Origin of the sequence: Pseudomonas shirazensis, from assembly GCF_050496565.1 — a bacterium.
In the GTDB taxonomy this organism is placed as follows: Bacteria; Pseudomonadota; Gammaproteobacteria; order Pseudomonadales; family Pseudomonadaceae; genus Aquipseudomonas; species Aquipseudomonas shirazensis_A.
In genome coordinates, this window is sequence record NZ_JBNWAE010000011.1 from 115344 (window position 1) to 170813 (window position 55470).

Annotated in this window: 57 protein-coding genes (2 of these 57 running past the window's edge); 38 read left to right on the plus strand and 19 right to left on the minus strand. The window is 62.9% G+C overall.

The annotated features are described in order from the left end of the window. The 21 genes from fliM to ACQZ2L_RS17285 form a co-directional block, all read left to right on the plus strand. On the plus strand, positions 1–512 hold the 3' portion of the coding sequence (gene fliM, locus ACQZ2L_RS17185; protein WP_314875853.1) for a flagellar motor switch protein FliM. Its footprint begins 457 nt before the window's first position; the window shows 512 of its 969 coding nt (coding positions 458–969); its start codon lies off the left edge, out of view; the stop codon is at positions 510–512. Positions 513–558: 46 nt separating this feature from the next. Then, positions 559–1017 (plus strand): flagellar motor switch protein FliN, encoded by a 459-nt coding sequence (gene fliN / locus ACQZ2L_RS17190; RefSeq protein WP_430327098.1) that lies wholly within the window; start codon positions 559–561, stop codon positions 1015–1017. Beyond that, positions 1018–1473 carry a flagellar biosynthetic protein FliO gene (gene fliO / locus ACQZ2L_RS17195; RefSeq protein WP_430327099.1) on the plus strand — a complete coding sequence of 152 codons (456 nt, stop codon included), beginning with the start codon at positions 1018–1020 and terminating at the stop codon, positions 1471–1473. It begins immediately after the preceding gene. Then, on the plus strand, positions 1473–2228 hold the full coding sequence (fliP, locus tag ACQZ2L_RS17200; RefSeq protein ID WP_103436657.1) for a flagellar type III secretion system pore protein FliP: 756 nt from the start codon (positions 1473–1475) through the stop codon (positions 2226–2228). Before fliO ends, fliP begins: the two co-directional genes overlap by 1 nt. 21 nt (positions 2229–2249) lie before the next feature. Then, the gene (fliQ, locus tag ACQZ2L_RS17205; RefSeq protein WP_101317868.1) at positions 2250–2519 is read left to right on the plus strand and encodes a flagellar biosynthesis protein FliQ; all 270 of its coding nucleotides are present in this window, start codon (positions 2250–2252) and stop codon (positions 2517–2519) included. A 6-nt stretch (positions 2520–2525) separates the two neighbouring features. Further along, complete coding sequence (gene fliR, locus ACQZ2L_RS17210) at positions 2526–3302, plus strand: flagellar biosynthetic protein FliR (protein WP_430327100.1); 777 nt, start codon at positions 2526–2528, stop codon at positions 3300–3302. 2 nt (positions 3303–3304) lie between these two features. Continuing rightward, positions 3305–4447, plus strand: coding sequence for a flagellar biosynthesis protein FlhB (flhB, locus tag ACQZ2L_RS17215; RefSeq protein WP_430327101.1), 1143 nt, complete (start codon positions 3305–3307; stop codon positions 4445–4447). Positions 4448–4540: 93 nt separating this feature from the next. Further along, complete coding sequence (gene flhA / locus ACQZ2L_RS17220; protein WP_430327102.1) at positions 4541–6670, plus strand: flagellar biosynthesis protein FlhA; 2130 nt, start codon at positions 4541–4543, stop codon at positions 6668–6670. A gap of 11 nt (positions 6671–6681) precedes the next feature. Then, positions 6682–7992: a flagellar biosynthesis protein FlhF gene (gene flhF / locus ACQZ2L_RS17225; RefSeq protein WP_314875843.1), complete on the plus strand. Its 1311-nt coding sequence runs from the start codon at positions 6682–6684 to the stop codon at positions 7990–7992. 92 nt (positions 7993–8084) lie between these two features. Then, entirely contained in the window at positions 8085–8918 is an 834-nt protein-coding gene (fleN, locus tag ACQZ2L_RS17230) for a flagellar synthesis regulator FleN (protein ID WP_101317883.1), read from the plus strand. Beyond that, complete coding sequence (gene fliA, locus ACQZ2L_RS17235) at positions 8915–9655, plus strand: RNA polymerase sigma factor FliA (protein WP_101317885.1); 741 nt, start codon at positions 8915–8917, stop codon at positions 9653–9655. Before fleN ends, fliA begins: the two co-directional genes overlap by 4 nt. Positions 9656–9759: 104 nt before the next feature. After that, entirely contained in the window at positions 9760–10134 is a 375-nt protein-coding gene (locus ACQZ2L_RS17240) for a chemotaxis response regulator CheY (protein WP_178080754.1), read from the plus strand. Between the two features lie 18 nt (positions 10135–10152). Further along, a complete protein-coding gene (locus tag ACQZ2L_RS17245) occupies positions 10153–10941 on the plus strand; it encodes a protein phosphatase CheZ (RefSeq protein ID WP_314875838.1) in 789 nt (262 codons plus the stop codon). A gap of 12 nt (positions 10942–10953) precedes the next feature. Next, the gene (locus ACQZ2L_RS17250) at positions 10954–13152 is read left to right on the plus strand and encodes a chemotaxis protein CheA (protein ID WP_430327103.1); all 2199 of its coding nucleotides are present in this window, start codon (positions 10954–10956) and stop codon (positions 13150–13152) included. Positions 13153–13198: 46 nt separating this feature from the next. Further along, positions 13199–14323 carry a protein-glutamate methylesterase/protein-glutamine glutaminase gene (locus tag ACQZ2L_RS17255; protein WP_430327104.1) on the plus strand — a complete coding sequence of 375 codons (1125 nt, stop codon included), beginning with the start codon at positions 13199–13201 and terminating at the stop codon, positions 14321–14323. Then, positions 14323–15063, plus strand: a complete 741-nt coding sequence (locus ACQZ2L_RS17260; RefSeq protein WP_314875833.1) for a flagellar motor protein — start codon at positions 14323–14325, stop codon at positions 15061–15063. The genes ACQZ2L_RS17255 and ACQZ2L_RS17260 overlap by 1 nt, the downstream gene beginning before the upstream one ends. A 3-nt stretch (positions 15064–15066) precedes the next feature. Beyond that, positions 15067–15924, plus strand: a complete 858-nt coding sequence (gene motD, locus ACQZ2L_RS17265; protein WP_430327105.1) for a flagellar motor protein MotD — start codon at positions 15067–15069, stop codon at positions 15922–15924. A gap of 78 nt (positions 15925–16002) precedes the next feature. After that, a complete protein-coding gene (locus ACQZ2L_RS17270) occupies positions 16003–16791 on the plus strand; it encodes a ParA family protein (RefSeq protein ID WP_101317899.1) in 789 nt (262 codons plus the stop codon). Next, complete coding sequence (locus ACQZ2L_RS17275; protein WP_430327106.1) at positions 16791–17696, plus strand: CheW domain-containing protein; 906 nt, start codon at positions 16791–16793, stop codon at positions 17694–17696. Before ACQZ2L_RS17270 ends, ACQZ2L_RS17275 begins: the two co-directional genes overlap by 1 nt. Positions 17697–17753: 57 nt before the next feature. Further along, positions 17754–18233: a chemotaxis protein CheW gene (locus ACQZ2L_RS17280; protein ID WP_101317903.1), complete on the plus strand. Its 480-nt coding sequence runs from the start codon at positions 17754–17756 to the stop codon at positions 18231–18233. Position 18234: 1 nt separating this feature from the next. Next, entirely contained in the window at positions 18235–18630 is a 396-nt protein-coding gene (locus ACQZ2L_RS17285) for a DUF2802 domain-containing protein (RefSeq protein ID WP_430327107.1), read from the plus strand. 48 nt (positions 18631–18678) lie between these two features. Here the strand turns inward: ACQZ2L_RS17285 and ACQZ2L_RS17290 are convergent, their stop codons facing one another. From ACQZ2L_RS17290 to ACQZ2L_RS17300, 3 genes are all read right to left on the minus strand, one after another. Further along, positions 18679–21423, minus strand: a complete 2745-nt coding sequence (locus ACQZ2L_RS17290) for a dermonecrotic toxin domain-containing protein (RefSeq protein ID WP_430327108.1) — start codon at positions 21421–21423, stop codon at positions 18679–18681. Between the two features lie 93 nt (positions 21424–21516). Then, a complete protein-coding gene (locus tag ACQZ2L_RS17295; protein ID WP_430327109.1) occupies positions 21517–21861 on the minus strand; it encodes an EscU/YscU/HrcU family type III secretion system export apparatus switch protein in 345 nt (114 codons plus the stop codon). Then, positions 21858–23423: a flagellar hook-length control protein FliK gene (locus ACQZ2L_RS17300; RefSeq protein ID WP_430327110.1), complete on the minus strand. Its 1566-nt coding sequence runs from the start codon at positions 23421–23423 to the stop codon at positions 21858–21860. The genes ACQZ2L_RS17295 and ACQZ2L_RS17300 overlap by 4 nt, the downstream gene beginning before the upstream one ends. 145 nt (positions 23424–23568) lie before the next feature. Here ACQZ2L_RS17300 and ccmA point away from each other — a divergent pair, with 145 nt between their 5' ends. The 14 genes from ccmA (at position 23569) to ACQZ2L_RS17370 (ending at position 33995) form a co-directional block, all read left to right on the plus strand. Then, positions 23569–24201: a cytochrome c biogenesis heme-transporting ATPase CcmA gene (gene ccmA, locus ACQZ2L_RS17305; RefSeq protein WP_101317915.1), complete on the plus strand. Its 633-nt coding sequence runs from the start codon at positions 23569–23571 to the stop codon at positions 24199–24201. Next, complete coding sequence (ccmB, locus tag ACQZ2L_RS17310; protein WP_101322971.1) at positions 24198–24866, plus strand: heme exporter protein CcmB; 669 nt, start codon at positions 24198–24200, stop codon at positions 24864–24866. Before ccmA ends, ccmB begins: the two co-directional genes overlap by 4 nt. A gap of 56 nt (positions 24867–24922) precedes the next feature. After that, positions 24923–25690 carry a heme ABC transporter permease gene (locus ACQZ2L_RS17315; protein WP_101317917.1) on the plus strand — a complete coding sequence of 256 codons (768 nt, stop codon included), beginning with the start codon at positions 24923–24925 and terminating at the stop codon, positions 25688–25690. Beyond that, the gene (ccmD, locus tag ACQZ2L_RS17320) at positions 25687–25863 is read left to right on the plus strand and encodes a heme exporter protein CcmD (protein ID WP_430327111.1); all 177 of its coding nucleotides are present in this window, start codon (positions 25687–25689) and stop codon (positions 25861–25863) included. Before ACQZ2L_RS17315 ends, ccmD begins: the two co-directional genes overlap by 4 nt. Then, positions 25860–26315 (plus strand): cytochrome c maturation protein CcmE, encoded by a 456-nt coding sequence (ccmE, locus tag ACQZ2L_RS17325; protein ID WP_430327112.1) that lies wholly within the window; start codon positions 25860–25862, stop codon positions 26313–26315. Before ccmD ends, ccmE begins: the two co-directional genes overlap by 4 nt. Before the next feature lie 11 nt (positions 26316–26326). After that, positions 26327–28300 (plus strand): heme lyase CcmF/NrfE family subunit, encoded by a 1974-nt coding sequence (locus ACQZ2L_RS17330; protein ID WP_430327152.1) that lies wholly within the window; start codon positions 26327–26329, stop codon positions 28298–28300. Further along, on the plus strand, positions 28297–28833 hold the full coding sequence (locus tag ACQZ2L_RS17335; RefSeq protein WP_430327113.1) for a DsbE family thiol:disulfide interchange protein: 537 nt from the start codon (positions 28297–28299) through the stop codon (positions 28831–28833). Before ACQZ2L_RS17330 ends, ACQZ2L_RS17335 begins: the two co-directional genes overlap by 4 nt. Beyond that, positions 28830–29306, plus strand: a complete 477-nt coding sequence (locus tag ACQZ2L_RS17340; protein ID WP_430327114.1) for a cytochrome c-type biogenesis protein — start codon at positions 28830–28832, stop codon at positions 29304–29306. Before ACQZ2L_RS17335 ends, ACQZ2L_RS17340 begins: the two co-directional genes overlap by 4 nt. Continuing rightward, a complete protein-coding gene (gene ccmI / locus ACQZ2L_RS17345; protein WP_430327115.1) occupies positions 29299–30495 on the plus strand; it encodes a c-type cytochrome biogenesis protein CcmI in 1197 nt (398 codons plus the stop codon). The genes ACQZ2L_RS17340 and ccmI overlap by 8 nt, the downstream gene beginning before the upstream one ends. Before the next feature lie 11 nt (positions 30496–30506). Continuing rightward, entirely contained in the window at positions 30507–30926 is a 420-nt protein-coding gene (locus tag ACQZ2L_RS17350; protein ID WP_430327116.1) for a hypothetical protein, read from the plus strand. Between the two features lie 108 nt (positions 30927–31034). After that, positions 31035–31973, plus strand: coding sequence for a 2-hydroxyacid dehydrogenase (locus ACQZ2L_RS17355; protein WP_430327117.1), 939 nt, complete (start codon positions 31035–31037; stop codon positions 31971–31973). 40 nt (positions 31974–32013) lie between these two features. Continuing rightward, positions 32014–32802: a PhzF family phenazine biosynthesis protein gene (locus ACQZ2L_RS17360; RefSeq protein ID WP_430327118.1), complete on the plus strand. Its 789-nt coding sequence runs from the start codon at positions 32014–32016 to the stop codon at positions 32800–32802. A gap of 29 nt (positions 32803–32831) precedes the next feature. After that, on the plus strand, positions 32832–33170 hold the full coding sequence (locus ACQZ2L_RS17365; RefSeq protein WP_430327119.1) for an FKBP-type peptidyl-prolyl cis-trans isomerase: 339 nt from the start codon (positions 32832–32834) through the stop codon (positions 33168–33170). Between the two features lie 165 nt (positions 33171–33335). Next, a complete protein-coding gene (locus ACQZ2L_RS17370; RefSeq protein WP_430327120.1) occupies positions 33336–33995 on the plus strand; it encodes a histidine phosphatase family protein in 660 nt (219 codons plus the stop codon). A gap of 15 nt (positions 33996–34010) precedes the next feature. Here ACQZ2L_RS17370 and ACQZ2L_RS17375 read toward each other — a convergent pair whose 3' ends face one another. The 3 genes from ACQZ2L_RS17375 to ACQZ2L_RS17385 all read right to left on the minus strand — a co-directional run bounded on the left by ACQZ2L_RS17375 (position 34011) and on the right by ACQZ2L_RS17385 (position 37200). Continuing rightward, positions 34011–34739, minus strand: a complete 729-nt coding sequence (locus tag ACQZ2L_RS17375) for an aspartate/glutamate racemase family protein (RefSeq protein ID WP_430327121.1) — start codon at positions 34737–34739, stop codon at positions 34011–34013. Between the two features lie 16 nt (positions 34740–34755). Further along, positions 34756–36288 carry an NCS1 family nucleobase:cation symporter-1 gene (locus ACQZ2L_RS17380; protein WP_430327122.1) on the minus strand — a complete coding sequence of 511 codons (1533 nt, stop codon included), beginning with the start codon at positions 36286–36288 and terminating at the stop codon, positions 34756–34758. Between the two features lie 471 nt (positions 36289–36759). Next, positions 36760–37200, minus strand: a complete 441-nt coding sequence (locus ACQZ2L_RS17385; protein WP_430327123.1) for an Lrp/AsnC family transcriptional regulator — start codon at positions 37198–37200, stop codon at positions 36760–36762. Between the two features lie 132 nt (positions 37201–37332). On the opposite strand from ACQZ2L_RS17385, the gene ACQZ2L_RS17390 reads away from it, so the two are divergent. Next, positions 37333–38238, plus strand: a complete 906-nt coding sequence (locus ACQZ2L_RS17390) for a DMT family transporter (protein WP_430327124.1) — start codon at positions 37333–37335, stop codon at positions 38236–38238. 51 nt (positions 38239–38289) lie between these two features. Further along, a complete protein-coding gene (locus ACQZ2L_RS17395) occupies positions 38290–39216 on the plus strand; it encodes a class I SAM-dependent methyltransferase (RefSeq protein ID WP_430327125.1) in 927 nt (308 codons plus the stop codon). A gap of 42 nt (positions 39217–39258) precedes the next feature. Here ACQZ2L_RS17395 and ACQZ2L_RS17400 read toward each other — a convergent pair whose 3' ends face one another. The 9 genes from ACQZ2L_RS17400 to gcl form a co-directional block, all read right to left on the minus strand. After that, positions 39259–41286 (minus strand): mechanosensitive ion channel family protein, encoded by a 2028-nt coding sequence (locus ACQZ2L_RS17400; RefSeq protein ID WP_430327126.1) that lies wholly within the window; start codon positions 41284–41286, stop codon positions 39259–39261. A 126-nt stretch (positions 41287–41412) separates the two neighbouring features. Beyond that, complete coding sequence (locus ACQZ2L_RS17405; RefSeq protein ID WP_430327127.1) at positions 41413–42411, minus strand: sulfate ABC transporter substrate-binding protein; 999 nt, start codon at positions 42409–42411, stop codon at positions 41413–41415. A gap of 93 nt (positions 42412–42504) precedes the next feature. Then, the gene (locus ACQZ2L_RS17410) at positions 42505–43329 is read right to left on the minus strand and encodes an ion transporter (protein ID WP_181088100.1); all 825 of its coding nucleotides are present in this window, start codon (positions 43327–43329) and stop codon (positions 42505–42507) included. Positions 43330–43375: 46 nt separating this feature from the next. Then, complete coding sequence (locus ACQZ2L_RS17415) at positions 43376–44254, minus strand: urea transporter (protein WP_430327128.1); 879 nt, start codon at positions 44252–44254, stop codon at positions 43376–43378. Positions 44255–44416: 162 nt separating this feature from the next. Continuing rightward, entirely contained in the window at positions 44417–45832 is a 1416-nt protein-coding gene (gene pyk, locus ACQZ2L_RS17420; RefSeq protein WP_430327129.1) for a pyruvate kinase, read from the minus strand. Continuing rightward, positions 45829–47103 (minus strand): glycerate kinase type-2 family protein, encoded by a 1275-nt coding sequence (locus tag ACQZ2L_RS17425; RefSeq protein WP_430327130.1) that lies wholly within the window; start codon positions 47101–47103, stop codon positions 45829–45831. The genes pyk and ACQZ2L_RS17425 overlap by 4 nt, the downstream gene beginning before the upstream one ends. A 225-nt stretch (positions 47104–47328) precedes the next feature. Beyond that, complete coding sequence (locus ACQZ2L_RS17430; protein WP_101317964.1) at positions 47329–48222, minus strand: 2-hydroxy-3-oxopropionate reductase; 894 nt, start codon at positions 48220–48222, stop codon at positions 47329–47331. 188 nt (positions 48223–48410) lie between these two features. After that, complete coding sequence (gene hyi, locus ACQZ2L_RS17435) at positions 48411–49193, minus strand: hydroxypyruvate isomerase (RefSeq protein WP_430327131.1); 783 nt, start codon at positions 49191–49193, stop codon at positions 48411–48413. A gap of 57 nt (positions 49194–49250) precedes the next feature. After that, positions 49251–51026, minus strand: a complete 1776-nt coding sequence (gcl, locus tag ACQZ2L_RS17440; protein ID WP_430327132.1) for a glyoxylate carboligase — start codon at positions 51024–51026, stop codon at positions 49251–49253. Between the two features lie 257 nt (positions 51027–51283). On the opposite strand from gcl, the gene ACQZ2L_RS17445 reads away from it, so the two are divergent. Next, positions 51284–51724, plus strand: a complete 441-nt coding sequence (locus tag ACQZ2L_RS17445; RefSeq protein ID WP_430327133.1) for a GlcG/HbpS family heme-binding protein — start codon at positions 51284–51286, stop codon at positions 51722–51724. Positions 51725–51768: 44 nt separating this feature from the next. On the opposite strand, the gene ACQZ2L_RS17450 is transcribed toward ACQZ2L_RS17445, so the two are convergent. From ACQZ2L_RS17450 to ACQZ2L_RS17465, 4 genes are all read right to left on the minus strand, one after another. Next, entirely contained in the window at positions 51769–52380 is a 612-nt protein-coding gene (locus ACQZ2L_RS17450; RefSeq protein ID WP_101317973.1) for a TetR/AcrR family transcriptional regulator, read from the minus strand. A 187-nt stretch (positions 52381–52567) separates the two neighbouring features. Further along, positions 52568–53206, minus strand: a complete 639-nt coding sequence (locus tag ACQZ2L_RS17455; RefSeq protein ID WP_430327134.1) for an RraA family protein — start codon at positions 53204–53206, stop codon at positions 52568–52570. A 25-nt stretch (positions 53207–53231) separates the two neighbouring features. Beyond that, a complete protein-coding gene (locus tag ACQZ2L_RS17460; protein ID WP_430327135.1) occupies positions 53232–54206 on the minus strand; it encodes a hydroxyacid dehydrogenase in 975 nt (324 codons plus the stop codon). Between the two features lie 9 nt (positions 54207–54215). Beyond that, positions 54216–55470, minus strand: partial view of an MFS transporter gene (locus ACQZ2L_RS17465; protein ID WP_430327136.1) — the 3' portion only. The gene runs 86 nt beyond the window's last position; 1255 of the gene's 1341 nt are visible here — the last part of the coding sequence; its start codon lies beyond the right edge, outside the window — the gene reads right to left on this strand; it ends in the stop codon at positions 54216–54218.

A 55470-nucleotide genomic window follows, 5' to 3' on the forward strand; every position in this document is an offset into this window, starting at 1 on the left:
TGCGCATGGTCCTGGATCAGTGCTTCGTCGACCTCAAGGAAGCCTGGCAGGCGATCATGCCCGTCAACTTCGAGTACATAAACTCCGAGGTCAACCCGGCCATGGCCAACATCGTTGGCCCTAGCGAAGCGGTGGTGGTGTCGACCTTCCACATCGAGCTCGATGGCGGCGGCGGTGACCTGCACGTGACCATGCCGTACTCGATGATCGAGCCGGTGCGCGAGATGCTCGACGCGGGCTTCCAGTCCGACCTCGACGATCAGGACGAGCGCTGGGTCAAGGCTTTGCGCGAGGACGTGCTCGATGTCAGCGTGCCGGTCACCGCCACGGTTGCCCGCCGCCAGCTGAAACTGCGCGACATCCTGCACATGCAGCCGGGCGATGTGATCCCGGTAGAGCTGCCCGAGCACCTTGTGCTGCGCGCCAATGGCGTGCCGTCGTTCAAGGCGCGGCTGGGCTCGCACAAGGGCAATCTGGCCCTGCAGATCATCGATCCGATCGAGCGCCGCTGACGGCGTGCCGGTCGCAACCCCGAATTGAATGCTTGTCGAGGACACTATGGCTAACGAAAACGAAATCACCTCTGCCGAGGACCAAGCCCTGGCCGATGAATGGGCCGCAGCGCTGGAAGAAACCGGTGATGCCGGCCAGTCCGACATCGATGCCCTGCTGGCCGCCGACACTGGCGGCGCCGGGCGTTTGCCGATGGAAGAGTTCGCCAGCTCGCCCAAGCCCAATGAAAACGTCAGCCTCGAAGGGCCGAACCTGGATGTGATCCTCGACATCCCGGTGAGCATTTCGATGGAAGTCGGCAGCACCGACATCAACATCCGCAACCTGCTGCAGCTCAACCAGGGTTCGGTGATCGAGCTCGACCGCCTCGCCGGTGAGCCGCTGGATGTGCTGGTCAACGGCACCCTGATCGCCCATGGCGAAGTGGTCGTGGTCAACGAGAAGTTCGGCATCCGCCTGACCGACGTGATCAGCCCTAGCGAACGCATCAAGAAGCTGCGCTGAGTGAAGGCTGTGATACGCGCTGTGGCCGCTGTCGCCACGCTGCTGGTCAGCGAAGTGGTGGTTGCTTCGCAAGCGCCTGCTGCTGCCCCGGTTACCGCCGCGACACCGCCAGGTGGTCTGGGCGGGCAACTGGCGCAGATGGTCTTTGGCTTGTTGCTGGTGGTTGGCCTGATCTTCGCGCTGGCCTGGCTGCTGCGGCGCATGCAGGGCGCCGCGCCGCGCGGTGGCCAGGTGATCGAGATCATCGGCAGCCGTACCATCGGCCCGCGTGATCGGCTGTTGCTGGTGCAGGTCGGCAAGGAACAGGTTCTGCTCGGGCACAGCCCAGGCAGCATCAAGGCCTTGCATGTGCTGGCCGAGCCGGTCGAGGTGCCTGCCAGTGCCCGCCCGGCGACCCCAGAGTTCGCCCAGCGGCTGTTGGAGCTGATGGGCAAGGATCAGAAGGACACCAAGTGATGACCGGCGCCGTGCGCATGCTGTTGACCCTGGCGCTGCTGCTGGCCGCGCCGCTGGCCCTGGCCGCCGACCCGCTGTCGATCCCTGCCATTACCCTGTCCAGTGGCGCCGACGGCCAGCAGGAGTATTCGGTCAGCCTGCAGATCCTGATGATCATGACGGCGCTGAGCTTCATTCCAGCGTTTGTCATCCTCATGACCAGCTTCACCCGCATCATCATCGTCTTTTCGATCCTGCGCCAGGCCCTTGGCTTGCAGCAGACGCCATCGAATCAGGTGCTTACCGGCATGGCCCTGTTCCTGACCCTGTTCATCATGGCGCCGGTATTCGACAAGGTGAACAAGGACGCCCTGCAGCCGTACCTGAGCGAGCAGATGACTGCCCAGCAGGCCATCGACAAGGCCCAGGGGCCGCTCAAGGACTTCATGCTGGCGCAGACCCGGCAGAGCGACCTGGACATGTTCGTGCGCCTGTCCAAGCGCACCGACATTGCCAGCCCCGAGCAGGCGCCGCTGACCATTCTGGTGCCGGCGTTCGTGACCTCGGAGCTGAAGACCGCGTTCCAGATCGGTTTCATGATCTTCATCCCGTTCCTGATCATCGACATGGTGGTCGCCAGCGTGCTGATGGCGATGGGTATGATGATGCTGTCGCCGCTGATCATTTCGCTGCCGTTCAAGATCATGCTGTTTGTGCTGGTCGATGGCTGGGCACTGATCATGGGCACCCTGGCCGGTAGTTTCGGTGGCCTCTGACACCGTCAAGGAGAGCGTGGCATGACCCCAGAAGTTGCCGTTGACCTATTCCGTGATGCGCTCTGGCTGACCGCCCTGATGGTCGCCGTGCTGGTGGTGCCGAGCCTGCTGGTGGGCCTGGTGGTGGCGATGTTCCAGGCTGCGACCCAGATCAACGAACAGACCCTGAGCTTTCTGCCGCGCCTGCTGGTGATGCTGGTGACGCTGATCGTGGTCGGGCCGTGGCTGGTGACCAAGTTCATGGAATACATGCTTGGTCTGTACACCAGCATTCCGCAGTTGATCGGTTAGCCGGCGATGCTGGAGCTTACCGACGCGCAGATCGGCACCTGGGTCGCGACCTTCATGCTGCCCTTGTTCCGCGTGACTGCGCTGATGATGACCATGCCCATTTTCGGCACCAAGATGCTGCCGGCGCGGGTGCGCCTGTACGCCGCGCTGGCGATCACCGTGGCCATCGTGCCGGGGTTGCCGCCAATGCCGGAGTTCGACCCGCTGAGCCTGCGCGGGCTGATGCTGTGCGGTGAGCAGATCCTGGTGGGTGCGCTGTTCGGTTTCTCTTTGCAGATGCTGTTCCAGGCGTTTGTCATCGCCGGGCAGATAGTCGCGATCCAGATGGGGATGGCATTCGCCTCGATGGTCGACCCGGTCAACGGCGTCAACGTGGCGGTGGTCAGCCAGTTCATGACCATGCTGGTGAGCATCCTGTTTCTGCTGATGAATGGCCACCTGGTGGTGTTCGAGGTGCTCAGCGAAAGCTTTACCACTTTGCCGGTCGGCAATGCCCTGGTTGTCCAGCACTTCTGGGAAATAGCCGGGCGCCTGAGCTGGGTATTTGGCGCCGGGGTGCTGTTGATTCTGCCAGTGGTCACTGCGCTGCTGGTGGTCAACGTGTCGTTTGGCGTAATGACCCGTGCGGCGCCGCAGTTGAACATCTTTTCGATCGGTTTTCCGCTGACGCTGGTGCTCGGCCTTGGCCTGTTCTGGGTCGGCCTGGCCGACATCCTCTCGCATTACCAGGCACTGGCCAGCGAAGCGCTGCAGTGGCTGCGTGATCTGGCCCGGGCGCGCTGAGCATGGCAGAAAGCGAGAGCGGTCAGGACAAGACGGAAGACCCCACCGACAAGCGCAAGAGCGACTCGCGCAAGAAAGGTGAGATAGCCCGTTCCAAGGAACTCAACACGGTGGCGGTGACCTTGGCTGGCGCCGGTGGTCTGTTGGTGTTCGGCGGTCACATGGCCGACACCTTGATGGACCTGATGCGGATCAACTTCTCGCTGTCGCGCGAGGTGTTGATCGACGAGCGCTCGATGGGCCTGTTTCTGCTGGCATCTGGCAAGAAAGCGCTGTGGGCAGCGCAGCCGTTGTTGATCATGCTGTTCGTGATCGCCTTCGTAGCGCCGATCGTGCTCGGCGGCTTCATCTTCTCCGGCAGCCTGCTGCAACCCAAATTCAGCCGGATGAACCCGTTGTCCGGGATCAAGCGGATGTTCTCGCTCAATGCGCTGACCGAACTGCTCAAAGCGATGGCCAAGTTCGTGCTGATCCTGTTTGTGGGCTGGATGGTGCTGCTCAATGACCGCATAGCGCTGTTGTCCATTGCCAACGAGTCGCTGGAGCAAGCGATCATCCACAGCGCGGTGGTCGTGGGCTGGAGTGCATTGTGGGTCTCGGCAGGGCTGCTGCTGATCGCGGCGGCAGACGTGCCGTTCCAGCTCTGGCAGACGCAGAAAAAGCTCAAGATGACCAAGCAGGAAGTGCGCGACGAGCACAAGGATTCCGACGGTAAACCCGAGGTCAAGCAGCGTATCCGACAACTGCAGCGAGAGGTCTCGCAGCGGCGCATGATGGCGGCGATCCCTGACGCCGACGTGATCATCACCAACCCGACTCACTACGCCGTTGCCCTGCAATACGACCCGGAGAAGGGTGGCGCGGCGCCCTTGCTGCTTGCCAAAGGCAGCGACTTCATCGCGCTCAAGATCCGCGAGATCGGCGCTGCACACAACGTGCAGATTCTCGAGTCGCCGGAGCTGGCGCGGGCGATCTACTACTCCACCGAGATCGAGCAGGAAATCCCAGCCGGCCTGTACCTGGCGGTAGCCCAGGTGCTGGCGTTCGTCTTCCAGGTCCGCCAGCACCGTGCCGGCAAGGGCAAACGCCCTGATCCGCTGAACAAAGACCTGCCGATCCCGGACGATCTGCGCCGCGACAGCTGATCGCAGGCATCGGTTGGCAAAGTTGGACAGCTTCTTGCAAAGGCAGCGCAGGCGCTCTACAGGCGTCAAAGTTTTGCTTGAAGAGGAATCGCGGTGGATCGCAGTCAGTTAATCAGCAACGCGCGCAGCAACCTGACCGGACTCGGCCGGGGCAACCTGGGTGTGCCGTTGTTGCTGTTGGTGATGTTGGCAATGATGATGTTGCCGATCCCGCCGTTCCTGCTCGACGTGTTCTTCACCTTCAACATCGCCCTGTCGCTGGTGGTGCTGCTGGTCTGCGTATATGCCCTGCGGCCGCTGGACTTCGCCGCGTTCCCGACCATCCTGCTGGTAGCAACGCTGTTGCGCCTGGCGCTGAACGTCGCCTCGACCCGCGTGGTGCTGCTGCACGGCCACGAGGGCCACGGCTCGGCGGGCAAGGTGATCCAGGCCTTTGGTGAGGTGGTGATCGGCGGCAACTACGTGGTCGGTGCCGTGGTGTTCGCCATCCTCATGATCATCAACTTCGTGGTGGTGACCAAGGGTGCCGGGCGTATCTCTGAAGTCAGCGCGCGCTTCACCCTCGATGCCATGCCCGGCAAACAGATGGCGATCGACGCCGACCTCAACGCCGGCCTGATCGATCAGGGCCAGGCCAAGGCGCGCCGCGCCGAAGTCGCCCAGGAAGCCGAGTTCTACGGCTCTATGGACGGTGCGAGCAAGTTCGTGCGCGGTGACGCCATTGCCGGCCTGCTGATCCTGTTCATCAACCTCATCGGCGGCGTGCTGATCGGTATCCTCTCGCATGGCATGTCCGGCGGGGAGGCCGGTAAGGTCTACGCGTTGCTCACCATCGGTGACGGTTTGGTGGCGCAGTTGCCATCCTTGCTGTTGTCCACCGCCGCCGCAATCATGGTGACGCGCGCCTCGGGCTCCGAGGACATGGGCAAGCTGATCAACCGGCAGATGTTCGACTCGCCAAAAGCCTTGGGCGTGTCGGCCGGCATCATGATCGTCATGGGCCTGGTGCCGGGGATGCCGCATGTGGCCTTCCTCAGCCTCGGTGTGCTGGCGGCGGGTGGTGCCTACCTGGTCTGGCGCAAGCAGCAGGTCAACAAGGCCAAGGCCCTGGAAGAAGTGCAGCGCCAGCAGGATCTGCTGCCGTCGCCGCAGCGCGCGATGGACACCAAGGAGCTGGGCTGGGATGACGTTACCCCGATCGATATGATCGGCCTGGAAGTGGGCTACCGGCTGATCCCGCTGGTCGACCGCAACCAGGGCGGCCAGTTGCTGGCGCGGATCAAGGGCGTGCGCAAGAAGCTCTCGCAGGATCTGGGCTTCCTCATGCCGACCGTACACATCCGCGACAACCTCGACCTGCAGCCAAGTGCCTATCGCCTGACCCTGATGGGTGTAATCCTTGCGGAAGCCGAGATTTACCCGGACCGCGAGCTTGCGATCAACCCAGGCCAGGTGTTCGGTACCCTCAATGGTATCGCTGCACGTGACCCGGCGTTTGGCCTGGAGGCGGTGTGGATCGACATCGGCCAGCGCGCGCAGGCGCAGTCACTGGGCTACACCGTGGTCGATGCCAGCACCGTAGTGGCGACCCACTTGAACCAGATTCTGCAAAAGCACTGCCACGAACTGATCGGTCACGAAGAAGTCCAACAACTGTTGCAGGTGCTGGCCAAAGCCTCGCCGAAGCTGGCCGAAGAATTGGTGCCTGGTGTCATTTCCTTGTCGGGGCTGCTCAAGGTCCTGCAAGCGCTGCTCTCCGAGCAAGTGCCGGTACGCGATATCCGCAGCATTGCCGAAGCTATCGCCAACAACGCTGGCAAGAGTCAAGATAATGCCGCGCTGGTTGCCGCAGTGCGCGTCGGATTGTGTCGCGCCATCGTGCAAAGCATTGTCGGCGTTGAGTCCGAGCTGCCTGTTATCACCTTGGAGCCAAGGTTGGAACAGATTTTGCTCAATAGTCTGCAAAGGGCCGGGCAAGGTCAGGAAGATGGTGTTCTTCTTGAGCCGAGCATGGCCGAAAAGCTACAGCGTTCGCTTATCGAAGCGGCCCAGCGTCAGGAGATGCAAGGTCAGCCAGCTATCCTTCTGGTAGCCGGCCCGATTCGGGCAATGCTGTCGCGCTTCGGCCGCCTGGCTGTACCGAATTTGCATGTTTTGGCGTATCAGGAAATACCTGACAACAAGCAAGTCACCATCGTTGCCACCGTGGGCCCGAACGGCTGAGGTAGTGGAGTATGCAAGTTAAGCGTTTTTTCGCCGCAGATATGCGTCAGGCCATGAAGCTGGTCCGCGATGAGCTTGGCTCCGATGCCGCTATCATCGGTAACCGGCGCATCGCCGGCGGCGTCGAGCTGACCGCTGCGCTGGACTACAAGCTGTCGGCGCTGGCGCCACGGGTGCCCAACCCTGAGCTTGAAGACGAGCTGCGCAAGACCCAGTCGCGCATCGCAACCGCCCAGGCCGAACTGAGCAGCCGCAGCGATGCCGATGACGGCAACCGTCAGTTGTTTGCCGGCCTCTCGCTGACCGCTTCCGAGCCGTTGGTCGAGCCGCACGTTGATCAGCCCGCCGCCCCGGCTGCACCGGCAGTGGCGCCGGTTGATCCGCGCCTGTTCGATGCCATGCGCTCGGAGCTGTCCGGCCTGCGTGAACTGCTCGAAGTACAGCTCGGCTCGCTTGCCTGGAGCCAGTTGCAAGGCAGCAAGCCGCTGCAGGCCAACCTCTGGCGGCGCCTGCAGCGTGTCGGCCTGACCGGTGCGCTGGCCCGTGAACTGCTTGACCTGACCGGTGAAATCGACGAGCCGCGGCAAGCCTGGCGGATGATCCTCGCGCACCTGGCGCGAATGATCGATGTACCCGAGATCGAACCGATCGAGGAGGGCGGGGTAATTGCCATGGTCGGCCCGGCCGGCATGGGCAAGACCACCACCCTGGCCAAGCTGGCAGCGCGTTATGTGCTCAAGTACGGCGCGCAGAACCTGGCGCTGGTGAGCATGGACAGCTTCCGTATCGGCGCTCAGGAGCAGCTCAAGACCCTGGGCCGCATCCTCAACGTGTCGGTGACCTATGTCGACCCGGGCGAGTCCCTCGCCCAGGCCCTGGAGCCGCTGCTGCGCAAGCGTGTGGTGCTGATCGATACCGCTGGCCTGCAGGCCAGTGATCCGGCCCTGCGCATGCAGCTGGAGACGCTTGCCGGGCGCGGTATCGCTTCGAAGAATTATCTGGTCCTGGCAACTACCAGCCAGAAACAGGTGCTGACCGCCGCTTATCACAGCTACAAGCGCTGTGGCCTGGCTGGCTGCATCCTGACCAAGCTTGATGAAACTGCCTGTCTCGGTGAAGTACTGAGCCTGGCGATCAGTCATGAACTGCCCGTGGCCTATCTCACCGATGGCCCGCGTATTCCTGACGACCTGCACCTGCCGCGCAAGCACCAACTGGTCAGCCGCGCCGTCAGCGTGCAAATGCAGGAAGACCCCAGCGAAGAGGCCATGGCCGATATGTTCGCTGATCTGTACCACAACTCAGGCAAACGCGTGGGTTGAGGATGAACACAATGCAAAGTACCTACAGCAAGGGCTTCAATCACAGCCCTCCATGTGGCCTCGGTTCAAGCGCGACAAGGTAAAGAACAAATATGGGTAGCATGCATCCCGTACAGGTTATCGCCGTGACCGGTGGCAAAGGTGGCGTCGGCAAGACCAACGTTTCAGTCAACCTGTCCCTGGCGTTGGCCGAGCTCGGCCGCCGGGTCATGTTGCTGGACGCCGATCTGGGTCTGGCCAACGTTGACGTGCTGCTGGGGCTGACGCCCAAGCACACCCTGGCCGATGTCATCGAAGGCCGCTGCGAGTTGCGCGACGTGCTCTTGCAGGGGCCGGGCGGGGTACGCATCGTGCCCGCCGCCTCGGGCACCCAGAGCATGGTCCACTTGCAGCCGGCGCAACACGCCGGGCTGATCCAGGCCTTCAGCGAGATTGGCGACAACCTCGACGTGCTGGTCATCGACACCGCAGCCGGCATCGGCGACTCGGTGGTGAGCTTTGTCCGCGCTGCGCAGGAAGTGCTGCTGGTGGTGTGCGACGAGCCGACCTCGATCACTGACGCCTACGCGCTGATCAAACTGCTCAACCGCGACTATGGCATGAACCGTTTCCGCGTCCTTGCCAACATGGCTCAGAGCCCGCAGGAAGGGCGCAACCTGTTCGCCAAGTTGACCAAGGTCACGGACCGCTTCCTTGACGTCGCCCTACAATACGTCGGCGCCGTACCGTACGACGAGTGCGTGCGCAAGGCGGTGCAGAAGCAGCGTGCAGTCTACGAAGCCTTCCCTCGCTCCAAGTGTGCGCTGGCGTTCAAGGCCATCGCGCAGAAGGTCGATAGCTGGCCGCTGCCTGCCAACCCTCGTGGGCATCTGGAGTTCTTCGTCGAGCGCCTGGTGCAGCCCACCAGTGCGGGACCAGTGCTATGAGTGCAAGCGGTTTTCAGATGTACAGCAAGGCCTCCAAGGACGCCCAGTACGAGTTGGTCGAGCGTTACGCGCCGTTGGTCAAGCGCATCGCCTACCACTTGCTGGCGCGCTTGCCGGCCAACGTGCAGGTCGAGGATCTGATCCAGGCCGGCATGATTGGCCTGCTCGAAGTGTCCAATAAATACGATGCCAGCAAGGGTGCCAGTTTTGAAACCTATGCCGGTATTCGCATCCGTGGCGCCATGCTCGACGAGGTCCGCAAGGGTGACTGGGCACCGCGTTCGGTGCACCGCAATACCCGTATGGTCAGCGACGCGATGCGCGCTGTTGAAGCAAGAACCGGTCGCGACGCTAAAGATCACGAGGTTGCTGCCGAACTCCAATTAGGTCTCGATGATTATTACGGGATTCTAAACGATACCCTGGGCAGCCGACTGTTCAGTTTCGACGACCTGTTGCAGGACGGCGAACACGAAGGTCTGCACGAGGATGGCGCCAGTGCGCAGGTCGAACCGTCGCGTGATCTGGAAGAAGAACGCTTCCAGACGGCGTTGACCGATGCGATCGCCAACCTGCCGGAACGCGAGCGGTTGGTGCTGGCGCTGTACTACGACGAAGAGCTCAACCTCAAGGAAATCGGTGAGGTGCTGGGGGTCAGCGAGTCGCGCGTCAGCCAGCTGCACAGCCAATGCGCGGCACGTCTGCGCAGCCGGCTGGGTGAATGGCGAGCGCGTTGAAACCAGGGTCGCTGCAGTCGTTTTGACGGTGTACCGAATTGATTGAATGCGCGCTCGGGGCCGAGCGCGTTTAAGACTGCTTGGAGGTCTAATTGAACAAAGACATGAAAATCCTCATCGTTGACGACTTTTCGACGATGCGGCGGATCATCAAGAACCTCTTGCGTGATCTGGGCTTCACCAACACCCAGGAAGCCGACGATGGCCTGACCGCCATGCCGATGCTTGAAAGCGGCCACTTTGACTTCCTCGTCACCGACTGGAACATGCCCGGTATGTCTGGCATCGACCTGCTGCGCAAAGTGCGTGCCGATGAACGCCTCAAGCATCTGCCGGTGCTGATGGTAACTGCCGAAGCCAAGCGTGATCAGATCATCGAAGCGGCCCAGGCCGGCGTCAATGGTTACGTGGTCAAGCCGTTCACCGCCCAGGTGCTCAAAGAGAAGATCGAAAAGATCTTCGAACGCGTGAATAGCTAAATCACGCCAGGGGGCGCCATGGACTCTAACAACAACTCTTTGGGTGAGTTTGAAAACACCCTGAAGAAGCACGCTCAGGAACTGGTCGAGAGCCTTGAGCGCGGCCGGTTCGGCGATGCGGTGCAGCTGATTCATCAGCTCAACCAGACACGCGACCGTGGCCTGTACCAGGAAGTCGGCAAACTGACCCGCGAGCTGCACAGTGCGATCGTCAGTTTCCAGATCGACCCGGCAATGCCGCAGGCCGAGGAAGTCTCGCAGATCACCGATGCCACCGAGCGTTTGTCCTACGTGGTCAAGCTGACCGAGGGCGCCGCCAACCGCACCATGGACCTGGTCGAAGCGAGCACCCCGGTACTCAACGACCTGGCCGGTGAGGCCCAGGCGCTGAGCACTGACTGGCAGCGCTTCATGCGCCGTGAAGTGGCCGCGCCGGAGTTTCGCGATCTGGTCAAACGGGTCGACAGTTTCCTGACGCACAGTGCCGAGGGCAACCGCAAGGTGTCCGGGCACCTCAACGATATTTTGCTGGCTCAGGACTATCAGGATCTGACCGGCCAGGTGATCAAACGCGTCACCGCGTTGGTCACCCAAGTAGAAAGCAATCTGCTCAAGCTCGTGTTGATGGCCAGTCAAGTCGACCGTTTTGCCGGTATCGAACATGACCACGATCAATTGCGTGCTGAAAAAGATCAAGAAAAACATCCGACTCGGGGTGAAGGTCCGCAGATTCATGCCGATAAGCGTGAAGACGTTGTGTCCGGTCAGGACGATGTCGACGATCTGCTGTCCAGCCTTGGTTTTTAGGGAGCACGTTTAATGAGCTTCGGCGCCGATGAAGAAATCCTTCAGGATTTCCTGGTAGAAGCCGGGGAAATTCTTGAGTTGTTGTCCGAGCAACTGGTCGAGCTGGAAAGCCGACCGGATGATGCCGACCTGCTCAATGCGATTTTCCGCGGTTTTCACACTGTAAAAGGGGGCGCCGGCTTCCTCCAGCTCAATGAGCTGGTGGAGTGCTGCCACATTGCCGAGAACGTCTTCGACATCCTGCGCAAAGGTGAGCGCAGGGTCGACGCCGAACTGATGGACGTGGTTCTGGAAGCGCTGGATTCGGTCAACAGCATGTTCGGCCAGGTGCGCGAACGGACTGAGGTGACCCCAGCGTCCCGCGAGCTGCTGGCTGCGCTGTCGCGTCTGGCCGAGCCGGGTGCGGCGCCCGCGCCTGCCGCGGTGGTAGAGCCTGAGCCGGCGGTGGTCGAGGAAGACATCACCGACACCGAGTTCGAACAACTGCTCGACTCGCTCGATGCGGTCAAGGCCGAGGCCGAGGCTGCTGAACAGCCGCAGCCAGGCGCAGCCAGCGCCGAGTCGGATGAAATCACCGACGCCGAATTCGAATCCCTGCTCGATCAACTGCACGGCAAGGGCCAGTTCTCGGTTGAGGCGGCCACGGTCGCTCCCGAGGCTGTTGCGCCAGCGCCGGCCGGTGATGAGATTACCGACGACGAATTCGAAGCATTGCTCGACCAGCTGCATGGCAAGGGCACCTTTGCCGCCGATGCGCTGCCGACTGCTGCGGTTGCCGAGGCTGCCACCAGCGCCGCACCGGCTGCCAGTGGCGACGAGATCAGCGAGCATGAATTCGAAGCGCTGCTCGATGAGCTGCACGGCAAAGGCAAGTTCTCTGCTGACGCCGCCGAGGTGGCCGCTGTGGCCGTTGCTCCAGCAGCCAAGGCCGAGGTGAAAGCTGCGCCCAAGCCTGCTGCCGCTGTTGCGGCCAAGCCAGCGGCTCCGGCCCCGGCACGTGCGCCGGCGCCAGCCGCGCCTGCTGAGAAGCACGCCAGCGAAGCCGAGACCACCGTACGCGTCGATACCGCACGGCTGGACGAGATCATGAACATGGTTGGCGAACTGGTGCTGGTGCGTAACCGGCTGGTGCGCCTGGGCCTGAACAGCGGCGACGAAGCCATGTCCAAGGCGGTGTCCAACCTCGATGTGGTCACAGCCGACCTGCAGACTGCGGTGATGAAGACCCGCATGCAGCCGATCAAGAAAGTCTTCGGGCGGTTCCCGCGGCTGGTTCGCGACCTTGCGCGCCAGCTCAAGAAGGAAATCAACCTGGAGCTGGTCGGCGAAGAAACCGACCTCGACAAGAACCTCGTCGAGGCCCTGGCCGACCCGCTGGTCCACTTGGTGCGCAACGCAGTCGACCACGGCATCGAAATGCCCGACGAGCGCGACGCCTCAGGCAAGGCTCGCACCGGCAAGGTGGTGTTGTCGGCGGAACAGGAAGGCGACCATATCCTGCTGTCGATCTCTGACGACGGCAAAGGCATGGACCCCAACGTGCTGCGTGCCAAGGCCGTGGAAAAGGGCCTGATGGACAAGGACGCTGCCGAGCGCCTGAGCGAATCCGACTGCTACAACCTGATCTTCGCCCCGGGCTTCTCGACCAAGACCGAGATATCCGACGTGTCCGGCCGCGGTGTCGGCATGGACGTGGTGAAAACCAAGATTTCCCAGCTCAACGGCTCGATCAACATCTACTCGGCCAAGGGCCAGGGTTCGAAGATCGTCATCAAGGTGCCGCTGACCCTGGCGATCATGCCGACCCTGATGGTGATGCTGGCCAACCAGGCGTTTGCCTTCCCGCTGGTCAACGTCAACGAGATCTTCCACCTCGACCTGTCGCGCACCAACGTCGTCGACGGCCAGGAAGTGGTGATCGTGCGCGACAAGGCGCTGCCGCTGTTCTACCTCAAGCGCTGGCTGGTCCAGGGCCAGGTGCATGAAGAACAGCACGAGGGCCATGTGGTGATCCTCTCGGTCGGCACCCAGCGCATCGGCTTTGTGGTCGATCAGCTGGTCGGCCAGGAAGAGGTGGTGATCAAGCCGCTGGGCAAGATGCTGCAGGGCACCCCGGGCATGTCTGGCGCGACGATCACTGGCGATGGCCGGATTGCGTTGATCCTCGACGTCCCGAGCATGCTCAAGCGTTACGCCGCCAAGCGTTATTGATTTTCGGTGGCGCAGCCTCGCGGTTGCGCCATCTAATGGAGTGTTTATGGCAGTCAAGGTCCTGGTGGTGGATGATTCCGGTTTCTTCCGCCGGCGCGTTTCGGAAATTCTCTCGTCCGACCCGACGATCCAGGTTGTGGGTACCGCGACCAATGGCAAGGAAGCAATCGACCAGGCGCTGTCGCTCAAGCCCGATGTCATCACCATGGACTATGAAATGCCCATGATGGACGGCATTACGGCGGTGCGGCACATCATGCAGCGCTGCCCGACGCCTGTGTTGATGTTCTCGTCGCTGACCCATGAAGGCGCCCGGGTAACCCTCGATGCGCTGGATGCCGGGGCGGTCGACTACCTGCCGAAAAACTTCGAAGACATTTCGCGTAACCCGGAAAAGGTCAAACAGATGCTCTGCGAGAAGGTGCATACCATCTCGCGCAGCAACCGCCGCCTGAGCAGCTATGCCGCACCGGCGCCCGCGCCAGCCGCAAGTAGCCCTGCACCGGCCAGCAGTCTTGGCCACACACCTGCACCGCGCACGCCGACGCCAGCTCCTGCGCGTAGCCCGGCTGCACCGGCTGCGGCGCACTCGCCAGCGCCCAAGCGCAAGCCCTACAAGCTGGTTGCAATCGGCACCTCGACCGGTGGCCCGGTTGCGCTGCAGCGGGTCCTGACGCAACTGCCCGCCAACTTCCCGGCACCGATTGTGTTGATTCAGCACATGCCTGCGGCGTTCACCAAGGCTTTTGCCGAACGCCTCGACAAGCTCTGCCGGATCAACGTCAAGGAAGCCGAAGACGGCGACATGCTGCGCCCGGGCCTGGCGCTGCTGGCGCCTGGCGGCAAGCAGATGATGGTCGATGGCCGCGGCATGGTGAAGATCCTGCCGGGCGACGAGCGCCTCAACTACAAGCCGTGCGTGGATATCACCTTCGGCTCGGCGGCCAAGTCCTACGGTGACAAGGTCTTGTCGGTGGTGCTCACCGGTATGGGCGCGGATGGCCGTGAAGGTGCGCGCCTGCTCAAGCAGGGCGGCAGCACCGTATGGGCGCAGGATGAAGCCAGTTGCGTGATCTATGGCATGCCCATGGCCATCGTCAAGGCCAACCTGGCCGACGCGGTGTACAGCCTCGATGAAATCGGCAAGCACCTGGTCGAGGCCTGCGTCTGATGGACGTGCTCAGCCTGATCGGCCTGATCCTCGCTTTCGTTGCGATTGTCGGCGGCAACTTCCTCGAAGGCGGCCATGTCGGTGCGCTGCTCAACGCGCCGGCCGCGTTGATCGTGCTCGGCGGTACCCTCGGCGCGGCGATGCTGCAAGCACCGCTGTCGTCGTTCAAGCGTGCGCTGCAGATTGCTCGCTGGATCATCTTCCCGCCGCGGGTCGACCTGGCGGGTGGTATCGATCGGGTAGTCAACTGGAGCCTGACTGCGCGCAAGGAAGGCCTGCTCGGCCTGGAAGGGGTGGCGGACGCCGAACCTGATCCGTATGCGCGCAAGGGCTTGCAGCTGCTGGTCGACGGCGCCGAGCCCGAGGCTATCCGGAGCATTCTCGAGGTGGATTTCCTGACCCAGGAAAGCCGCGATATACAGGCCGCGAAAGTGTTCGAAAGCATGGGCGGCTATGCGCCGACCATCGGTATCATCGGTGCCGTGATGGGCCTGATTCATGTCATGGGCAACCTGGCCGATCCGTCCCAGTTGGGCAACGGCATCGCCGTGGCGTTTGTTGCCACCATCTATGGTGTGGCGAGTGCCAACCTGATCCTGCTGCCGGTCGCCAACAAGCTCAAAGCCATCGTCATGCGTCAGTCACGCTATCGCGAGATGCTGCTCGAAGGCCTGCTGTCGATCGCCGAAGGCGAAAACCCCCGCTCGATCGAGCTGAAGCTGCAAGGCTTCATGGAGTAAGCCATGCGTCGCCGTCGCCATACCGAAGAACACGAGAATCACGAGCGCTGGCTGGTGTCGTACGCCGACTTCATCACGCTGCTGTTCGCCTTTTTCGTGGTCATGTATTCGATCTCTTCGATCAACGAGGGCAAGTACAAGGTCGTCTCGCAAGCCTTGCTCGGCGTGTTCAATGATCCTGAGCGGGCGATGCGGGCCATCCCGATTGGTGAAGAGCAGCCACTCAGCATCAAGCCTGCCGAGCCGTTGATCAAAGACAGCGAGCAGACCGACGCGGGCCTCGGCCAGACCAGCGCCGACCCGCTGCAGACCATCAGCGATGACGTGCGCAGCGCTTTCGGCGATTTGATCAGCTCCAACCAGATGACCGTGCGCGGCAACGAACTGTGGGTCGAGGTCGAGCTCAACTCGGCGCTGTTGTTTGGCAGTGGCGATGCCATGCCCAGCGACACTGCATTCGCGATCATCGAGAAGGTGGCGAATATCCTCAAGCCGTTCGCCAACCCGGTGCACGTCGAAGGCTTCACCGACAACCTGCCGATCCGCACTGCGCAGTACCCGACCAACTGGGAACTGTCGGCTTCGCGCGCGGCCAGTATCGTCCGCCTGTTGGCCATGAATGGCGTCAATCCTGGGCGCATGGCCTCGGTCGGCTATGGCGAGTATCAGCCGGTCGCCAGCAACGACACGGCAGAAGGCCGTGCGCGCAATCGTCGGGTCGTGCTGGTGATCTCGCGCAACCTGGAAGTACGCCGCAGCCTGACCGCAACCGGCAGCGCCAATGCGACCCCGGATGCGGCGATGCGCCGTGCTGGCACACAAAGTGCACCGCCAAGCGCAGTAGCGGCGGGAGGGGGCTAGCCCCGTCAAATCCCCGTCACAGAATTTCACACCGTTCCCGGGAGGGCAGGCGGCCATACCGGGAGGAAGCAGCGCACCATGAGAGTCTGGGCAGTAGCCAATCAAAAAGGTGGCGTCGGCAAGACCACCACAACCATCGCCCTGGCCGGTCTGCTGGCCGATGCGGGCAAGCGCGTGGTCGTTGTCGATCTCGACCCGCACGGCTCTATGACGAGCTATTTCGGACATAACCCGGATGCGCTGGAGCACAGCTGCTACGACCTATTCTTGCACAAGGGCACGGTGCCCGAAGGCTTGCCTGGGCAGTTGCTGCTGCCGACCAGCCACGAACGTATTTCCTTGCTGCCGTCGAGTACAGCGCTGGCGGTGCTCGAGCGGCAGTCGCCGGGCCAGAGTGGCCTGGGCCTGGTGATCGCCAAGAGTCTGGCGCAGCTGTGGCAGGATTTCGACTTCGCTCTGATCGACAGCCCGCCGTTGCTCGGCGTGCTGATGGTCAACGCGCTGGCGGCCAGCCAGCAGTTGGTGATCCCGGTGCAGACCGAGTTCCTCGCCGTCAAAGGCCTGGAGCGCATGGTCGGCACCTTGGCGATGATCAACCGCTCGCGCAAGCAGGCGCTGCCGTATCAGATCGTGCCGACCCTGTTCGACCGTCGCACCCAGGCCTCACTGGGCACCCTCAAGGTGCTGCGTGATACCTATGCCGACAGCGTCTGGCAGGGCTACATCCCGGTCGACACGCGCCTGCGCGATGCCAGCCGGGCCGGGGTCACGCCGTCGCAATTCGATGGCAAGAGCCGCGGCGTGGTGGCCTATCGCGCCTTGCTCAAACATATGCTCACCTACAAACCCGCATTGCAGGTGGCCTGATGAAACACGCGCAACAGCTTGCCAGCAAACCGCAACTGGCCTTGCAGAGTTACCTCGATGGCCTGTTGCAGGAGGCTACCGAGCCGTTCGACCTGGACTTGCCAGCGGTAATGGTCGAAGAAGCGCCAAGCAGCGACTTCGAAGCGGCCGTGCGCGAAGAGCAGGCACGTGATGCCCAGCGCAAGGCTGCTGTTGTCGACGTATCTGGCGCCAAGCCGTTTGCCGAGCCGCAGGCCAAGCTGTTGCCGACCGTGCTGGCTCCCGTTGTGGCAGCGCCAGAGCCGGTGCTGAGCGTTGTCGAAACCACAGTTGTGGCCGAGGCGAGCATTCCGTTGCTGACCGAGGTCGAGGCGCCCGAGCTGGTCGCGCCGCTGGTCGAAGTGCATTTGCCCGCGGCCAACGTGCCGACTCCGCCTGCTACCAGCGATGGACGCCCGGCGTGGGCCGCCGAGCCGTTCGAATGCCTGCTGTTCGACGTTGCCGGGCTAACCCTGGCGGTGCCGCTGGTGTGCCTGGGTTCGATCTACACCCTGGCCGGCCAGGAGCTGACCCCACTGTTCGGTCAGCCGGACTGGTTTCTGGGCATCCTCACCTGCCAGGCGGGCAACCTCAAGGTACTCGATACGGCGCGTTGGGTGATGCCCGATCGCTATCGCGACGACTTCCGTCAGGGCTTGCAGTACGTAATCTCGGTGCAGGGCTACGAATGGGGGCTGGCGGTGCATCAGGTCAGCCGCTCGTTGCGCCTGGACCCCAACGAGATCAAGTGGCGTAGTCAGCGCGGGCAGCGGCCCTGGCTGGCCGGCACGGTCATCGAACACATGTGTGCGTTGCTCGACGTCGCTGAACTGGCCGAGTTGATCGCCAGCGGCGCCGTCAAGCAGATGCACGCCAAACACCAATAATTCGCGGCCAAGGCCGCACCGAGCACACCGCCGCTGGCGGCATTTGAGGGTAGGGGAATGAAAAAGTCGTCCGCACAAGGTTCTGAAGATCCGATTCTGCAGTGGGTTACCTTCCGTCTGGACAACGAGTCCTACGGCATCAACGTCATGCAGGTGCAGGAAGTGCTGCGTTACACCGAGATCGCGCCAGTACCGGGTGCGCCGAGCTACGTGTTGGGCATCATCAACCTGCGCGGCAACGTCGTCACCGTAATCGACACCCGCCAGCGCTTTGGCCTGGTGCCGACCGAGGTCACCGACAATACCCGTGTGGTGATCATCGAAGCCGACAAGCAAGTCGTTGGCATTCTGGTCGACAGCGTTGCCGAAGTGGTTTACCTGCGTCAGTCGGAAATCGAAACCGCGCCGAACGTGGGTAACGAAGAGTCGGCCAAGTTCATCCAGGGCGTGTGCAACAAGAACGGCGAGTTGTTGATCCTGGTCGAGCTGGACAAGATGATGACCGAAGAAGAATGGTCAGAGCTGGAGAACATCTGAGTTGATTTTCGAAGCTGCTGTCATCTTCCTGGCGCTGCTTTGGGCGCTGAGCCTGTGGTTTTTCCTCAACTACAGCAAGCGCCAGCGTGAGCTGGCCGCGCAGCAGGCTCAAGGCGATGCCGTGCGTGACCAGCGCATCAAGGAACTGGCCAAGCGCGTGGATGATTACCAGAACGGCACCGTGCGCATGGGCGAGGCAATCCATGAATTGCGCGCTGTGGTTGCGCCGTTGCCGGACAAGCTGCAACAGTTGGAGCAGCGCGATCCCAATGATGTGACCTTTTCCCAGGCGGCCAAGCTGGTGGGTATGGGGGCCAGCGTCAGCGAGCTGACCCAGACCTGCGGCTTGACCCAGGCCGAGGCGGAGCTGATGCGCAAGCTGCATCGGAGCGACTGAGGCATAGATTGCCAGGGCCGCGTAGCGGCCCCAGTAATCACCCCAACATCACTGCGCCCAGGAATTGAACCCGCCAGTTTCAGCAATCCGGTCCAGCGGCAGGTACCGGTACACGGCACTTCTGTAGTGATCCATATCCAGCAGGCTCCAGAAATTCTGCGGCCTTGTGCCATATAGATTGTTCACGTTGCGCAGCGTTGCCATCACCGGCAATTGCCGATCGACCACCGTGGTCAACAGCCCAGGCCCGGTCATCTGCGACAACGTACTGGCGTATCTGTAGAACCCGCGCCGGTCCTCTTGCAGGCTTGGCCTGCTGTCATAGAAATCCGGCCGTGCGAGAAACCGTTGATTCATCTCGGTACTGATCGCCTCCAGGGTCGGGTTGCCCGCACGGCTGCCGATGAAGCTGTTGTTGTACTGGCAGTCCATGGCCATCTTCTCATTCGACATCGGTGACGACAGCAGCAGGCCATCGTCCGTGGTGGCCAGTTCGAGCTGGTTCAACGGCTCGACCGCTTCGGCCCCAGGCGCCTGCTGGTCGGCCGGGTGCTCACCCGGGGCAAACAAGCGGTCGTCGACATCCATGTACAGCCCCCCCTCCTGGTTGAGCAGCGGATAGCGCAGCACATCGGCCGCCGAGGCATAGTTGCGCGCCACGCCACCGTTGCCATCCAGCGCAGCTTGATATTGGCGGTATGAGGGCGAGGCGCGGAAGCTGTCGAAGAACGGCTGCTGCTCCAGCGGCAGCACGCGCAGGCTCGGCGCCAGTTCAGCGAGTTGCAGCTGATTGGCGCTGAACGCCGCGCTGTCGGCATTCGACAAATACAGGCGAAACTCCCAGCCGCTGCGTTCGACCCGGGTCGCATTGCGGGCGATGTTGCTGAGCAACTCGGCCGGGATCGGGTCGTTGCCGACCCACACACTGAGTATCTGCCTGGGGATCGGCTGCAGGGTGTCTGCTGCCGGCAGCGGCAAGTCGATGGGTAACTGCAGGTCCACCCCCAACGCACGCATGCTGCGCATGCGCATGGCGTCGCTGACCGGACGCGTACGTGGGTCCACCCGAACCAGATCATGCCCGCGAGCGGGAGCGATGTAGTAGCTGGGCTCGACTTCATTGAGGTCGTTGCTGCTGATGAACGCATCCTGTTCGACGTCATACAGCACCGAGATCGGGTAGCCGCCCAGTGATGCCTGCAGGGTGTCGGGCGAGCCATCGTAGTTGGGCACCCTGATCACCGCGCCGGCTACGTTCGCATCAGCTTCTGCCAGTGGCGCGACGCTGTCGCTGGCGCGGAAGAACTCGCTGGCATCCTCGGCGGGCAAGCGCGGTGGATCGATCGGGCTGAGCGGATAGCCCCACTGCTCGTTGATGCGGCTGGGCCTGACGAAGCGATCACGCTTGAAGGCAAACAGCAGCGATTTGTCGCTGGCCAGCTCCTGCACCAGCGGCAGCGCGTTGAGCAGGCCAAACTCAGCAGCGCTGACCCCCTCGGCCTGCTCTTGCAGCGACTTGCCCTTTATCGCCTGGTCCAGGCCCAGACCGAACTGGGCAATCCCGCCAACCGCGAACAGTGGCCACAGCTGAGGGACGGCCAGCGCCAAAGGAGCAAGATAGGTCAGGGTCGAGTCGAGATAACCACGCCAGCGCGCCTTGCTCACTTCGCTGTCACTTCTGATCAGGAAGTCGGCATCGTGGTAGCTGCGCTGCTGGTAGCGCTCCGCCAGGGCGGCAAACAGTGGTCCTTCCAGGCGCGGGCTGTAGGTGCGGCCTTTGTAGTTGACGTAGTCGCGCGGCGACCAGGTGCCATCGGTGGTGAACCCGGGCCGATTGGAATCAAGGTGCAGCACCTTGGGGTAGACGCCCAGGCCCTCGAGCGCAGTGCTCAGGCCACTGAAGCTGAGCCCGTCCGGGGTGTCGGCCTGATTGAAGTGCGCCTGCAGTGCCTGGCGTCTGGCCGGGTCCTGGCACTGCACGGCAATCCAGTCCTGCAGCTCACCGTGGGAAGCGAATTCGTGCAGGGGTGAAGCATTGCCAGGAATGTACAGCAGGATCCTGCGCTCGCCCGTGCGCTTGAAACAGACCAGATCGGTAGCAGGATAACCGTAGACGTTGAGGATTCGAGCCTGGACCGCGGTGGTGGAGGTCTCCAGGCCTGCCGCTTGCCAGGCGAGTTTGACCGCTTGCTCGCTCAGGCTGCCTTCGGCTGCCTGTTTGTTGCACGCGGCAATGAAGTTCAGCTTGAGGCATTGGCTGTAGGGGTCTAACTGTTCATTCCAGAAGCTTTGCAGTGACGCGGTGTAGCGCGTGTGAAAGTCGAGGTTCCAGACGAAGTCCTGCAAGTCCTCGAAGGCCACCGGGATGTATGTTGCGTATTCATAGGTTTGCGGTTGCGTACGACGAAAGATCCCATTGAACACGTAGTAGTTGATCTCGCCCGGCTGTTCGGGGCGGCGCAGGCTGTCAACCAGCCGGATGATCCGCTCCGAGCCCATTGGCTGCTGTTCTTCAAGCAGGTGGGGGATGGCGTTGTTGCTGGATGCCTGGTAATTGCTGAGCAGGGCCTCGGTCAGGCTGAGCTCGTGCGCAACTATGCCGGTCCAGCCATGGTCGGCGCCGAGTTGATAATGCAGCGTCACTACATCGAGCTGATCAGCGGGATATTCAATCCCTTTGCCTTTGAGCCACTGGTCGAGTTCGACGCCTGCGGCGCGATCGGGGCGTGGCAGGGTGGCGAGATGATCGCGGACGTACTGGATGCCGTCTGGTACGAGATTGGGAATGGGCATGATGCTGGCCTCGGTTGACTGAGGCACGAAGGTGACTGAGCGCGGCACTCGGCAAGCGTTAACTATGTCTGTGCAGGCGGCCCGTAGTTGCGCTCAATCGACGTTGCGCGGCGGTGCCAGCAGGGCGCTGGCCGGGGTGATGTCGCGCGGTGTCGGGTCAGCTTCGGCAAAGCCGACCGGGACCTTGCCGCGCAACTGCCAGGCAAAGGCAATGATCTCGGCGATGGTCAGGTACAGCGCCTCGGGGATCTGCTCGCCCAGTTCCAGGCGTGCCAGCAGGCGCACAAGTTCGGCGTTCTCGTAGATCGGCACCTCGTGCTCGCGGGCAATCGCCAGGATCGCCTCAGCCAGCTCATCGTCGCCTTTTGCGCTCAAGGTCGGTGCCTGTTGGCCGTCATAGCTCAAGGCAATGGCCTGGCGTGGTTGCTTGTCACTCATGCGGTTTCATCCACCCAGCGTTGCTCGACACGTGTTTTCGGGCCTTGCGGCGGCGTGCCGGCGTGGCAGTGCAGATCGCCGACTTCGAGGCCGCGGTCAAGCAGGCGTGTGCGCAGACTGGCCAGCTGGCTGTCGATCAATTGCGCAGTCTGCGGCAGCTCTGCCCATAGTTGCCCAGACAAGCGGCCCTGGCTGAGCTGCGCCTGCACCTGCAGCGGCCCCAGCGGCGGCAGGTCGAAGGCCAGTTCGATCCGCCACAACGACTCGAGCGGATCGCGTTGCTCACGCTGGCCGTCAGCCTGCTGCTGCGGGGTTTCTTCGCGCTGCAGCTTGGCCTGCAAGGGGATGAACTCCTGGCCGTGGCGGATCGGGATCTCGGCCTGCCAGGTGGTCTGCAGGTTGCCGTTTTCGCTCACGCCGGTCTGTTGCAGGCTGCTCAGGGCGTGGCTCTGCAAACGCGAGACGGCAGCCGCAGCCAGGCGCAGCAGTTGCTCCAGATCGCCTTCCTGCTCCAGGCTCTGCAGCAACCGTGACGGTAGCGGGAAACTGCCCGGTTGCGGCCGTGGGCTGACCCGATCAAGCATGCCCAGTGCACTGCGGGCGAAGCCGGGCATGACCTGCGCCAAGGTGTTGGCAGCCACGGTGGGATTGCTCATGGGGTTGGCGGTGTTCGGCAGCGCCTGCGCAATCAGCCTGATCAACTGCGCTTTGAGGTCTGGGGCGATACCCGCAGGCACACCGGCCAACAGCTTCGCCTCAAGAAAACCACCACTGTTGCTCAGCGCCTGCGCCACGCCTTTGGGGTCGCTGAGCTGGCGGGCATCCGGCAGGCTGGCGAGCAGGCGCTCGGCGCTGGCGCGCAGTTGGCTGCCCGTGTCGGGATCGCTGGCGAGTTGCTGCAGCGCGCTGAGCACACCGGGCAGCGAAGCTTGCCGAGCTTGCTGGTTGGCCAGTTGCTGGCTGATCAGCAGCTGATCCTGACGCCCACTCAACGGCACGAAGCGCAGTGACTGGTCGCCCTGCACCAACGCGCTGAGCAGGCTGCCCACCGGCAACGGGCGCGGGCTGTCGATACTCAGGGTGGCGCCGGCCTGGCTGCTGTTGAGCAGGCTGACCAACGCGCGAAAACTGGCAGTTTCACCGGGGTTGCCTGGCAATGCCTGGTTGCTCAGAACCTTGCCCTGCAGCAGGGTACCGATCGGCACCTGGCTGGTATCAAGGCGGGTGAGGGTGGTGACATTGTTGGCGTTGGCCTGCTGCACCATGACTGCCAGGCGATTGCTGTCGGCCTGACTCAGCAGCAGCTGGCTGCCCGGCGCCAAGGGCTGGCTGGCAGTGGTCTGGACCTGGGTCTGGATACCGTTGGCGGCAGTCAGGCGCAGCAGCAACTGGAAGTCGACGCCAAGCTGGCGCAGCGACATGACCTCGGCCTTGGCCGTCTCGCCGGGCGCGATCAGCCCGGGCTGCGGTTGCAGCAGGCGCAGCAGTTCGCCGGTCATGGCCGCCTTGGCTGCCTGCGGGGCGATTGCGCTTTGTGCGCCGAGACTATTGATTTCAGTCATGATTGTATACAACCTGTCGAAGCAGCCCTCTTGGCAGCGCGCCGGCGCGTGTAATAATGCCGGCCACGTCGCCCACCACTGTCAGTATAACGGCAGGCCAGGGGGCGACTTGAGACTCAGGCTCCACACAGAATAAGGCGGTACCGTGACCCTTGACCTTCGAGCCACCGGCCTGGCGTGCGAGCGCGACTGGCGCCTGCTGTTTGAACACCTGGATTTTCAGCTGGGCCCAGGCGACATGCTGCAGATCAGCGGCCCCAATGGCAGCGGCAAGACCAGCCTGCTGCGGCTGCTGGCCGGGCTGATGCAGCCTACCGCCGGGCAGATCCAGCTCAATGGCCAGCCGTTGGCCGAACAGCCGCAGGCGCTGGCCAGCATCCTGCTGTGGATCGGTCATGCGGCGGGGATCAAAGATTTGCTCACGGCTGAAGAAAACCTCGCCTGGCTCTGCGCGCTGCATCAGCCGGCCAGCGTCGAAGCAATCTGGCAGGCCTTGGCCGCAGTCGGCCTGCGCGGTTTTGAAGACGTACCCTGCCATACGCTGTCTGCCGGCCAGCAGCGGCGCGTAGCGCTGGCGCGGTTGTACCTGGCCGGGCCGCCACTGTGGATTCTCGATGAGCCGTTCACCGCCCTCGACAAACAGGGCGTGGCGCAGCTTGAAGCGCATTTGGCCGCGCACTGCGAGGCGGGCGGCACAGTGGTGCTGACTACGCACCATAGCCTCACGCTCAAGCCTGCCGGCTACCGTGAGCTGAATGTGGGGCAGTGGGCCGCATGAGCGTATTTGTCTTGTTGTTGCGCCGGGAAGCGCGCCTGCTGTTCCGCCGCCCGGCTGAACTGGCCAACCCGTTGGTGTTTTTTGCCATTGTGGTGGCGTTGTTCCCCCTGGCGGTCGGCCCGGAGACGCAATTGTTGCAAACCTTGTCGCCTGGCCTGGTCTGGGTGGCCGCGCTGCTTGCGGTACTGCTGTCGCTGGACGGCTTGTTTCGCAGCGATTTTGAAGACGGCTCGCTCGAGCAGTGGGTGCTGTCGCCGCATCCGCTGGCGCTGCTGGTACTGGCCAAGGTGCTGGCGCATTGGATCTTTTCCGGGCTGGCGCTGGTATTGTTGGCGCCGCTGCTGGCGCTGATGCTGGGCCTGCCGGCGAGCTGCCTGCCAGTGCTGCTGGCCTCGTTACTGCTGGGTACGCCGGTACTGAGCCTGCTCGGTGCAGTCGGTGCGGCATTGACCGTAGGCCTCAAGCGCGGTGGTTTGTTGCTGGCGCTACTGATTTTGCCGTTGTATATCCCAGTATTGATCCTGGGCAGTGGCGCCTTGCAAGCGGCGTTGCAGAATATGCCCGCCACTGGCCACCTGTTGTGGCTGGCCAGCCTGACTGCCCTGGCTGTGACCTTGGCACCCTTTGCGATAGCGGCCGGCCTGAAGATCAGCGTCGGCGAATAACGAGATCTGGGCCTACGGCAGAATGCTCAAGGCCCAGCCAAGACCGGGTGTACCTGATGAAAATAAGCTGGACGTGGTTCCACAAGCTCGGCTCGCCCAAATGGTTCTACGCCATCAGCGGGCGCATGCTGCCCTGGCTGACGGTGGCCGCCGTGCTGTTGCTGACGGTTGGCATGGTCTGGGGCCTGGCCTTTGCGCCGCAGGACTACCAGCAGGGCAACAGCTTCCGCATCATCTATATCCACGTGCCGGCGGCCATGCTCGCGCAGTCCTGCTATGTGCTGCTGGCCGTGGCCGGTGTGGTCGGGCTGGTGTGGAAGATGAAGATCGCCGACGTTGCCCTGCAGTGCGCGGCGCCCATTGGCGCCTGGATGACCGCCGTGGCGCTGGTCACCGGGGCCATCTGGGGCAAGCCGACCTGGGGCAGCTGGTGGGTCTGGGATGCGCGCCTAACGTCGATGCTGATCCTGCTTTTTCTGTACTTCGGCATCATTGCGCTGGGCCAGGCGATCAGTAATCGTGACAGCTCGGCCAAGGCCTGTGCGGTGCTGGCGATCGTCGGCGTGATCAACATCCCGATCATCAAGTACTCGGTGGAGTGGTGGAACACCCTGCACCAGGGCGCGACCTTCACCCTCACCGAAAAGCCGGCGATGCCCGCCGAAATGTGGCTGCCGCTGCTGCTCACCGGGCTTGGCTTCTACTGCTTCTTCGGCGCCGTGCTGCTGCTGCGCATGCGCCTTGAAGTGCTCAAGCGCGAGGCCCGCGCCAGTTGGGTTCGTGAAGAAGTGCTGAACAGCCTGGGGCGGAGGGCCGCATCGTGAGTTTTGCCTCGTTCGGCGAGTTTCTCGCCATGGGCCACCACGGCCTGTACGTATGGTCGGCCTATGGCATCTGCCTGGCCGTGCTGGCGCTCAATGTTGCCGCACCGCTGCTGGCCCGTCGTCGCTATTTGCAAGAAGAGGCGCGTCGTCTGCGCCGGGAGAACAATCAGTGAATCCGCAGCGCAAGAAACGCCTGTTGCTCATCGGTGCCTTGCTGGTCGGGGTCGGCGTCGCCGTTGGCTTCGCCCTGAGTGCCCTGCAGCAGAACATCAACCTGTTCTACACCCCGACCCAGATCGCCACCGGCGAAGCGCCGTTGGACACGCGCATTCGCGCCGGCGGCATGGTCGAGAAGGGTTCGGTGCAGCGCTCGGCTGATTCGCTCGACGTGCGCTTTGTGGTCACCGACTTCAACAAGTCGGTGCCGATCACCTATCGCGGCATCCTGCCGGACCTGTTCCGCGAAGGGCAGGGCATCGTTGCCCTGGGCAAGCTCAATGCCGATGGCGTGGTCGTGGCGGATGAAGTGCTGGCCAAGCACGATGAAAAATACATGCCGCCTGAGGTGACCAAAGCCCTCAAGGAAAGCGGCCAGGCGGCCAACGGCGCGGAGCAGAAGCCATGAATGCTGCCCTGATAGTGCCCGAACTGGGTCAGCTGGCGATGATCCTGGCGATCTGTTTTGCCGTGGTTCAGGCCAGCGTGCCACTGCTCGGTGCCTGGCGCGGCGACAGCCTGTGGATGAGCCTGGCGCGACCTGCCGCGTGGGGCCAGTTCGCCTTTTTGGTGTTTGCCTTCGGCTGCCTCACCCATGCGTTCATGACCGACAATTTCTCGGTCGCGTACGTTGCCAGCAACTCCAACACCGCCTTGCCCTGGTACTACAAGTTCAGCGCAGTGTGGGGCGCGCATGAAGGCTCGTTGCTGCTGTGGGCGTTGATTCTGGGCGGCTGGACCTTCGCCGTGTCGGTGTTCTCGCGCCAGTTGCCACAAGTCATGCTCGCCCGCGTGCTGGCGGTGATGGGCATGATCAGCGTGGGCTTCTTGTCCTTCCTGATCGTCACCTCCAACCCGTTCCAGCGCCTGTTGCCGCAGGTGCCGGGCAACGGCCGTGACCTCAACCCGCTGTTGCAGGACTTTGGCCTGATCGTCCATCCGCCAATGCTGTACATGGGCTACGTCGGCTTCTCGGTTGCTTTCGCCTTCGCTATCGCTGCCTTGCTCGGTGGCCGCCTGGATGCGGCCTGGGCGCGCTGGTCGCGGCCATGGACCATCGTTGCCTGGGCGTTCCTTGGGGTCGGTATCACCCTGGGCTCGTGGTGGGCGTACTACGAACTTGGCTGGGGCGGCTGGTGGTTCTGGGACCCGGTCGAGAACGCCTCGTTCATGCCCTGGCTGGTGGGCACAGCGCTGATCCACTCGCTGGCCGTCACGGAAAAACGTGGCGTGTTCAAGAGCTGGACGGTATTGCTGGCGATCGCCGCATTCTCGTTGAGCCTGCTGGGGACCTTCCTGGTGCGCTCCGGCGTGCTGACCTCGGTGCATGCCTTTGCCGCCGACCCGGAGCGCGGCGTATTCATCCTGATCTTCCTGCTGTTCGTAGTGGGAGGCTCGCTGACCCTGTTCGCCCTGCGCGCACCGGTGGTGAAAAGCCAGGTCGGCTTTGCCCTGTGGTCGCGGGAAACCCTGCTGCTGGCCAATAACCTGGTGCTGGTGGTGGCGGCATCGATGATTCTACTGGGTACGCTGTACCCGCTGGTGCTCGATTCCCTGACCGGGGCCAAGCTGTCGGTCGGCCCGCCTTACTTCGATGCGCTGTTCCTGCCGTTGATGGCATTGCTGATGGTGGTGCTCGGGATTGGCGTGCTGGTGCGCTGGAAGGACACGCCAGGCAAGTGGCTGGCGGGCATGCTTACCCCGGTATTGATTGGCAGCGCGGTCCTGGCGCCGATTGCCGGGTTGATTGCCGATGACTTCGACTGGCCGGCACTGGCGACCTTCGCCCTGGCGGCGTGGGTAGTCCTCGCCGGCCTGCGCGATATCTTCGACAAGACCCGCCACAAGGGCTTGGGTAAAGGTGTTCGCAGCCTGTCACGCAGTTATTGGGGCATGCAGATCGCGCATCTGGGCCTGGCCGTTTGCGCCCTGGGCGTAGTGCTGTCGAGCAACAACAGCGCCGAGCGTGACCTGCGCATGGCGCCGGGTGAGACGGTGGAGCTTGGCGGCTATCACTTCCTGTTCGAAGGCGCCAAGCACTTCGAAGGGCCAAACTTCATTTCTGACCGTGGCACCGTGCGGGTTTCCAAGGACGGTCGCGAGGTCAGCGTGCTGCACCCCGAGAAGCGCCTGTACACCGTGCAGCAGTCGATGATGACCGAGGCCGGCATCGATGCCGGTTTCACCCGTGACCTCTATGTCGCCCTCGGCGAGCCGCTGGAAAACGGCGCCTGGGCCGTGCGCGTGCACATCAAACCGTATGTTCGCTGGATCTGGCTGGGCGGTCTGCTGACCGGCCTGGGCGGATTGCTGGCAGCCTTCGACCGGCGTTACCGGGTCAAGGTCAAGAGCCGCGTGCGTGAAGCCCTCGGCGCGACTGGAGCAACTGCATGAAGCGTTGGATGATGGTCCTGCCGTTGGCGGTGTTTCTGCTGATGGCGGTGTTTCTCTACAAAGGGCTGTTCCTCAAACCTGATGAGCTGCCCTCGGCGATGATCGGCAAGCCGTTCCCGGCCTTCTCGCTGGCTTCTACTCAAGGCGAGCGCAACCTGACCCAGGCCGATCTGCTCGGCCGGCCGGCGCTGGTCAACGTGTGGGCCACCTGGTGCCCGTCGTGCAAGGTCGAGCATCCTTACCTGAACAAGCTGGCCGAGCAGGGCGTGGTCATCCATGGCGTCAATTACAAGGACGATAACGCTGCGGCGTTGCAGTGGCTCGCCGAGTTCCACAATCCGTATCAGCTGGATATCCGCGACGAGCAGGGCACTCTCGGTCTGGACCTTGGTGTGTATGGTGCGCCGGAGACCTTCCTGATCGACGCCAAGGGCATCATCCGCTATAAGCACGTGGGTATCGTCGATGCCACGGTCTGGCGCGAGCAGCTGGCGCCGCTGTACCAGGGCCTGGTCGATGAGGCCAAGCCATGAAGCGCTGGTTGGCAGCAGCCGTGCTCGGCCTGAGCCTGGCGAGCGTGGCCAAGGCCGCGATCGACACCTATCAGTTTCGTGACGACGCCGAGCGCGAGCGCTATCAGCAACTGACCAAGGAGCTGCGCTGCCCCAAGTGTCAGAATCAGGACATCGCTGACTCCAATGCGCCGATTGCCGCAGACCTGCGCCGGGAGATCTTCCGTATGCTCGGCGAAGGCCAGAGCAATCAGCAGATCGTTGCCTTCATGGTCGATCGCTATGGCGACTTTGTCCGTTACAAACCGGCCTTGAGTGGGCGCACCTGGCTGCTCTGGTTCGGCCCGGCAATTCTGCTGGCGGGGGGCATTGTCATGTTGGCGGTGATTGTCCGCCGGCGCCGGCAGCCGGTGGCAAGCGGCAGCGCGCAGCTGTCGGTGGAAGAACGCGAACGACTCGCCAAACTGTTGGATAAAGAAGCTACCCATGACTGAATTCTGGCTTGGCGCGGGCCTGTTGTTGCTCGCCGCCCTCGGCTTTCTGCTGATCCCGATCCTGCGTGGCCGTGGCCGCCAGCAGGAACAAGACCGTACCGCCCTGAACGTGGCGTTGTATCAGGAGCGTGTCGACGAACTGAGCGCGCAGCAGGCGGCAGGCGTACTCAATGCCGAGCAGTTGGCCAGCGGCCGCGATGAAGCTGCGCGGGAACTGCTGGCCGATACCGAAGGCGCCGGCGAACCGCGCCAGGGTCATCTGGGCCGGGCGGTGCCGCTGTTGGCAGCGTTGCTGGTGCCGGTGATGGCGGTGGGGCTGTATCTGCATTTTGGCGCGGCGGACAAGGTCGAGCTGACCCGTGAGTTTGCTCAGGCGCCAAAGACCATGGACGAGATGACCAGCCGCCTCGAGCGCGCGGTGCAAGCCCAGCCGGATTCAGCTGAAGGCCTGTACTTCCTCGGTCGTGCCTACATGGCTGACCAGCGCCCGGCTGATGCGGCGAAGATCTTCGAGCGTGCCGTTGCCCTCGCGGGTCGCCAGCCAGAGCTGCTCGGGCAGTGGGCCCAGGCGCTGTACTTCGCTGCCGATAAAAAGTGGAGCGTACAGCTGCAGGCGCTTACCGACGAAGCGCTCAAGGCTGACCCCAAGGAAGTCACCAGCCTCGGCCTGCGCGGCATCGCCGCATTCGAAGGCGAACGCTATCAAGAGGCCATCGACTACTGGCAGCGCCTGCTGGCGCAATTGCCTGAAGGTGATGCCTCGCGCGCGGCGTTGCAGGGCGGTATCGATCGCGCCGCCGACAAGCTCAGCGCTACCCCAGACAAAGCGGCCGCGCCAGCCGAACAGCCTGCGCGTTTGCAGGTGCGGGTCGAGCTGGCCACAGCGCTGCAGGGCAAGGTTCAGCCAAGCGACACGGTGTTTATCTTCGCCCGCGCCAAAAGCGGCCCGCCGATGCCGTTGGCGGCCAAGCGAGTGACGGTGGGCCAACTGCCGATCGAGGTCGAACTGTCGGATGCCGATGCCATGATGGCGCAGATGAAACTGTCCGATTTTGCCGAAGTCCAACTGGTTGCACGCGTGTCTCGTGCTGGCCAGCCGACCTCCGGCGAATGGATTGGCCAGAGCGCGCCATTGAGCAACCGCGCGCCAGGTACTCAGCACCTGACTATCGACAGCCCTGACCAATAAGAGAGTCCACCATGAAGCATGCCGTCCGCTTGACCCTGATCACCCTGGCCCTGGGTCTGTCTGCGTGTACGGTGCGCGAGCCAGTGCAGCAGCCTCTACCACCGGTCGAAAGCGTACCGCCGCGCCAAGGGCCGGCGGTCACGCCGTTGCCGGGTAGCAAGCCGGGTGCGCAGCCGAGCAAGCCGACCGCAGCGCCGAAAGCCATGCCGCGCACTTCGGCCAGCTTCGCGCCACCGCCAGGCGGCGCCAGCCACTGGGACCCGAAGATGGGCGTATATGTGCTGGAGAAGAAGCCCAATACCTTCTACCGTCAGCGCACCTATTACCGCTATGACGGCGGCTGGAGCTGGTCGCTGAGCCCGGAAGGTCCATGGCAGGAAACCGACAGCAGCGGTGTGCCGGGTGGTCTGGGTCGCGCCTTCGCCCAATAAGCACCTCTTTATCAGGGCCGGTACAGTACAGTTGAAGGGCAATTCTTCGATTGACTGTACTTGCCCCTGACCCCGCATAATCCCTCCTCGCATAGAGCCGGAGGGTGCATGAGCAAGACAGTCCTGGTACTGGTTGAAACCGTCGACGATTACTTGCCCCTGCTGGAGCAGGCGGGCTATCGACTGATCCGTGCGCCGACTGCGCAGCTGCGCGCTGCGGCCATCGCTCAGCATGCCGATGAAATCGACGCGGTGCTCACCCGCGGCCCACTTGGTCTGACTGCCAGCGAGATTCAGGCGCTGCCAAACTTGCAGATCATCTGTGTGATCGGCGCCGGCTATGAACAGGTCGATCTGGCCGCCGCTGCGGCTCGCGGCATCACCGTCACCAATGGCGCCGGCGCCAACGCTGCAGCAGTCGCCGATCACAGCCTAGCCCTGCTGCTGGCCTTGTTGCGCAATATCCCCAATGCAGATGCCAGCACCCGCCGTGGTGAATGGAACCGGGTGATCAGCCCGTCGGTGTCGGGCAAGCGCCTGGGCATCATCGGCCTAGGCGCTGTTGGCCAGGCGATTGCCAAACGTGCCTCCTTGGGCTTCGACATGCCCGTGAGTTACCACAGCCGTACACCCCGTAAAGAACTTGCCTACACCTGGTACGACAGCCCGCTGCGTCTGGCCGAGGCGGTCGACATCCTCGTGATTGCTACACCCGGCGGCGCTGCGACCCAGCATCTGGTCAATGCCGATGTGCTCAAGGCACTCGGTGCCGACGGCTACCTGGTCAATATCGCCCGCGCCAGTGTGGTCGACAGCGCCGCCTTGCTCGAGGCGCTGGAGCAGGGCTGGATCGCTGGCGCGGCACTCGATGTATTCGACGACGAACCCAATGTACCCGATGCCCTCAAGGCACTTGGCAACACTGTTTTGACCCCGCATGTGGCCGGCCAGTCGCCCGAGGCCGCACGCGACACGGTGACCCTGGTGCTGCGCAACCTGCAGGCGTTTTTCGCTGGTGAACCGGTGCTGACGCCGGTTCGCGGCTGAGTTTTCGATCAAGCCATTCATGGACAGTGGAGCTTATTGCATGCAACTCGAGATCTTTCAGGTAGACGCTTTTTCCAGCAAGCCCTTTGGCGGTAACGCGGCGGCAGTGATCCCGTTGCAGCAGTGGCTGGACGACGCCACCCTGCAGCGCATCGCCGAAGAGAACAACCTGTCCGAGACTGCCTACTTCGTCAAACACGGCGAGGGTTACCAACTGCGCTGGTTTACCCCGGCGGTGGAAGTCGACCTGTGTGGGCATGCCACCCTGGCCTCGGCGTGGGTGTTGTTCGAGCAGCTCGGCGAGCAGGCCGAGGTGCTGCGCTTCAGTACCCGCAGCGGCGAGCTGCGGGTCAGCCGTGGCGCCGACGGTATGCTGGCAATGGACTTTCCGGCCAAGCAACCGCAGCCGGTAGCGACCCCGCCAGGCTTGCTGGAGGCGCTCGGCTTGAACAGCGCGCGTGAGGTGTACCGCAGCGATGACTATCTGGTGGCGATTGACGACGTGTCGTTGATCGAGACCCTGACCCCGGACTTCGTCGCGTTGGCCGCGTTCGATGTGCGTGGTATTGCCGTGACCGCGCCGGGCCGAGGCTTTGACTTCGTCACCCGTTGGTTCGGTCCTCGTGTGGGCATCAACGAAGACTCGGTGACCGGCTCGGCGCACACCTCGCTGGCGCCGTACTGGGCCCAACGCCTGGACCAAAGCAGCCTGCGCTGCGAGCAGGGCGGTGCGCGCAAAGGCCAGTTGCACTGTGAGGTGCTCGGCAACGGCCGGGTTATCATCAGCGGCCACGGCGCGCTGTACCTGAAGGGCAGTGTGTTCATCTGAGTGCAGCGGCAGCTATCCCAAGGAGCTTCATGAACAACGAATTACAGATCACCGACCTGCTCGAAGGCGACGGCAAGGCTGTGGTCAAGGGCGCCTTGATCACCACCCAGTACACCGGCTGGCTGGCCGATGGCAGCGAGTTTGATTCTTCCTGGTCGCGCGGCAAGCCGTTCCAGTGCGTGATCGGCACCGGCCGCGTGATCAAGGGTTGGGATCAGGGGCTGATGGGCATGCGTGTCGGCGGCAAGCGCAAGCTGCAGGTGCCGGCGCACCTGGCCTACGGCGAGCGCAGCGTCGGCGCGATTCCGGTCAATTCCGACCTGACCTTCGAGATCGAATTGCTCGAAGTGCTGACCCGCGACGACTGATGCTGTAACAACTTCATCCAGCGAATTTAGCCGGCAAATGAATTTCGTTCACATTTGTCGGTCAAGATGATCCAGTTTGCAGGTCTGGCGCGCCAGTCTGCACTGATGATCATGAAACGCAGGCACGGACGCCTTCTCCTTTATTCGCCGGATGAGTCCATCGCCATGAAGTTGCTGCAGTCCTTGCGACGCCGTCATCTCTACCTCGCCGCTGCGTTTGCCGCAGTGCTGGTGCCACTGACCTATGCCGTGGTGCACAACCATGATGAGCCGGTTGATGGCACCCAGACGCTGGTGTTTCTGCGCCACGCAGAAAAGCCCGGTGAGGGCCTCGGCCAGTTGAATTGTCAGGGACTCAATCGAGCCATCGAGCTGGCTAACGTGCTGCCGGCGCGTTTCGGCGATGCCGATTATGTCTTCGCTGCCAACCCCTCGCGGCACGTCGAAGAGGGTAGCCAGGATGAGCGCTACAGCTATATTCGCCCGCTGATGACCATCAGCCCCAGCGCCATTCGCCTGGGCCTGCCGGTCAATATCGACTTCGGCGCCAATGACTACGACGAGCTGGCCGATGAATTGCTGACCGACAAGTACCGCAACGCCACCGTCTACACCGCGTGGTCGCACGGTTACCTGCCGGATCTGATCAATGCCGTGGCCGGCAAGGCCCTGGGTGACGAGCGAGTCATCACCGAGGACTGGAGCAATGAGGATTTCGACAGCCTGTATGTGATTACCCTGACCTGGCACGACGGCAAGGCGAGCATGCTCAGCCGTAACGTGCGTCAGGGTCTGGATGGTGGCAACAAGGCCTGCCCGACCTGAGCCGGGCAGGGCTGATCAGCGGCCCAGGCGCATCGGCCAGCCAACCACCTTTTTCGCCCGCGGCGTAGCGTAGGTGCGCACCTTGGAGGTGCTCAGGCCAAGGCGCACCAGCGATTCGGCAATGGTTACCGCTGCGCTGACACCGTCCACCACCGGCACCCCGGTGCGCTGGCGGATCTGCTCGTCGAGGCCGGCCATGCCGCCGCAACCGAGGCAGATCACTTCGGCTTTGTCGTCGCGTACGGCGCGTTCAGCCTGCTCGACGATGGCGTCCACCGCTCGTTGTGGGTCCTCTTCAAGCTCCAGCACCGCCAGGCCGCTGGCGCGCACTGAGGCGCAGCGGTCGTACAGGCCGGAGAGTTTCAGACGGTCTTCGATCAGCGGTACGGTGCGGTCCAGGGTGGTTACCACCGAGTAGGCGTGGCCGAGGTACATGGCAGTGCTGGCGGCGGCGTCGGTGATGTCTACCACCGGTACATCGAGCAGCTCCTGCAGCCCCTCGCGACCATGCTCGCCGTAGCCTGCCTGGATCACTGCGTCATATGGCTGGTCGTAGGCGAGCACGCGGTCCATCACCGCGATGGCCGCCAGATAGCTCTCGAAATTGCCCTCCACCGACTCGGCGCCAAAGTAGGGCGTCAGGCCGACGATCTCGGTGCCGGGTGCGGCGACGCTGCGGGCCTGCTCGGCGATCGCCTCGGTGATGGCTTCGGTGGTGTTGACGTTGACGATAAGAATGCGCATGCAAGGGCCTCCTTGATCAGTGGCTGCTGTGGTCGACGGCAATGCACTCGCCGCTGACGTCGTGGTATTGGCGATTGCGCGGAGCAATCAGCAGGTACAGCGCAGCCGCGATGCCGGCACCGATCAGCCAGGAGAACGGCGCCACGCCGTGGAAGTTGGGTACCAGCGCGAGGATGATGGCCAGCAGCGCCGCCGGCGCGAAGGCCGCTATCGCCCGCCAGTTGATGCCGCGGGTGTAGTGATAGGCGCCAGCCGGGTTTTCGCTGTACAGCTCAGGCACGTTGATCTGGCCTTTGCGCAGCAACCAGTAGTCGGCCATGATCACCCCGTACAGCGGGCCGAGCAGGGCGCCCAGGCCGGACAGGAAGTAGACGATTACCAGTGGGCTGTTGTAGAGGTTCCACGGCAGGATCAGTACCGCCAGCGTGGCGCTGATCAGGCCGGCGCGGCGGAAGTTCAAGTGGCGCGGGGCGAGATTGCTCAGGACAAAGGCCGGGGCGACAAAGTTGGCCATGATGTTCACCGCCACGGTGACGATCAGGAACGCCAGGCAACCCAGTACCAGGAACAGCGTATTAGGAATTGTCGCAACGATCTGGGTGGGGCTGTCGATGATGTGGCCGTTGATCTTGAACTGCGCACCGCTGAGCACCACGGTGATCACCGCGAACACCAGGATATTCACCGGCAGGCCCCAGAAGTTGCCGACGCGGATGGTCTTGCGGCACGGCGAGGAGCGGGCGAAGTCGCAGAAGTTCAGCACCAGGGTGCCGTAGATCGCCAGCCACAAGGCGCCACCGGCAAAGATATTGCGCCACATTTCATAACCGGTCAGCGGCTCGGCCACCGACCAGGCGATGCGTGTGTCGGCCTGGAAGTACATCCAACCGGCCAGGCTGGCGACTGTCAGCAGAATCACTGGGCCGGCAAAGCCTTCATAACGGCGCACCATCTCCATGCCGTAGGCAAGGATCACCAGCTGCACCAGCCAGATCGCGACGAAGCACACCCAGCCCAGGCTCGACAGGCCGAGGATGCTGTCTTGATCGTACGCAGCCACTTGCGGCCAGACTGCGGTGAGCAGCACGCGCAGCACCACCGAGGCAAGGTAGGTCTGGATGCCGAACCAGGCGATGGCGATCACCGCGCGAATCAACGCCGGCAACTGTGCGCCGTGGATACCGAACGCGATGCGGCTGATGACTGGGAACGGCACACCCGTCTTCTGCCCCATGTAGCCAGACAGGTTCATGAAGAAGTACACCAGCACTGCGCCGATCGCCAGCGACAAGAGGATCTGCCAGCCACCCAGGCCGAGCGCGAACAGGCCCATGGCGAAGGAATAGTTGGCGATGTTGTGCACATCGTTGGTCCATAGCGCAAAGATGCTGTAACCGCCCCAGCGCCGACCCTCGAGGCGGGTCGGTGCGAGGTCGCGGTTGTGCAGGCGCGGGCTGAGTTCGAGGGCCGGCGATTGGCCGGTCAGGGTTGATGGCTGGGCGGTGCTGGCGACGGATAGTTCAGGGGCAAGGTCGAGGCTGCTACTCATTCCGGCGGCTCCTGATGCGCAGGTTGCAGTGAAGGGCGAGGGTGCACGGTCTCGTCTTGTCACTGTTGATTCCTTGGCATCACTGGGTTCTGGAGGCTGCGGCCTGCTTGGGGCAGGCGCTGCGCGTTGTTGTGTATTTAGGTTTTGTTCAAGTTGTATACAAAACACAAGCACAGCAAAGCCAGTTCCATGCCATCGGGTGTGCAAGTTTGCACTTTAGCGGTCTATGAGTTCTCCATATAAATCCATAACTTACTGAATTAAGTTATTTATAAGTTGACCGATTGAACAGGTTAAATTTTTTACCAACTTGGTTTGCTGATCAATCGGTCAAATTAGTTAGCGCTGCGTGTGTAACGTCTTGGTGCCGTGCTTCCCAGAAGTGCACACAAAAATGGCACCTTAGGTGACAATCCTGTGTACAAAAAATAAGCAGCACAATCTGGCCGTGCCGGTCTGTAGGAAAGTCGCTCACTCGGCCATCGGCGGCAGGCGGCGTTTCACTGGGCTCTTCTTGATAATTGCGGTGTTGGTCTCGGCCAGGACATTGATGCGGTCGAGCAAGCTGTCCAGTTGCTCCATCGAGCGCACATGCAGGCGGGCGATAAAGCAGTCCTCGCCGGTCACCTTGTCGCACTCGGTGAACTCGGCAATCGCGATGATCTGGCGCTCGACTTCCTGCAATTGGCCCGGCAGCGGGCGGATGCGCACGATCGCCTGCAACTGATAGCCGAAACAGCGCGGATCGATCTCGACGGTGTAGCCGCGCAGCACGCCGCGTTCTTCCAGCCGGCGCAGCCGCTCGCTGACACTGGGCGCCGAAAGCCCGCTGATCTGCGCCAGCGCTTTGAGCGAGCGGCGCGAATCCTCCATCAGGGCGGTGATCAGCAGTTGGTCGGTGGCATCGGTCATAAGTACCTCATTAGGTAAAGCGTCTGATTTGCCTTGATCGTAAAGGTGAATGGCGATTTTTGCCTTGGTTATCCGCTGGAAGGCGGCAGGCAGCCCTCGTCATACTGTTGCCATCATCAACGGAGGTGGCCGATGGACAGTTCAATACGCCGTGGTTCGCTGGAAATGATCGTTGCCATGCTGATTTCCGGGACGATTGGCTGGTTCGTGCTGGTGTCCGGACAACCGGTGCTGGAGGTAGTGTTCTGGCGCTGTGTGTTCGGCGCGGGGGCGTTACTGCTGATCTGCGCGAGCCTGGGCCTGCTCAAGGCCGGCGTGATCAGCCGCGGCGCCGTGCTGCTGGCGATTGTCAGCGGGGTGGCCATCGTCGGTAATTGGGTGCTGCTGTTCGCCTCGTATTCGCGGGCGTCGATCGCCATCGGTACGGCGGTATACAACGTGCAGCCGTTTCTGTTGGTCGGCCTGGCTGCGGTGTTTCTCGGCGAGAAGATCACCCTGGCCAAACTGAGCTGGCTGGGCGTGGCATTCGTCGGCATGCTGGCCATCGTCAGTGCCCATGGCAACGGCCAGAGCAGTGGCAGCGACTATCTGCTGGGGATTGCCCTCGCACTTGGGGCGGCGTTGCTGTATGCGGTGGCGGCGTTGATCATCAAGCGCCTGAGCGGTACGCCGCCGCACTTGATCGCGCTGATCCAGGTCAGCACTGGCATCGCCCTGCTGGCGCCGTGGGTCAAGCTTGGTGGGTTGCCCACCGAACTGCCGGCTCTGGCCAGTTTGTTGACCCTCGGCACCGTCCACACCGGGCTGATGTATGTGCTGCTGTACAGCGCGATCCAGCGTCTGCCGACTGCGTTGACCGGCGCGCTGTCGTTCATCTACCCGATTGCGGCGATCCTGGTCGACTGGTTCGCCTTCGGCCATCGGCTGGCGCCGTTGCAGTGGCTGGGGGTTGCGTTGATTCTGCTGGCCGCTGCCGGCATGCAGCAAGGCTGGTGGTTTCGCGCCCCGGTCAAAGCGGCGCCAAGTCCATGCGACTGAGTGCGATTGAAGCGGGTAGAATGGCCCATTTTGATCCTCAGCGACGCGCCCATGACCTCCGTGATTGATACCCTCGAGCAGCATCTGCTCACCGCCCTCGACCCTGCTCCGTTGGAAACTCGCCGCTTGTTCCATGGCCGTGGCCGCTGCTGGGCCGGGCTTGAGCAGATCACGGTGGATTGGCTGCAGGGTGTGTTGCTGGTGGCGTTATTCCGCGAGCCGCCCGAGGGCCAACTGGCAGAGCTTGAGGCGATGCTGCTTCGTCTGGCCGAGCGCCCGTTGTGGACCGGCGAGGCGATCCTGATCCAGCACCGTTACCTGCCTGACAGCCCGGGCCAGTGGTTGCTCGGCGAGCCAGTGCAGCAGCGTGAGGTGGTTGAAGACGGCCTGACCTATCTGCTCGACCTGGGTGTACGCCAGAACAACGGGCTGTTCCTCGACATGCGCTATGGCCGGCGCTGGGTGCGTGAGCACGCCGCCGGCAAGCGGGTACTCAATCTGTTCGCCTATACCTGCGGTTTCTCCGTGGCGGCGATCGCCAACGGTGCTGCGCAGGTGGTCAATCTGGACATGGCCAAGTCGGCGCTGTCGCGCGGGCGCGAGAACCATCGGCTCAATGGCCATGATGTGGGGCAGGTGGCGTTTCTGGGCCATGAGCTGTTCAAGTCATGGGGCAAGGTGCGCAAGTACGGGCCGTATGACCTGATCATCATCGACCCGCCGACGTTCCAGCGCGGCAGCTTCGTACTGACCCAGGACTACGCGAAAATCCTGCGCCGCTTGCCCGAGCTGCTCAGCGCAGGCGGCACGGTGCTGGCGTGTGTCAACGACCCGGCGATTGGCTCGGACTTCCTCATTAAGGGCATGGCTGAGCAGGCGCCGGGGTTGCAGTTCATCGAGCGTCTGCAGAATCCGCCGGAGTTTCCCGATGCTGACCCTGAAGGTGGCCTGAAGGCGCTGGTGTTCCGCCAGGTGTGAACTGCCGCCCTCGACAGCGAGGGCGACAGTCATTGGCGCGGTTCAGGCCGGCAGTGCTCGGGCCTGGGCGGGCATCGGGTAGACCTGGGCGAAAGCGACGTTGTCGGTCTGGTCGACGCGCTTTTTCAGACGCTCGTTAAAGGCCCGGCTAACCGCATACTGGCCACCGGAAATGGTCCGGAACTGCGCGGTCAGAACAAACCCGTTAAGGTCCATGCGGTCGACGCCGAACACCTGCAGCGGCCCTTGCAGGTTGATCCGCAGTAGTGGGTCTTCGCTGATCGACTTGCCCACCTCGTGAATCAACGCCAGCGACTGATCGACGTCGCTGTCGTAGGTGAACTGCACCGAGAAGAACGCATAGGCGAACTGCCGCGACTGGTTGGTGACAGCCTTGATCTGGCCGAACGGCACTGAGTGGACGAAGCCCTTGCCGTCGCGCAGGCGCAGGGTGCGGATGGTCAGGCTCTCAACGGTGCCGGCGTGGCCGGAGTCGAGCACCACCCAGTCACCGATCGAGATGGTGTCTTCGATCAGGATGAACAGGCCGGTGATCACATCCTGCACCAGCTGCTGGGAACCAAAGCCGATGGCCAGGCCGATCACCCCAGCACCCGCCAGCAGGGGCGCGACGTTGATGCCCAGGTTGGCCATGGTGGTGATGGTGCAGATCACCACCAGGATCACCTTCACCGCATTGCGCAGCATCGGCAGGATGGTGCGCACTCGCGTGCTGGGCTGGCGCGAGCTGCGCTTGCCGACGGGTGGCTTCAGCGCCTCTTGAATGGCGGTGTCGAGCACTACCCACAGCAGCCAGGTGACCAGCAGGATCAGGCCGATGCTTGAAATTGAATTGCTGATCGCCTGGCCGAGGCGGTTGCTCAGGGCGAAGTCGATCACCGAGAAACCCCAGATGCGCCCGAGCAGCTCGATAAAGGTAATCGCCATGGCGATGCGCAACAGCGCATGGGCGAGGCTGCGTAGCAGTTCCTTGTACGGGCGGATTTTCTGCGTATCAACCTTGCGTGACGCCAGCAGGTGTTGCAGCAGAGTGCTGAGGAACAGCGTGGCAACCAGCAGCACGGTGGTGAGCAGGGCGTTCTGCAGGGCTTTCTGGCTCTCTTCGCCGGCACCGATCAGGTTGATCGCCGAGACCAGAATCATCATCAGGATCGGCAGGTACCACAGCTTGGAGAAGATCCGCAGGGTCTCCTGTACTGCACGATGGTGCAGGCGATCATGCAGGTCGCGGTTGCGAATCAGGTGCCCCACCGGCCGGCGCAGGCGCAGGACCAGGCTGGCAAAGATGAAGGTGGCGATCAGGCCTGTAATCACGGCAATGCTCGCCGTGATATTGCCGCCTATCTGGCGGGCAATCTGCGGGCTGGTCAGCGCGTCGCTCCAGGCCGCGAGAAAGCCGATCATGAACAACGCACGCGGTGCCATCTGCCGGATCACGGCAACCGCCGGGCGTTTGTGGCCGGCATCGAACAGGGTGATCAGGCAGAGGATGATCGAGGTCGAGAACAAGCCGCTGCTGGTCGCGTAGGCCAGGCTCAGGCCGAGTGCGCGGGCAATCGACGGGTCGAGAAAGCGGCTGGCGTACAGCGTAAGCGGCAAGCTCGCGAGGGCCGGCAAGGTGTAGGGCAACAGATACCCCAACAGCCCACGCAGGCGCTTGCGCCGTTGCAGCAGGGCGGTGCGCGCGCAGCGGCCGGCGAGCCAGCGGCCGAGCAGGCTGAGCAGCGAGAAGCTGGCGGCCCAGGCCACTGTCAGCAGGACAAAATCGCCGATCAGTTGCAGGCCGTCGTTGCCCGAGTGGCGGTCCACCAGGCGCTCCATCTCTTTGCTGGCACGGTCGGTGCGCAAACGCCAGGTGTCTACCACATGGGCATCGAGGTCGAGGTCTTTGGCTGCACTGTCCAGGCCATCGGCCAGGGCACCCAGCAAGCCACCCTGCAACACCGGGGCAGGTTCTTCGGCGGGGGCTTCGGCAGGGGCGGGGTCGGCGGCGTAGAGTGAGGTGCTCAGCAACAGGCTGAGGAGTAACGGGGTTAGCAAGCGCAGCACTGGAGTACTCCTTGGGCCGTGGCGGGCGTTGGGGTTACTCAAGGAACTGATTGCCGAAGGCGGGGGAAGTTCGATGCAATCCGGGCCATTGCCTGGCCCGGAACGCTCTGGCGAGGGATCAGTCGATCACTGGCCGGTGTAGATCTGGTCGAATACGCCACCGTCGTTGAAGTGGGTCTTCTGCACGGTGCGCCAGTCACCGAAGGTCTTCTCTACCGAGAGGAAGTCGACTTTCGGGAAGCGGTCGGTGTACTTGGCCAGTACCGCTGGATCACGCGGGCGCAGGTAGTTGTTGGCAGCGATTTCCTGGCCTTGTGGCGACCACAGGTACTTCAGGTATTCCTCGGCGGCGGCGCGGGTGCCTTTCTTGTCGACCACCTTGTCGACCACGGTGACCGGCGGCTCGGCTTCGGCCGATACGCTTGGGTAGATCACTTCGAACTGATCGCGACCGAATTCGCGAGCGATCATCTCGGCTTCGTTTTCAAAGGTGACCAGCACGTCGCCGATCTGGTTGGTCATGAACGTGGTGGTAGCTGCGCGGCCACCGGTATCGAGTACTGGCGCTTGCTTGAACAGCTTGCCGACAAAGTCCTTGGCCTTGTTCTCGTCGCCGCCGTTCTTCAGCACGTAGCCCCAGGCCGAGAGGTAGGTGTAACGGCCGTTACCGGAAGTCTTGGGGTTGGGCACGATCACCTGGACGCCGTCCTTGAGCAGGTCTGGCCAGTCTTTCAGCGCTTTGGGGTTGCCCTTGCGCACGATGAACACGGTGGCCGAGGTGAACGGCGCGCTGTTGTTCGGCAGGCGCGTTACCCAGTTGTCCGGGACCAGCTTGCCGTTGTCGACCAGGGCATTGATGTCGGTGGCCATGTTCATGGTGATGACGTCAGCCGGCAGGCCATCGATCACCGAGCGCGCCTGCTTGCTCGAACCGCCGAAGGACATCTGCAGGTTGATCTTTTCTTTGTGCTCGGCTTCCCAGTGCTTCTGGAAGGCGGCGTTGTAGTCTTTGTAGAAGTCGCGCATCACGTCATAGGACACGTTGAGCAGCGTCGGCGCAGCCTGGGCCAGATTGGCCAGGGTCAGGCCTGCGGCGAGCAGCGAGGCGGTAAACAGTTTTTTCACGACGCGATCCTTGTTCTTGAAAGAGTTAATGGCAGAGTGCCTGCGACTATAGCGGGTGTTTCTCAAGCGTTTAAAGAACGAAATACGCTTTGGTTATTCCTTCTTGGGGAACAGCGCATTGCCGCAGCGCGAGCAGAACGCGGCGCCGTGCTCATGGCTGTTTTTGCGGCAGGTCGGGCAGTCGTGCTGGAGTTGTTCGCCGCGCATGGCGTTGGCCAGCTCAGCGGTGAAGATGCCGGTCGGCACGGCGATGATCGAGTAACCGGTGATCATCACCAGCGACGACAGCACCTGGCCCAGTGGCGTCTTCGGCACGATGTCGCCAAAGCCCACGGTGGTCAGGGTGACGATCGCCCAGTAGATGCCTTTGGGGATGCTGGTGAAGCCATGCTCGGGGCCTTCGACCACGTACATCAAGGTGCCGAACACGGTCACCAGCGTGGACACGCTGACCAGAAACACGATGATCTTCTGCTTGCTGCCGCGCAGCGCGCTCATCAGGTAGTTGGCCTGCTTGAGGTACGGACTCAGCTTGAGCACACGGAAGATCCGCAGCATGCGGATCACGCGGATGATCAGCAGGTACTGGGCGTCGCTGTAATACAAGGCGATGATGCCCGGCACGATGGCCAGCAGATCGACCAGGCCGTAGAAACTGAAGGCATAGCGCAGCGGCTTGGGCGAGCAGTACAGGCGGGTCAGGTATTCGGCGAGAAAGATCGCCGTGAAGCCCCACTCGATGGCGGCGAGCAGGCCTGAATAGTTCTGGTGAACCTCATCGATACTGTCGAGGATCACCACCACCAGGCTGGCCAGAATAATCAGCAGCAGGGTCTTGTCGAAGCGTCTGCCAGCGGTGGTGTCGGATTGAAAAACCAGAATGTAGAGCCGCTCGCGCAGGCTCGCCGGGGAGTTCATGGGGCGCGTTCCATAGGTGCAGTGCGCAGAGCCTAGGGCTTGCCCCTCAGCTGTGCAAGCGGCGCGCTTTGCCCCCCGCCAGCCCGCGCGGCAGGCGGCTGCTCAGGTGCAGCAGCCAGCAGGCGGCAACGAACGGCGCGGTCAGGGCGGCCACCGGCAGCAGGTTGAACAGCGGTTGCAGGGCGATGGCCAGGACGATCGCCAGCAGTGGCAGCCACGGCCGTTCGCGCTGGCCGCAAAAGGCCAGTGCCGCAAGCGCGGCATTGAAACCGAGCAAGCCCATCCCGGCGCTATGCGCATCGCCCATGAGCAGCGCGACGCAGGCGCCCAGGCCTGAGCCGAACAACGCCCACAGTGCGGCGCTGCGGTTGGACAGGAACAAACCGATGGCAATCAGCAGCCCCGCCAGCGGCTGCTCCAGCAGAAACACCTGGCCCAGGCCACGTGCCAGCGCCTGCAGGGGCTCGGCGCTGACCGTGGCGCTGGCAGCAGATGGCTGCGCTGCCAACAGCGCGGCCCAGCCGAGCAGCACGAACGGTGCGGTATAGGCCGGCAGCAGGCAGGCGCCGCGTTTGCGCCATTGATGGACGAGGATGCTCGACAGGCCGCTGGCGGCGATGATCAGCGGCGGCAAGATTACCGACCATGGCAATACCAGGCTGAACAGGATGCCAATCAGTACGCCGTTGTAGCTGTACAGGCCGGCCTGGCGATCAGCCCGGTCATAGCCGCGTCGCTGCGCCGTGAGCAAACCGGCCAGTGCGCCCAGCAGGGCACCACCGACCAGCTGCGGTGCGGTCAGGAGGATGGCGAGCAAGCAACACAGGCCGCACAGCGGGCTACGCTGCAGCAGTACCTGGCTGAAGCCGTTGAGAAGCGCCGTGGCCCAGTCCGGGCACGGGGTGACGAAATTTTGTGTGTACATGGGCAGTCAGTAGGTTGAAGTTGGCGGTGGGCCTCTTTGGGCCTCGTTTTTCCGCGGTGGGTCAGGTCGCCCGGGGCTGCTTTGCAGCCCTTCGCGGGCAAGCCCGCTCCCACAGGGTTTTGTGTGGGAGCGGGTTTACCCGCGAAGGACCGCAAAGCGGTCCTAGATCAAGGTCTCGATGCGCAGGGTGTTGGTCGTACCCGGCTTGCCAAACGGCACACCGGCGGTGATCAGCAGCGTGTCGCCGATGCTGGCCATGCCTTGTGCCTGGCCAATCTCCAGCGCGGTCGAGCAGATTTCGTCGACCTGGCGCAGGCGGTCGTTGACCACCGAATGCACGCCCCAGGTCACGCTCAGGCGGCGTGCCGTCACCAGATTTGGCGTCAGGTTAAGGATCGGTGCCCGTGGTCGCTCGCGGGCGGCGCGCAGGGTCGAGGCGCCAGACTCGCTGTAGTTGACCAGCACCGCTACCGGCAGAATGCCGCTGATACGGCGGATCGCGCAGCTGATCGCATCCGAGGTGGTGGCTTCGGCTTTTGGCCGGCCGACGTCGAGCTGTGCCTGGTAATCCGGGCCGTTTTCAACCTGGCGGATGATCTTGCTCATCATCTGCACGGCTTCCAGCGGGTAGTCACCAGAGGCGGTTTCGGCGGATAGCATCACCGCATCCGCGCCTTCGGCGACTGCATTGGCGACATCGGTGACTTCGGCGCGGGTCGGCGCGGGCGAGAAGCGCATCGATTCGAGCATCTGCGTTGCCACCACCACCGGGCGGCCGAGCTGGCGGCAGGTATTGATGATGTGTTTCTGGATCTGCGGCACGCTTTCGGCGGGCACTTCAACGCCCAGGTCACCGCGGGCGACCATGATCGCGTCGGACAGCTCGGCGATGGCCTGCAGTTGGTCGACCGCCGACGGCTTCTCGATCTTGGCCATGAGGTAGGCGCGGTCGCCGATCAGCTGGCGCGCTTCGATGATGTCCTCAGGGCGCTGCACGAACGACAGCGCCACCCAGTCCACCCCAAGCTCCAGGCCGAAGGCCAGATCGCGGCGGTCTTTCTCGGTCAGCGGGCTCAGCTCGAGCACCGCCTGCGGCACGTTAACGCCCTTGCGGTCGGACAGCTCGCCGCCGGCCAGCACTTCGGTATCGATCGCATCGTCATGCCTGGCGGTCACGCGCAGGCGCAGTTTGCCGTCGTCGAGCAGCAAGTCCATACCTGGCTGCAGGGCGGCGATGATTTCCGGGTGCGGCAGGTTGACCCGGCGGCTGTCGCCCGGGGTGCTGTCCAGGTCCAGGCGCAGGGCCTGGCCACGCTGCAGCTGGACCTTGCCTTCGGCAAAGCGACCGACCCGCAGCTTCGGCCCTTGCAGGTCCATGAGGATGCCCAGCGGGTAGTTCAGCTGTTGCTCGACTTCGCGGATCCACTCATAGCGCAGGGCGTGGTCGGCGTGCTCGCCGTGGCTGAAGTTGAGGCGAAAGATATTCACCCCGGCTTCGACCAGTTGGCGGACATCGTCGATGCCGTTGATGGCAGGGCCGAGGGTGGCGAGGATTTTGACTTTTTTATCAGGCGTCATGATTGGGCAGTCTCGAGAATCAGAATGGCGCGGAAGTCGTTGACGTTGGTACGGGTCGGCTCGGTGACGATCAGCGCGTCGAGCGCGGCGAAGTAGCCGTAGCCATTGTTGTTGTCCAGCTCATCGCTGGCCGAAAGCCCCAGCGCGGCGGCGCGGGCATAGCTGGCCGGGGTCATGCTGGCGCCGGCGTTGTCTTCCGAGCCATCGATGCCGTCGGTGTCGCCGGCCAGGGCATACACGCCCGGCAGGCCCTTGAGGTTTTCGGTGAGGCTGAGCAAAAACTCCGCGTTGCGCCCGCCACGGCCATTGCCGCGCACGGTCACGGTGGTTTCACCGCCGGAGAGAATCACGCAGGGCGCCTTCAGCGGCTGGCCGTGCTGGACGATCTGCCGAGCGATGCCGGCATGTACCTTGGCCACCTCGCGCGACTCGCCTTCCAGGTCGCCGAGAATCAGCGGGCTGAAACCGGCCTGGCGGGCTTTCACCGCTGCAGCTTCCAGCGACTGCTGGGGCTTGGCGATCAATTGGAAGTGGCTGCGGGCCAGGGCTGGATCGTTGGCCTTGACGGTTTCCGAGGCCGGGTTGTTGAGCCAGTCGATGACCGCTTGTGGCGCTTCGATGTTGTAGCGCTTGAGGATCGCCAGCGCTTGCGCCGAGGTGCTCGGGTCGGCCACGGTCGGGCCGGAGGCGATCACGGTGGCGAGGTCGCCGGGCACATCGGAGATGGCATAGGTGTACAACGTGGCTGGCCAGCAGGCTTTGGCCAGGCGGCCACCCTTGATCGCCGAGAGGTGCTTACGCACGCAGTTCATCTCGCCGATGGTCGCGCCCGACTTGAGCAGGGCCTTGTTGATCTGTTGCTTGTCGGCCAGGGTCAGGCCCGCGGCGGGCAGGGCGAGCAGGGCAGAGCCGCCGCCAGACAGCAGACAGATCACCCGGTCGCTTTCAGTGAGATTGCTGACCAGCTCCAGCACGCGCTTGGCCACGGCCAGGCCGGCGGCATCGGGAACGGGATGGGCAGCTTCGACTACTTCGATTTTCTGGCAACTGGCGCCGTGGCCATAGCGGGTCACGACCAGCCCGGAGACTTCGCCTTGCCAGGTTTTTTCGACCACTTCGGCCATGGCGGCGGCGGCCTTGCCGGCGCCGATGACGATGACCCGGCCGCTACGGTCGGCGGGCAAGTAGGCTTCGAGGACCTGGCTTGGGTGGGCGGCGGCGATGGCTGTGTCGAACAGCTCGCGCAGGAATTGTTGCGGATCGACCGACATGGCAGGCTCCCAAAATTCTTGTTGTTATGCGTAATAAAAAACGCCCCCGGAACGACCTCCGTGCAGGCTGAACCAGGGGCGGTGTTGCTTGGTTGGGGGGCGCTTCGCGCCCCTTTCGCGACACAAGGCCGCTCCTACAGAAAAGCACCGCGTAGGCCTTTTGTAGGAGCGGCCTTGTGTCGCGAAAGGGCTGCAGAGCAGCCCCCGAATTCAAATCAATTCAGATCACTTCTCGTCGCGGATCGAGAAATTGGCCATGTGCTCCAGGCCCTTGATCAATGCCGAGTGGTCCCAGTTACCGCCACCCAGCGCTACGCAGGTGCTGAACACTTGCTGCGCGTTGGAGGTGTTCGGCAGGTTGATACCCAGCTCCTTGGCGCCTTGCAGGGCCAGGTTCAGGTCCTTCTGGTGCAGGTTGATGCGGAAGCCCGGGTCGAAGGTGCCTTTGATCATGCGCTCGGCATGCACTTCAAGAATTTTCGACGAGGCAAAACCGCCCATCAGTGCTTCACGCACCTTGGCTGGGTCCGCACCGTTCTTGGCAGCGAACAGCAGCGCTTCGCCGACTGCCTGGATGTTCAGCGCGACGATGATCTGGTTGGCGACCTTGGCGGTCTGGCCGTCACCGTTGCCACCGACGCGAGTGATGTTCTTGCCCATCAGCTCGAACAACGGCAGGGTGCGCTCGAAGGCTTTCGGGCAGCCACCGACCATGATGCTCAGAGTCGCCGCCTTGGCGCCGACTTCGCCGCCGGAGACCGGGGCGTCCAGATAGGCCGCGCCAGTCGCTTTGATCTTCTCGGCAAAGGCCTTGGTGGCGGTGGGCGAAATCGAGCTCATGTCGATCACGATCTTGTTCGGGCCAACTCCTTCAGCAACGCCGTTCTCGCCGAACAGTACCGCTTCGACCTGCGGGGTATCGGGGACCATGACGATGATGAATTCAGCTTCCTGGGCCACTTCCTTCGGATTGGCCAGGGCCACCGCGCCAGCAGCGATCAGGTCAGCTGGGGCTGCATCGTGATGGGTCGAAACGAACAGGCTGTGACCTGCTTTTTGCAGGTTTTGGGCCATGGGCTTGCCCATGATGCCAGTGCCGATAAAACCGATTTTAGCCATGAGAGATACCCTCTTTTGTAATTGTAAAAATCTCGATAAACCAGACGCAGCTCACCTGTGTAGGAGCGGCCTTGTGTCGCGATTGGGCTGCGTAGCAGCCCCGGCGGTCTATGGCGTTGCGGAGAATGCAGGGGGCTGCGTTGCAGCCCTTTCGCGACACAAGGCCGCTCCTACAGGGATCCGCGGCGTTAGATCGCGTTGTGCGTTTTCAGCCAGCCCAGACCCGCTTCAGTGGTGGTCAGCGGCTTGTACTCGGCACCGACCCAGCCCTTGTAGCCGATGCGGTCCAGGTGCTCGAACAGGAAGCGGTAGTTGATCTCACCGGTGCCGGGTTCGTTGCGGCCAGGGTTGTCGGCCAGCTGGATGTGGTTGATGCGCGGCAGGTTGGCTTCGATGGTGCGCGCCAGGTCACCTTCCATGATCTGCATGTGGTAGATGTCGTACTGCAGGAACAGGTTGGCGCTGGCGACCTCGGTCTGGATGTCCAGCGCCTGCTGCGTGGTGTTCAGGTAGAAACCAGGGATGTCGCGGGTGTTGATCATTTCCATGACCAGGCGGATCCCGGCGGCCTGCAACTTGTCGGCGGCAAACTTGAGGTTGTCGACAAAGGTCTTGCGCACGGTCGCGCATTCCAGACCCTGTGGCCGAATCCCCGCCAGGCAATTGATCTGGGTATTGCCCAGCACTTTGGCGTAGTCGATGGCCTTGTCGACCCCAGCGCGGAATTCTTCGACGCGGTCGGGGTGGCAGGCAATCCCGCGCTCACCCTTGCCCCAGTCACCGGCCGGCAGGTTGAACAGCACCTGGGTCAGGCCATTGGCGTCCAGTTGCGCCTTGATTTCAGCGGCGCTGAAATCGTAAGGAAAGAGGTATTCGACACCGCTGAAGCCAGCGTCGGCGGCGGCCTTGAAGCGGGCCAGGAAGTCCTGCTCGGTAAACAGCATGGACAGGTTGGCAGCGAAGCGAGGCATGGTGATCTCCTTGCAGATGAAAGCCCCCGGCATAACCGGCGCGGGGGCGTCAGGCAATCAGTCGAGCAGCGAGATTGCGGTAGGCGCGTCGTTGCTCACCAGCGCGAGGTCTTCGAATTCGTTGACCGCGTTGATTTCGGTGCCCATGGAAATGTTGGTGACGCGCTCGAGAATGATTTCAACCACGACCGGTACGCGGAACTCTTCGGCCATCTTCTGCGCCTTGAGCAGAGCAGGGGCGATCTCGCCTGGCTCGAATACGCGCAGAGCCTTGCAACCCAGACCTTCGACGACTGCAACGTGATCGACACCGTAGCTGCCGGCTTCGGTCGAGTTGATGTTCTCGAACGCCAGTTGTACACAGTAGTCCATCTCGAAGCCACGCTGAGACTGACGGATCAGGCCGAGGTAGGCGTTGTTCACCAGCACGTGGACGTAGGGCAGATTGAACTGTGCGCCAACAGCGAGCTCTTCGATCATGAACTGGAAGTCGTAGTCACCCGACAGCGCGACGACCTTGCGTTGCGGGTCGGCCTTGACCACACCGAGAGCAGCCGGGATGGTCCAGCCGAGCGGGCCGGCCTGGCCGCAGTTGATCCAGTGACGCGGCTTGTACACGTGCAGGAGCTGGGCGCCGGCGATCTGCGACAGACCGATGGTGCTGATGTAGCAGGTGTCTTTGCCAAAGACCTTGTTCATCTCTTCATAGACGCGCTGCGGCTTGACCGGCACGTTGTCGAAGTGAGTCTTGCGGTGCAGGCTGGCCTTGCGCTGCTGGCAGTCTTGCACCCAGGCGCTGCGGTCTTTGAGCTTGCCGGCGGCTTTCCACTCGCGGGCCACTTCAAGGAACACATCCAGCGCCTTGCCAGCATCGGAAACGATGCCCAGGTCCGGGGTGAACACGCGGCCGATCTGGGTCGGTTCGATGTCGACGTGAATGAAGCTGCGGCCTTCGGTGTAGACATCGACAGAACCGGTGTGGCGGTTGGCCCAGCGGTTACCGATGCCGAACACCATGTCCGACTTGAGCAGGGTCGCGTTGCCGTAGCGGTGCGAGGTCTGCAGGCCGACCATACCCACCATCAGCGGGTGATCGTCGGGGATGGTGCCCCAGCCCATCAGGGTCGGGATGACCGGCACGCCGGTCAGTTCGGCGAACTCGACCAGCTTGTCGCTGGCGTCTGCATTGATGATGCCGCCACCGGCTACCAGCAAGGGGCGCTCGGCGTCATTGAGCATGGCCAGGGCTTTTTCCGCTTGCACGCGGGTTGCGCCTGGCTTGTTGATCTGCAGTGGCTCGTAGGCGTCGATGTCGAATTCGATTTCGGCCATCTGCACGTCGAATGGCAGGTCGATCAGTACCGGGCCTGGACGGCCGCTGCGCATTTCAAAGAAGGCCTTCTGGAATGCATAAGGAACCTGGCCTGGCTCGAGCACGGTGGTTGCCCACTTGGTCACCGGCTTGACGATGCTGGTGATGTCGACGGCCTGGAAGTCTTCTTTGTGCAGACGGGCACGCGGCGCCTGGCCGGTGATGCACAGGATCGGGATCGAGTCGGCGGCGGCGCTGTAAAGACCGGTGACCATGTCGGTGCCGGCTGGGCCGGAGGTGCCGATGCACACGCCGATGTTGCCCGGATTGGCGCGGGTGTAACCCTCGGCCATGTGCGAGGCACCTTCGACGTGGCGAGCGAGGACGTGATCGATGCCACCGACTTTCTTCAGAGCCGAGTACAGCGGGTTGATAGCGGCCCCTGGGATGCCGAATGCGGTATCTACGCCTTCCCGGCGCATGACCAGAACGGCTGCATCGATTGCTCTCATTTTGCTCATGGGTTGTGCCTCATCGATTTTGTAATTGTATACAACTTGCTCTTGGCCAGAGTGTATTCACGCTCGGTGGCTTAGGTCAATCCATTTTCGTCGGCAGCAATCGCTTCGGTCGGAATGCCCATGAAAACGGCGTTTCGTCTGATCGTGCACGATAGTCTAAAAATATTGTATACAAAGATAATCGTAGTTGTGTTCTATTTGTGCCATTGGATTTCAACTGCCCTCAGGGCTTCTCACAACAAGAAGAGGACCTTTCCATGACCATATTGACTCTTAAAGTCGCAGTCAGCCTGGTGAACGCCGCGCTCGCCGCAGGCCGCGAGATCAACGCCGCGCCGCTGACCGTGGCGGTGCTGGATGCCGGCGGGCATCTGCTCACCTTGCAACGTGAAGACGGCGCCAGCCTGCTGCGCCCGCAGGTAGCGACCGGCAAGGCCTGGGGCGCAATTGCCCTGGGCAAGGGCTCGCGTCTGCTGGCGCTGGATGCGCAGCAGCGGCCGGCGTTTTTTGCCGCATTGAATGGTTTGGGCGAGCGGCCGGTGGTGCCGGCGCCAGGGGGCGTGCTGATTCGCGATCAGCAGGGCAGGGTGCTGGGTGCGGTGGGGATCAGCGGCGATACTTCGGATATCGATGAGCAGTGCGCAATCAGCGCCATCGAAGCGGCGGGCCTGACCGCAGATGCCGGTGTCGCGGCCTGATCACACTGTACACAGGGCCGCGCTGCGGCCCTTTCTGATTAAGCTCAAGCCAGCTCTGGCTCACAGCCCTTGAGCACCAGCCGAATGATCGTTTGCGCAGCCGCCTCGTAATCACTGTCGGCGAGCTTGGCCTTGCCGGTGACGGCGGCGATCTGCCAATCGAAGTCGGCGTAGGTCTGGGTCGCCGCCCAGATGCTGAACATCAGGTGATGGGCATCGACCGGGGCGATCTGTTTGCGCTCGATCCAGCGCTGGATGCACTCGATGTTGTGCCGGGCCTGCTCGTTGAGCTGCTCGACCTGACTCGGCGACAGGTGCGGCGCGCCATGCATGATCTCGCTGGCGAACACCTTCGAGGCATGCGGCAGATCACGCGAGATGCGGATCTTCGAGCGGATGTAGGCACTCAGCACTTCTTTCGGATCACCGTCGGCATTGAACGGCGTCGATGCCTGCATGATCGGCGCGATGATGCTCTCGAGCACCTCGCGGTAGAGGTTGTCCTTGGATTTGAAGTAGTAGTAGACGTTCGGCTTGGGCAAACCCGCCTTGGCCGCGATGTCGCTGGTCTTGGTGGCGGCGAAGCCCTTGTCGGCGAATTCCTCGCTGGCCGCGCGCAGGATCAGTTCCTTGTTGCGCTCGCGAATGGTGCTCATTGCAGGGATCTTCCTCGGAAAGGGCGCCTCTAGGAGGGATCGGGCATGGTAGCACCGGCCCGGAGCGGGGCTCAAGGCAGGGTATTTGTGTGAGAGGTGGGGGAACTGGTCGGGGCTGCCCGTGGTGTGAGCATCGCAGAGGGGGAAATGTCGAGTAGCAGCGCCTAGGCTGCTACTCGACCGGCGTTCAGCGCACGCTTGCCCGCACCTTGTCGCGGAAGCTGTTCTCGTAACCGTCCTGCAGCTTCACCTGCTCGGCCAGCGACGCGAGACGGCTGCGCGGGATGACAATGATGCCGTCGCGGTCGCCAATTATCGCGTCGCCCGGATGGCACACGACATTGCCGCACGCCACGGCAATACCGACCTGGCCCGGGCCCCACTTCGATGGCCCCGCGGGGTTGACCGCACGGGCATAGACCGGCAAGCCCATGCTGTCGAGTTCTGCCACGTCGCGCACGGCGCCATCGATGACCACCGCCGCCACTTGCCGGGCCAGGCAGATCTCGCCAAGCAGATCGCCGAACACCGAGCGGTTGACCTCGCTGTTGCCATTGATCACCAGCACATCGCCGGGCTGGGCTTCATCGAGGGCTCGGTGGATCGCCAGGTTGTCTCCCTCGCGGGTATTGAGCGGCAGGATGGTGCCGAAAAAACTCGGTTTGCCAGCGGTATGGCGGATGGCCGAAGCCATCATGCCCATACGTTGCAGCACGTCACCGATCAGGGCGACCGGGTAGCAGGCGATCTCGCCAATCAGCGACAGGTCTGCGCGTTGCCACTGGCTGTTGACGCTGATCGACTCGTCGGACACGTTGATAAACATATGAAGCCTCCAGATTCGCCGGCGCTCAGTCGAACGACTTCGCCACAGGTTGGTTGACCGGGTGCGCCGGGGCTTGCCCCTGGAGCACGGCGGCAATCGCTTGCAGGGCGCTCATGCCAACTCGCATCAGCGATTCGTCGGTCTGCCCGGCCACATGTGCGGTGACGATCAGGTTCGGCGTTTCGGCGATGGCCGGGGTGGGGTGGTTGAACGGGTTGATCATGTCGAGGTTCTCCGCGTCGAGCACATCCACCCCCGCACCGGCCAGCTTGCCGCTGTTCAGCGCCGCGACCATGGCTTGCTCATCGACCACGCCGCCGCGGCTGGTGTTGATCAGCAGCGCGCCGTGTTTCATCCGGGCGAACTGCTCGGCACCGATCAGGTTGCGCGTGGTGGGCAGCAGCGGTACATGCAGGCTGACTACATCGGCCGTGGCCAGCAGGGTATCGAGGTCGACCCTGCGCGGGTCCGTGCCTGGCTCTATTGCCGGGTCGGTGAAGATCACCTTCAGGCCAAAGGCCTCGGCCACGGGCGCAACGCTTGCGCCGATGTTGCCAAAGCCGACCAGGCCCAGGGTGCGCCCTTCGAGCTCGATGCCGGTCAGTGCCAGGCGGTCCTGCGCCCAGTTGCGATTACGCGTCTGTTCGCTGGCCATGGGCAGTTTGCGGCACAGCGACAGCAGCAAGGCGAAGACATGTTCGATAACGCTGCGCTGGTTGGCCCCGGGGGTGTTGGTGACCCACACGCCATGTTGCGCGGCGGCCTGGTAATCAACGTTGTCGTAGCCTGCGCCATGGCGGGCGACGATACGCAGTTTCGGCGAGGCAGCGATCATCTCGGCGCTGACATGGCCGCCACGCAGAAACACCGCGTCGACCTGGTTGTGGATTTCGTCATAGCTGACGGCGTTGGCGCCGTAGCCCAGACGCACCTCGCCAAGCTCAGCAAGGCCGGCGAGCACGCGCGGGTGAATGGGGCTGGTGACATAGATCAGAGGCATGGTCTGTACTCAGGAAAATTGATGGCGATTGGCGTCGGTGGCAGCGTTGTTGCGCACGGTGCTGAGCACGATCAGGCCCAGCACGCCGGCGCCGCAGAGGATGAAAGCGGGTGCCGACTGGTTGCCGCTGGCGCCGATCAGCCAGGTCGCCATGAACGGCCCGATGCCGCCGCCGATCACCGCGCCGACGCTGTGGCCGAAGGCGACACCGGTGTGGCGCACGTGGGTCGGGAAGAACTCCGGCATCACCGAGTAAGTACCGGCCAGGCACAGCGCGTACGGCACCATGCCCAGGGCCAGGCCGGCCATGGCCAGGCTCACCTGGCCTTGCTGCATGAGCATGAACGAGGGGATCGACAGGGTGGCGTAGCCGAGGTAGGCCAGGCGCAGAACGGCCTTGCTGCCGATGATCGAACCAAGGTGGCCGGCCAGGGGAATCATCAGTGCGGCGAAACTCACCGCCACCAGGACGATGGTCGATGCCTGACCTTTTGAGTAGCCGAGGATCGAGCTGAAGTAGGCGGCGATGAATACGGTGCCGATGTAAGTGCCGATGTTCTGCACCAGCGAGATCATCATGACCTTGGTCAGCGGGCGCATGTAGTCGCGCACCAGCTCGGCGAAGGGCGCGCTTTTCGGCGCGGCGTCAGCGGTCTTGTTCGACTCGAACTCAGGGCTGTCTTCAATGCCCAGGCGCATCCACAGGCCGATGATGCCCAGCGGCAAGGCCAGCAGGAACGGCACGCGCCAGCCCCAGTCGGCCATCTGCGGATCGGTCAGCCAGGCGGCGGCCAGGCCAGCGATGGCCGCTGCCAGGCCCTTGCCGAACTGGGCGATCGAGGGCAGGAAGGAGATGTACAGCGAACGCCGATTGGCCGGTGCCCACTCGCGGATGTAACTCGCTGCGCCGCCGATTTCGCCGCCGGCGGAAAAGCCCTGAAGCATGCGCAGCGCTACCAGCAGGATCGGCGCCCATACGCCAATCTGCGCATAGCCGGGCAGCAGGCCGATCAAGGTCGCGGCGATGCCCATCAAAGTGATGCTGGCGATCAGGCTGGTGCGGCGGCCCACCTTGTCACCCAGCCAGCCGAACGCCACGGCGCCGAGCGGGCGCACGAGAAACGCTGAACCGAACACCAGAAAGGTATTGAGCAGGCCGGTGGTGGGGTCATCGGAGGGGAAGAACACCAACGCCAGGGTGGCTGCCAGATAGCCGTAGATGCTGAAGTCGTAGTACTCGACGAAGGTGCCGAACACGGCGGCG

Excerpts from the sequence above, each read along its gene's own strand:
- ACQZ2L_RS17375 (WP_430327121.1), bottom strand. The coding sequence starts at position 34,739 with ATGCGCATTCTTATCGTCAACGTCAACACCACCGAAGCCATCACCGAG.
- ACQZ2L_RS17385 (WP_430327123.1), bottom strand. The coding sequence starts at position 37,200 with ATGACCGATGCCACCGACCAACTGCTGATCACCGCCCTGATGGAGGAT.
- ACQZ2L_RS17415 (WP_430327128.1), bottom strand. The coding sequence starts at position 44,254 with ATGTACACACAAAATTTCGTCACCCCGTGCCCGGACTGGGCCACGGCG.
- ACQZ2L_RS17270 (WP_101317899.1), top strand. The coding sequence starts at position 16,003 with ATGAGAGTCTGGGCAGTAGCCAATCAAAAAGGTGGCGTCGGCAAGACC.
- ACQZ2L_RS17300 (WP_430327110.1), bottom strand. The coding sequence starts at position 23,423 with ATGACTGAAATCAATAGTCTCGGCGCACAAAGCGCAATCGCCCCGCAG.
- ACQZ2L_RS17255 (WP_430327104.1), top strand. The coding sequence starts at position 13,199 with ATGGCAGTCAAGGTCCTGGTGGTGGATGATTCCGGTTTCTTCCGCCGG.
- ACQZ2L_RS17450 (WP_101317973.1), bottom strand. The coding sequence starts at position 52,380 with ATGAGCACCATTCGCGAGCGCAACAAGGAACTGATCCTGCGCGCGGCC.
- ccmI (WP_430327115.1), top strand. The coding sequence starts at position 29,299 with ATGACTGAATTCTGGCTTGGCGCGGGCCTGTTGTTGCTCGCCGCCCTC.
- ACQZ2L_RS17340 (WP_430327114.1), top strand. The coding sequence starts at position 28,830 with ATGAAGCGCTGGTTGGCAGCAGCCGTGCTCGGCCTGAGCCTGGCGAGC.
- ACQZ2L_RS17315 (WP_101317917.1), top strand. The coding sequence starts at position 24,923 with ATGAAAATAAGCTGGACGTGGTTCCACAAGCTCGGCTCGCCCAAATGG.
- ACQZ2L_RS17390 (WP_430327124.1), top strand. The coding sequence starts at position 37,333 with ATGGACAGTTCAATACGCCGTGGTTCGCTGGAAATGATCGTTGCCATG.
- ACQZ2L_RS17295 (WP_430327109.1), bottom strand. The coding sequence starts at position 21,861 with ATGAGTGACAAGCAACCACGCCAGGCCATTGCCTTGAGCTATGACGGC.
- ACQZ2L_RS17360 (WP_430327118.1), top strand. The coding sequence starts at position 32,014 with ATGCAACTCGAGATCTTTCAGGTAGACGCTTTTTCCAGCAAGCCCTTT.
- ACQZ2L_RS17425 (WP_430327130.1), bottom strand. The coding sequence starts at position 47,103 with ATGTCGGTCGATCCGCAACAATTCCTGCGCGAGCTGTTCGACACAGCC.
- ccmB (WP_101322971.1), top strand. The coding sequence starts at position 24,198 with ATGAGCGTATTTGTCTTGTTGTTGCGCCGGGAAGCGCGCCTGCTGTTC.
- ACQZ2L_RS17245 (WP_314875838.1), top strand. The coding sequence starts at position 10,153 with ATGGACTCTAACAACAACTCTTTGGGTGAGTTTGAAAACACCCTGAAG.
- ACQZ2L_RS17250 (WP_430327103.1), top strand. The coding sequence starts at position 10,954 with ATGAGCTTCGGCGCCGATGAAGAAATCCTTCAGGATTTCCTGGTAGAA.
- pyk (WP_430327129.1), bottom strand. The coding sequence starts at position 45,832 with ATGACGCCTGATAAAAAAGTCAAAATCCTCGCCACCCTCGGCCCTGCC.
- ACQZ2L_RS17380 (WP_430327122.1), bottom strand. The coding sequence starts at position 36,288 with ATGAGTAGCAGCCTCGACCTTGCCCCTGAACTATCCGTCGCCAGCACC.
- ACQZ2L_RS17370 (WP_430327120.1), top strand. The coding sequence starts at position 33,336 with ATGAAGTTGCTGCAGTCCTTGCGACGCCGTCATCTCTACCTCGCCGCT.
- flhF (WP_314875843.1), top strand. The coding sequence starts at position 6,682 with ATGCAAGTTAAGCGTTTTTTCGCCGCAGATATGCGTCAGGCCATGAAG.
- fliA (WP_101317885.1), top strand. The coding sequence starts at position 8,915 with ATGAGTGCAAGCGGTTTTCAGATGTACAGCAAGGCCTCCAAGGACGCC.
- fliQ (WP_101317868.1), top strand. The coding sequence starts at position 2,250 with ATGACCCCAGAAGTTGCCGTTGACCTATTCCGTGATGCGCTCTGGCTG.
- gcl (WP_430327132.1), bottom strand. The coding sequence starts at position 51,026 with ATGAGCAAAATGAGAGCAATCGATGCAGCCGTTCTGGTCATGCGCCGG.
- ACQZ2L_RS17430 (WP_101317964.1), bottom strand. The coding sequence starts at position 48,222 with ATGGCTAAAATCGGTTTTATCGGCACTGGCATCATGGGCAAGCCCATG.
- ACQZ2L_RS17335 (WP_430327113.1), top strand. The coding sequence starts at position 28,297 with ATGAAGCGTTGGATGATGGTCCTGCCGTTGGCGGTGTTTCTGCTGATG.
- ACQZ2L_RS17365 (WP_430327119.1), top strand. The coding sequence starts at position 32,832 with ATGAACAACGAATTACAGATCACCGACCTGCTCGAAGGCGACGGCAAG.
- ACQZ2L_RS17460 (WP_430327135.1), bottom strand. The coding sequence starts at position 54,206 with ATGCCTCTGATCTATGTCACCAGCCCCATTCACCCGCGCGTGCTCGCC.
- fleN (WP_101317883.1), top strand. The coding sequence starts at position 8,085 with ATGGGTAGCATGCATCCCGTACAGGTTATCGCCGTGACCGGTGGCAAA.
- ACQZ2L_RS17395 (WP_430327125.1), top strand. The coding sequence starts at position 38,290 with ATGACCTCCGTGATTGATACCCTCGAGCAGCATCTGCTCACCGCCCTC.
- ACQZ2L_RS17275 (WP_430327106.1), top strand. The coding sequence starts at position 16,791 with ATGAAACACGCGCAACAGCTTGCCAGCAAACCGCAACTGGCCTTGCAG.
- ACQZ2L_RS17355 (WP_430327117.1), top strand. The coding sequence starts at position 31,035 with ATGAGCAAGACAGTCCTGGTACTGGTTGAAACCGTCGACGATTACTTG.
- ACQZ2L_RS17240 (WP_178080754.1), top strand. The coding sequence starts at position 9,760 with ATGAAAATCCTCATCGTTGACGACTTTTCGACGATGCGGCGGATCATC.
- ACQZ2L_RS17280 (WP_101317903.1), top strand. The coding sequence starts at position 17,754 with ATGAAAAAGTCGTCCGCACAAGGTTCTGAAGATCCGATTCTGCAGTGG.
- ACQZ2L_RS17290 (WP_430327108.1), bottom strand. The coding sequence starts at position 21,423 with ATGCCCATTCCCAATCTCGTACCAGACGGCATCCAGTACGTCCGCGAT.
- ACQZ2L_RS17410 (WP_181088100.1), bottom strand. The coding sequence starts at position 43,329 with ATGAACTCCCCGGCGAGCCTGCGCGAGCGGCTCTACATTCTGGTTTTT.
- hyi (WP_430327131.1), bottom strand. The coding sequence starts at position 49,193 with ATGCCTCGCTTCGCTGCCAACCTGTCCATGCTGTTTACCGAGCAGGAC.
- flhB (WP_430327101.1), top strand. The coding sequence starts at position 3,305 with ATGGCAGAAAGCGAGAGCGGTCAGGACAAGACGGAAGACCCCACCGAC.
- motD (WP_430327105.1), top strand. The coding sequence starts at position 15,067 with ATGCGTCGCCGTCGCCATACCGAAGAACACGAGAATCACGAGCGCTGG.
- ACQZ2L_RS17260 (WP_314875833.1), top strand. The coding sequence starts at position 14,323 with ATGGACGTGCTCAGCCTGATCGGCCTGATCCTCGCTTTCGTTGCGATT.
- fliR (WP_430327100.1), top strand. The coding sequence starts at position 2,526 with ATGCTGGAGCTTACCGACGCGCAGATCGGCACCTGGGTCGCGACCTTC.
- fliP (WP_103436657.1), top strand. The coding sequence starts at position 1,473 with ATGACCGGCGCCGTGCGCATGCTGTTGACCCTGGCGCTGCTGCTGGCC.
- ACQZ2L_RS17350 (WP_430327116.1), top strand. The coding sequence starts at position 30,507 with ATGAAGCATGCCGTCCGCTTGACCCTGATCACCCTGGCCCTGGGTCTG.
- fliN (WP_430327098.1), top strand. The coding sequence starts at position 559 with ATGGCTAACGAAAACGAAATCACCTCTGCCGAGGACCAAGCCCTGGCC.
- ACQZ2L_RS17455 (WP_430327134.1), bottom strand. The coding sequence starts at position 53,206 with ATGTTTATCAACGTGTCCGACGAGTCGATCAGCGTCAACAGCCAGTGG.
- ACQZ2L_RS17445 (WP_430327133.1), top strand. The coding sequence starts at position 51,284 with ATGACCATATTGACTCTTAAAGTCGCAGTCAGCCTGGTGAACGCCGCG.